The sequence below is a fragment of the Streptomyces sp. WMMC500 genome, assembly GCF_027497195.1.
Classification (GTDB): domain Bacteria; phylum Actinomycetota; class Actinomycetes; order Streptomycetales; family Streptomycetaceae; genus Streptomyces.
In genome coordinates, this window is record NZ_CP114905.1 from 7023526 (window position 1) to 7081196 (window position 57671).

The 57671-nt window shown below is 74.5% G+C and carries 50 protein-coding genes (2 of these 50 only partly in view); 21 read left to right on the top strand and 29 right to left on the bottom strand.

Features of this window, described 5'->3' with window-relative positions; genetic code table 11:
• Window positions 1-1217, top strand: the 3' portion of a protein-coding gene (locus tag O7599_RS30245; RefSeq protein WP_281618778.1) for an integrin alpha. Its footprint begins 220 nt before the window's first position; the window shows 1217 of its 1437 coding nt (coding positions 221-1437); its start codon lies beyond the left edge, outside the window; its stop codon occupies window positions 1215-1217.
• A 56-nt stretch (window positions 1218-1273) separates the two neighbouring features.
• Here the strand turns inward: O7599_RS30245 and O7599_RS30250 are convergent, their stop codons facing one another.
• Window positions 1274-1666: an MmcQ/YjbR family DNA-binding protein gene (locus O7599_RS30250; RefSeq protein ID WP_281618779.1), complete on the bottom strand. Its 393-nt coding sequence runs from the start codon at window positions 1664-1666 to the stop codon at window positions 1274-1276.
• A gap of 84 nt (window positions 1667-1750) precedes the next feature.
• Window positions 1751-2497, bottom strand: coding sequence for a uracil-DNA glycosylase (locus O7599_RS30255; RefSeq protein ID WP_281618780.1), 747 nt, complete (start codon window positions 2495-2497; stop codon window positions 1751-1753).
• Window positions 2498-2667: 170 nt separating this feature from the next.
• Between O7599_RS30255 and O7599_RS30260 the strand changes: the two genes are divergently transcribed.
• The 4 genes from O7599_RS30260 (at window position 2668) to O7599_RS30275 (ending at window position 7166) form a co-directional block, all read left to right on the top strand.
• Entirely contained in the window at window positions 2668-2919 is a 252-nt protein-coding gene (locus O7599_RS30260) for a hypothetical protein (protein WP_281618781.1), read from the top strand.
• Window positions 2920-3204: 285 nt separating this feature from the next.
• Window positions 3205-4266 carry a MoxR family ATPase gene (locus tag O7599_RS30265; protein WP_281618782.1) on the top strand — a complete coding sequence of 354 codons (1062 nt, stop codon included), beginning with the start codon at window positions 3205-3207 and terminating at the stop codon, window positions 4264-4266.
• Window positions 4263-6185 carry a hypothetical protein gene (locus tag O7599_RS30270; protein WP_281618783.1) on the top strand — a complete coding sequence of 641 codons (1923 nt, stop codon included), beginning with the start codon at window positions 4263-4265 and terminating at the stop codon, window positions 6183-6185. Before O7599_RS30265 ends, O7599_RS30270 begins: the two co-directional genes overlap by 4 nt.
• Window positions 6186-6326: 141 nt before the next feature.
• On the top strand, window positions 6327-7166 hold the full coding sequence (locus tag O7599_RS30275; RefSeq protein ID WP_281618784.1) for a class I SAM-dependent methyltransferase: 840 nt from the start codon (window positions 6327-6329) through the stop codon (window positions 7164-7166).
• Between the two features lie 75 nt (window positions 7167-7241).
• On the opposite strand, the gene O7599_RS30280 is transcribed toward O7599_RS30275, so the two are convergent.
• Window positions 7242-8465: a helix-turn-helix domain-containing protein gene (locus O7599_RS30280; RefSeq protein WP_281618785.1), complete on the bottom strand. Its 1224-nt coding sequence runs from the start codon at window positions 8463-8465 to the stop codon at window positions 7242-7244.
• Between the two features lie 108 nt (window positions 8466-8573).
• On the opposite strand from O7599_RS30280, the gene O7599_RS30285 reads away from it, so the two are divergent.
• Window positions 8574-9458: an SGNH/GDSL hydrolase family protein gene (locus O7599_RS30285; protein WP_281618786.1), complete on the top strand. Its 885-nt coding sequence runs from the start codon at window positions 8574-8576 to the stop codon at window positions 9456-9458.
• A 227-nt stretch (window positions 9459-9685) separates the two neighbouring features.
• Here O7599_RS30285 and O7599_RS30290 read toward each other — a convergent pair whose 3' ends face one another.
• Window positions 9686-10519 carry an SAM-dependent methyltransferase gene (locus tag O7599_RS30290; RefSeq protein WP_281618787.1) on the bottom strand — a complete coding sequence of 278 codons (834 nt, stop codon included), beginning with the start codon at window positions 10517-10519 and terminating at the stop codon, window positions 9686-9688.
• A 146-nt stretch (window positions 10520-10665) separates the two neighbouring features.
• Complete coding sequence (gene glnA, locus O7599_RS30295) at window positions 10666-12081, bottom strand: type I glutamate--ammonia ligase (RefSeq protein ID WP_281618788.1); 1416 nt, start codon at window positions 12079-12081, stop codon at window positions 10666-10668.
• A gap of 280 nt (window positions 12082-12361) precedes the next feature.
• Between glnA and O7599_RS30300 the strand changes: the two genes are divergently transcribed.
• Entirely contained in the window at window positions 12362-12838 is a 477-nt protein-coding gene (locus O7599_RS30300) for an RDD family protein (protein WP_281618789.1), read from the top strand.
• A gap of 113 nt (window positions 12839-12951) precedes the next feature.
• Here the strand turns inward: O7599_RS30300 and O7599_RS30305 are convergent, their stop codons facing one another.
• The 4 genes from O7599_RS30305 to lipB all read right to left on the bottom strand — a co-directional run bounded on the left by O7599_RS30305 (window position 12952) and on the right by lipB (window position 15958).
• Window positions 12952-13647, bottom strand: a complete 696-nt coding sequence (locus tag O7599_RS30305; protein ID WP_281618790.1) for a DUF4191 domain-containing protein — start codon at window positions 13645-13647, stop codon at window positions 12952-12954.
• Window positions 13648-13751: 104 nt separating this feature from the next.
• The gene (locus O7599_RS30310; RefSeq protein ID WP_051642688.1) at window positions 13752-13985 is read right to left on the bottom strand and encodes a hypothetical protein; all 234 of its coding nucleotides are present in this window, start codon (window positions 13983-13985) and stop codon (window positions 13752-13754) included.
• A gap of 190 nt (window positions 13986-14175) precedes the next feature.
• Window positions 14176-15114 (bottom strand): lipoyl synthase, encoded by a 939-nt coding sequence (lipA, locus tag O7599_RS30315; protein ID WP_281618791.1) that lies wholly within the window; start codon window positions 15112-15114, stop codon window positions 14176-14178.
• 61 nt (window positions 15115-15175) lie between these two features.
• Entirely contained in the window at window positions 15176-15958 is a 783-nt protein-coding gene (lipB, locus tag O7599_RS30320; protein ID WP_281618792.1) for a lipoyl(octanoyl) transferase LipB, read from the bottom strand.
• A gap of 235 nt (window positions 15959-16193) precedes the next feature.
• Between lipB and O7599_RS30325 the strand changes: the two genes are divergently transcribed.
• Complete coding sequence (locus tag O7599_RS30325) at window positions 16194-17804, top strand: regulator (RefSeq protein WP_281618793.1); 1611 nt, start codon at window positions 16194-16196, stop codon at window positions 17802-17804.
• 240 nt (window positions 17805-18044) lie between these two features.
• Here O7599_RS30325 and O7599_RS30330 read toward each other — a convergent pair whose 3' ends face one another.
• The gene (locus O7599_RS30330) at window positions 18045-19634 is read right to left on the bottom strand and encodes an FAD-dependent oxidoreductase (RefSeq protein WP_281618794.1); all 1590 of its coding nucleotides are present in this window, start codon (window positions 19632-19634) and stop codon (window positions 18045-18047) included.
• Between the two features lie 277 nt (window positions 19635-19911).
• Entirely contained in the window at window positions 19912-20805 is an 894-nt protein-coding gene (locus O7599_RS30335; protein WP_281618795.1) for a TIGR01777 family oxidoreductase, read from the bottom strand.
• A 55-nt stretch (window positions 20806-20860) separates the two neighbouring features.
• Between O7599_RS30335 and O7599_RS30340 the strand changes: the two genes are divergently transcribed.
• Window positions 20861-21400, top strand: a complete 540-nt coding sequence (locus O7599_RS30340) for an N-acetyltransferase (protein ID WP_281618796.1) — start codon at window positions 20861-20863, stop codon at window positions 21398-21400.
• A gap of 46 nt (window positions 21401-21446) precedes the next feature.
• Here the strand turns inward: O7599_RS30340 and O7599_RS30345 are convergent, their stop codons facing one another.
• Window positions 21447-21968, bottom strand: coding sequence for a DUF4240 domain-containing protein (locus O7599_RS30345; protein WP_281623579.1), 522 nt, complete (start codon window positions 21966-21968; stop codon window positions 21447-21449).
• A gap of 131 nt (window positions 21969-22099) precedes the next feature.
• On the opposite strand from O7599_RS30345, the gene O7599_RS30350 reads away from it, so the two are divergent.
• Window positions 22100-23080: an SDR family oxidoreductase gene (locus O7599_RS30350; RefSeq protein ID WP_281618797.1), complete on the top strand. Its 981-nt coding sequence runs from the start codon at window positions 22100-22102 to the stop codon at window positions 23078-23080.
• Here O7599_RS30350 and O7599_RS30355 read toward each other — a convergent pair.
• Complete coding sequence (locus tag O7599_RS30355) at window positions 23028-24071, bottom strand: WYL domain-containing protein (protein ID WP_281623580.1); 1044 nt, start codon at window positions 24069-24071, stop codon at window positions 23028-23030. The genes O7599_RS30350 and O7599_RS30355 overlap by 53 nt on opposite strands.
• A 66-nt stretch (window positions 24072-24137) precedes the next feature.
• On the opposite strand from O7599_RS30355, the gene O7599_RS30360 reads away from it, so the two are divergent.
• A complete protein-coding gene (locus O7599_RS30360; RefSeq protein WP_281618798.1) occupies window positions 24138-25685 on the top strand; it encodes a sodium-dependent transporter in 1548 nt (515 codons plus the stop codon).
• Complete coding sequence (locus tag O7599_RS30365; RefSeq protein WP_281618799.1) at window positions 25685-25792, top strand: methionine/alanine import family NSS transporter small subunit; 108 nt, start codon at window positions 25685-25687, stop codon at window positions 25790-25792. Before O7599_RS30360 ends, O7599_RS30365 begins: the two co-directional genes overlap by 1 nt.
• 111 nt (window positions 25793-25903) lie before the next feature.
• Here O7599_RS30365 and aceE read toward each other — a convergent pair whose 3' ends face one another.
• The 4 genes from aceE to O7599_RS30385 form a co-directional block, all read right to left on the bottom strand.
• A complete protein-coding gene (gene aceE, locus O7599_RS30370; RefSeq protein WP_281618800.1) occupies window positions 25904-28615 on the bottom strand; it encodes a pyruvate dehydrogenase (acetyl-transferring), homodimeric type in 2712 nt (903 codons plus the stop codon).
• Between the two features lie 248 nt (window positions 28616-28863).
• Window positions 28864-29487 (bottom strand): GntR family transcriptional regulator, encoded by a 624-nt coding sequence (locus O7599_RS30375; RefSeq protein WP_281618801.1) that lies wholly within the window; start codon window positions 29485-29487, stop codon window positions 28864-28866.
• Between the two features lie 123 nt (window positions 29488-29610).
• On the bottom strand, window positions 29611-31008 hold the full coding sequence (locus tag O7599_RS30380) for a copper amine oxidase (RefSeq protein ID WP_281618802.1): 1398 nt from the start codon (window positions 31006-31008) through the stop codon (window positions 29611-29613).
• Entirely contained in the window at window positions 31001-31780 is a 780-nt protein-coding gene (locus O7599_RS30385; protein WP_281618803.1) for a hypothetical protein, read from the bottom strand. Before O7599_RS30385 ends, O7599_RS30380 begins: the two co-directional genes overlap by 8 nt.
• Before the next feature lie 197 nt (window positions 31781-31977).
• Between O7599_RS30385 and O7599_RS30390 the strand changes: the two genes are divergently transcribed.
• Window positions 31978-35886 (top strand): DNA-binding protein, encoded by a 3909-nt coding sequence (locus tag O7599_RS30390; protein WP_281618804.1) that lies wholly within the window; start codon window positions 31978-31980, stop codon window positions 35884-35886.
• Window positions 35887-35979: 93 nt separating this feature from the next.
• On the opposite strand, the gene sucB is transcribed toward O7599_RS30390, so the two are convergent.
• The 6 genes from sucB to O7599_RS30420 form a co-directional block, all read right to left on the bottom strand.
• Entirely contained in the window at window positions 35980-37812 is a 1833-nt protein-coding gene (gene sucB / locus O7599_RS30395) for a 2-oxoglutarate dehydrogenase, E2 component, dihydrolipoamide succinyltransferase (RefSeq protein WP_281618805.1), read from the bottom strand.
• A 50-nt stretch (window positions 37813-37862) separates the two neighbouring features.
• The gene (gene lpdA, locus O7599_RS30400; RefSeq protein WP_281618806.1) at window positions 37863-39251 is read right to left on the bottom strand and encodes a dihydrolipoyl dehydrogenase; all 1389 of its coding nucleotides are present in this window, start codon (window positions 39249-39251) and stop codon (window positions 37863-37865) included.
• A gap of 188 nt (window positions 39252-39439) precedes the next feature.
• Window positions 39440-41026, bottom strand: coding sequence for a leucyl aminopeptidase (locus tag O7599_RS30405; RefSeq protein ID WP_281618807.1), 1587 nt, complete (start codon window positions 41024-41026; stop codon window positions 39440-39442).
• A 364-nt stretch (window positions 41027-41390) separates the two neighbouring features.
• Window positions 41391-42194 (bottom strand): adenosylcobinamide-GDP ribazoletransferase, encoded by an 804-nt coding sequence (locus tag O7599_RS30410; RefSeq protein WP_281618808.1) that lies wholly within the window; start codon window positions 42192-42194, stop codon window positions 41391-41393.
• A gap of 94 nt (window positions 42195-42288) precedes the next feature.
• The gene (locus O7599_RS30415) at window positions 42289-43371 is read right to left on the bottom strand and encodes a nicotinate-nucleotide--dimethylbenzimidazole phosphoribosyltransferase (RefSeq protein ID WP_281618809.1); all 1083 of its coding nucleotides are present in this window, start codon (window positions 43369-43371) and stop codon (window positions 42289-42291) included.
• Window positions 43372-43507: 136 nt separating this feature from the next.
• The gene (locus O7599_RS30420) at window positions 43508-44710 is read right to left on the bottom strand and encodes a bifunctional adenosylcobinamide kinase/adenosylcobinamide-phosphate guanylyltransferase (RefSeq protein WP_281618810.1); all 1203 of its coding nucleotides are present in this window, start codon (window positions 44708-44710) and stop codon (window positions 43508-43510) included.
• A gap of 103 nt (window positions 44711-44813) precedes the next feature.
• On the opposite strand from O7599_RS30420, the gene O7599_RS30425 reads away from it, so the two are divergent.
• Window positions 44814-45029, top strand: a complete 216-nt coding sequence (locus O7599_RS30425; protein WP_281618811.1) for a hypothetical protein — start codon at window positions 44814-44816, stop codon at window positions 45027-45029.
• Window positions 45030-45123: 94 nt separating this feature from the next.
• Here the strand turns inward: O7599_RS30425 and O7599_RS30430 are convergent, their stop codons facing one another.
• A complete protein-coding gene (locus O7599_RS30430; protein ID WP_281623581.1) occupies window positions 45124-45675 on the bottom strand; it encodes a DUF3043 domain-containing protein in 552 nt (183 codons plus the stop codon).
• 318 nt (window positions 45676-45993) lie between these two features.
• Here O7599_RS30430 and O7599_RS30435 point away from each other — a divergent pair, with 318 nt between their 5' ends.
• The 4 genes from O7599_RS30435 (at window position 45994) to O7599_RS30450 (ending at window position 49453) form a co-directional block, all read left to right on the top strand.
• On the top strand, window positions 45994-46818 hold the full coding sequence (locus tag O7599_RS30435) for a PspA/IM30 family protein (protein ID WP_281618812.1): 825 nt from the start codon (window positions 45994-45996) through the stop codon (window positions 46816-46818).
• 37 nt (window positions 46819-46855) lie between these two features.
• Window positions 46856-47134, top strand: coding sequence for a hypothetical protein (locus O7599_RS30440; protein WP_281618813.1), 279 nt, complete (start codon window positions 46856-46858; stop codon window positions 47132-47134).
• Window positions 47135-47210: 76 nt separating this feature from the next.
• Window positions 47211-48734: a histidine kinase gene (locus O7599_RS30445; RefSeq protein WP_281618814.1), complete on the top strand. Its 1524-nt coding sequence runs from the start codon at window positions 47211-47213 to the stop codon at window positions 48732-48734.
• The gene (locus O7599_RS30450) at window positions 48731-49453 is read left to right on the top strand and encodes a response regulator transcription factor (RefSeq protein ID WP_281618815.1); all 723 of its coding nucleotides are present in this window, start codon (window positions 48731-48733) and stop codon (window positions 49451-49453) included. The genes O7599_RS30445 and O7599_RS30450 overlap by 4 nt, the downstream gene beginning before the upstream one ends.
• Window positions 49454-49493: 40 nt before the next feature.
• Here the strand turns inward: O7599_RS30450 and O7599_RS30455 are convergent, their stop codons facing one another.
• Both O7599_RS30455 and nadA read right to left on the bottom strand, forming a co-directional pair.
• Entirely contained in the window at window positions 49494-50369 is an 876-nt protein-coding gene (locus O7599_RS30455; protein WP_281618816.1) for a GNAT family N-acetyltransferase, read from the bottom strand.
• A gap of 55 nt (window positions 50370-50424) precedes the next feature.
• Entirely contained in the window at window positions 50425-51609 is a 1185-nt protein-coding gene (nadA, locus tag O7599_RS30460; RefSeq protein WP_281618817.1) for a quinolinate synthase NadA, read from the bottom strand.
• A gap of 308 nt (window positions 51610-51917) precedes the next feature.
• Between nadA and erpA the strand changes: the two genes are divergently transcribed.
• The gene (gene erpA, locus O7599_RS30465; RefSeq protein WP_018837629.1) at window positions 51918-52271 is read left to right on the top strand and encodes an iron-sulfur cluster insertion protein ErpA; all 354 of its coding nucleotides are present in this window, start codon (window positions 51918-51920) and stop codon (window positions 52269-52271) included.
• Between the two features lie 120 nt (window positions 52272-52391).
• Here the strand turns inward: erpA and O7599_RS30470 are convergent, their stop codons facing one another.
• Window positions 52392-54143, bottom strand: coding sequence for a hypothetical protein (locus tag O7599_RS30470; protein WP_281618818.1), 1752 nt, complete (start codon window positions 54141-54143; stop codon window positions 52392-52394).
• An 86-nt stretch (window positions 54144-54229) separates the two neighbouring features.
• Window positions 54230-54481: a hypothetical protein gene (locus O7599_RS30475; RefSeq protein ID WP_281618819.1), complete on the bottom strand. Its 252-nt coding sequence runs from the start codon at window positions 54479-54481 to the stop codon at window positions 54230-54232.
• A 146-nt stretch (window positions 54482-54627) separates the two neighbouring features.
• Between O7599_RS30475 and O7599_RS30480 the strand changes: the two genes are divergently transcribed.
• Entirely contained in the window at window positions 54628-55617 is a 990-nt protein-coding gene (locus O7599_RS30480; RefSeq protein WP_281618820.1) for a carbohydrate kinase family protein, read from the top strand.
• Between the two features lie 107 nt (window positions 55618-55724).
• Here the strand turns inward: O7599_RS30480 and O7599_RS30485 are convergent, their stop codons facing one another.
• Window positions 55725-57152: an aminotransferase class V-fold PLP-dependent enzyme gene (locus O7599_RS30485; protein ID WP_281618821.1), complete on the bottom strand. Its 1428-nt coding sequence runs from the start codon at window positions 57150-57152 to the stop codon at window positions 55725-55727.
• Window positions 57153-57387: 235 nt separating this feature from the next.
• Between O7599_RS30485 and coxB the strand changes: the two genes are divergently transcribed.
• A protein-coding gene (coxB, locus tag O7599_RS30490; RefSeq protein WP_281618822.1) for a cytochrome c oxidase subunit II crosses the window boundary here: on the top strand, window positions 57388-57671 show its 5' end (the start). The gene runs 715 nt beyond the window's last position; 284 of the gene's 999 nt are visible here — the first part of the coding sequence; it begins with the start codon at window positions 57388-57390; the stop codon falls past the right edge of the window.

Here is a 57671-nt window from a genome sequence, read left to right on the forward strand (position 1 = left end):
GTTCCGCGGCCGGCCCGGACGGGAGCCGGCGCGCCGTGTTCCACCAGGCCACCGCCGACGTCCCGGGGTCACCGGAGGACGACGACCGGTTCGGCCACAGTCTGGTCTTCGACGACTTCGACCGCGACGGCTACTCCGACCTGCTGGTCGGCGCGCCGCGCGAGAACGTGAGCGGTGACGTCGACCGCGGCACGCTGACCATGCTCTGGGGCGGGCCGCGCGGGCTGAGCGGCGCCGCCGCCGTGAAGGTGGCGAACCCCCCGGACACCGGTTGCGCCCTCGCCGAGGGGCTCTACGCCGGTGACGTGGACGGCGACGGCGCGCCCGACGTGAGCGTGGCAGGCCGCTGCAGGCCGTTCCACCTCCGCGGCCCCTTCACCCGCGCCGGCCGGCCGCTGAGCCAGCAGCGCGACCCCCTGCTCGGCACCACCCGCGGCGGTGTCCACGGGAACGTCGACGCGGACCCGGAGGCCGAGCGCATCGTGTTCGCCGGCCTGGTCAGCGGTGATCCGGGCGGCCGGATCTACGTCGACGACTGGACCGGCGACGGCTACGCACGCACCCGCCTGACCGACGCCGGCGGGCTGACCGGCGGCGTCGGGGACGTCGACGGCGACGGCTACGGCGACCTGGTGACGGGGTATCCGGAAGAGCCGCGGAACGGGGAGTCCTGGCCCGTCGGCGGTGCCGTCGACGTCTGGTACGGCGGCCCGGACGGCATCGACTCCGCGCAGCGGCCGCAGCGGATCCACCAGGGCACCGCGGGCGTTCCGGGCAGCGGAGAGTCCGGGGACGGTTTCGGCGGGTCGGTCGGCGTCGCGGACACGGACGCCGACGGCCACGCCGACGTGGCCGTCGGCGTGGCCGGTGAATCCTTCGGCGGCGTGGCCGCCGCCGGGACCGTCACGCTGCTGCGGGGCACGCCGACGGGGCTGACCGGTGCCGGCGCGCGGCTGCTCCACCAGAACACCGAGGGGGTGCCGGGGGCGCCCGAGACATACGACCTGTTCGGTGCCGAGGTCGCGCTGGGCGACCGCAACCGCGACGGCCGGCCAGACCTCACCGTGGGCGTGCCGTGGGAAAACGGCCGGGGCATGGTCTGGCACGCCCGGGGCACCGCCGGCGGCATCACGACGGCCGGCTCCTTCAACGTCACCGCCGCGGGCGCCGGGGTCGACGGCGACATCGCCGGCTTCGGCGAGGCCATCGCCCGGTAGCCGGGCCCCGCGCCGGCCGCGCACGGGTCGGGCGGCGCGGTCCGCTCCGGGCCCCGCTACGTGCCCGGGGGTGTCCGGTGGCGTTCGCCCGGCCAGTCGAGGGCCAGGCGGCGGGCGCGGGGGAGCTTGGCCACCACCAGGTCGTACGAGTCCTCGATCATCTCCAGCACGAGGTCCTCGGGCACGGCGCCGTCGAGGCGGACGGTGTTCCAGTGGCGCTTGTTCAGGTGGTACCCGCCGACGATCTCCGGGTGCGTCGCGCGCAGTTGCACCGCCAGGTCCGGCTCGCACTTCAGGCTCACGGACAGCGGCGTGGCCGCCAGCTCGCTGAGCGCGAACATCTTGCCGCCGACCTTGAAGACGGAGACGGCCCGGTGGCGGTCGAAGGGCCACTCCTCGACGGCCCCGTTCGGCTCCAGGCAGGCGGCGCGAAGCTGGTCAGGTGTCATGCGCCCAGTATGGGAGCCCCTACTGACACCGCCGGCGAGCGCGCCCGCCCGCGCCGCCCCCGCGCAACCCCACGGCCGCTCCCGCTACAGTCCCGCCGCGATCGCCGCGCCCGTCAGCACCTCCCGCAGCATCGCCGGCGTCAGCCGTCCCGTGAAGGTGTTCTGCTGGCTGACGTGGTAGCACCCGTACAGCTCCAGCGGCGTGCCCCCGTCCGCCCGGTGCAGCGTCGTGTGCGCCCCGTGCCCGAACACCGGCCGCGGGCGCGGCACTTCCCAGCCGGCCGCGGCGAGCGCCGGCAGCGCCGCCTGCCAGCCGAAAGCGCCGAGCACCACCGCCGAGCGCAGCGTCGGCCGCAGCAGCTCGATCTCGCGGACGAGCCAGGGCCGGCACGTGTCCCGCTCGGCGGGCGTCGGCTTGTTCTCCGGCGGGGCGCAGTGGACGGGGGCCGTGATACGGACGCCGCGCAGGGTCAGGCCGTCGCCGCGGTGGGTGGCGACCGGCCGGCTGGCGAGGCCGGTGGCGTGCAGGGCCGCGTACAGGACGTCCCCGGAGCGGTCGCCGGTGAACATCCGGCCGGTGCGGTTGGCGCCGTGGGCGGCGGGCGCGAGGCCGACGATCAGCATGGCGGCGTCCGCGGGGCCGAAGCCGGGTACGGGGCGGCCCCAGTAGTCCCAGTCGGCGTACGCCCTGCGCCTGGTCGCGGCGACCTCCTCCCGCCAGGCGACGAGCCGCGGGCAGGCGCGGCAGTCGCACAGCCGCCCGTCCAGTTCGGCGACGGTGCGGGTGCGGGGGGCGGTGACGGCGGGGAGCGGGGGTGGCGAGGTGGTCATCGGTGCCAGCATGCCCCACCGCGGCGGGTGGTGGTGAACGGGGTCCCCGGCCACCGCTGAGCATTCGAACTGGTATCCCGAAATGACCTTTGACCAGGCGTGTTTGTCAGTGGGTGGCGGTATCATAGAGGGAGTGAAGACGGGCCAAGACGAGGCCGAGGAGGTCGCCCATGCCAGTGGCGTACGCCCCGACACCCCTGCCCAAGAAGCCGCTTCCGGCAGGCATGCCGCGTGAGTGGTATGTCGCGCACAATCGGATGCTGAAGGCCATGCGCATCGCCATCGCCCTGCTCGACTCCGGGGTCTACACCCCGCAGCGCGCCCGCGACGAGGTGATACGCCACATCGCCGAGCGCATCGGCGTCCACCCGCCCTCGCTCACCACCTGCCGGCTGGTGCGCAGCCTGCTCCCGCTCATCTGACCCCGCCCCGACCCCGCCCGACCGTTCCCGACTCCTTCCCGAGCGCGTCCCGACCCGCCCCGAGCGCGTCCTGACCGCGTCCCGGGCGCGGGGCCCGGCCCGTAAGCCGTGAGCACCCGGCCGTACGCCCCGCGCCCGCGCGCACGCGTCCGTACCCCGACCCGCACGCCCGCCCCCCGAAAACCGGCTGCGCCGCGGCCCGTCCAGCGCCCACACTGGACACCCGACACGGCGCACACCCCCTGCGCGCGCCGCACCCCCGACCGAGAACCAGGAGCCCGCCGCGTGCAGGCAGCCGTCACCGTCACCCCCGCCCGGATCCCCGAGCTGCTGCTCGGCCTCGCCACCGTGCGTCCGGTCTTCCTCTGGGGCGCCCCCGGCATCGGCAAGTCCTCGCTGGTACGGAAGTTCGCCGACTCCCTCGGCCTCGACTGCGTCAGCCTCATCGGCACGCAGCTCGCCCCCGAGGACCTCATCGGCGTGCCGCAGATCCGCGACGGGCGCAGCGTCTTCTGCCCGCCGCGGACCATCGCCCGCGACGAGGCGTACTGCCTCTTCCTCGACGAGCTGAACGCCGCCACCCCCGACGTGCAGAAGGCGTTCTACTCCCTCATCCTCGACCGCCGCATCGGCGACTACGAGCTGCCCGAGGGCAGCATCGTCATCGGCGCCGGCAACCGCGCCACCGACAACGCGCTGGCCCGCCCCATGGCCTCCGCCCTCGTCAACCGCCTCGCCCACGTCCACTTGGAGGCCTCCGCCGCCGACTGGCTCGTCTGGGCCGGCGAACACGGCATCCACCCCTGGGTGACGGAGTACCTGACCGACCGCCCCGACCACCTGTGGTCCAAGCCGCCGAAGACCGAGGAGCCGTTCTCCACCCCGCGTTCGTGGCACATGCTCTCCGACGCCCTGCACTCCTTCGGCCCGGCGCTCGACGACGCCACCCTCAAGACCGTCGCGCACGGCACCCTCACGCCCGCGCACGCCGTGTCCTTCTGCGGGTACGTCAAGATCGTCCGGCACCGCTACGGCGTCGAGGCCATCCTCAAGGGCGACGCCTCCTGGCCCCGCCGCACCGAGGACCGCGACCTGCTCTACTACCTCGCCGAGGCGTTCCGCGGCCGGCTCGTCAAGGAACTGCCCGCGAGCAAGGAGCACGCCTCGCCGGCCGTGCGCGAGACCGCGTACCGCGCGAAGGCACTCCTCGTCCAACTGGCCGAGATCTCGGTGGAGGTGGCCCAGACGGTCATCGCCGAGGACGCGGACGGGCAGCCGGTGCTGCCCGCCTGGTTCCTGGTGGAGGCGGCCCGCGACATGCCCCGTCTGGTGGAGGCCCGCCGGTGAGCCGTACGCGCCGCACCCGGCGCGGCAGGGCCGGGGCGGAGCGGCGCGACGACCCGGCCACCCGCGCCTTCTCCGCCGGGCTCGCCAAGGCCATGCAGAACCCCGCGCTGCGCGCTCTCGGCGCGCGGGTGGTCCGCCCGGGCGCCCCGGCCGCCGCGGGCACCGCGGGAAGGGGCGGTACGGCCGGCGGCACACCGGGCCCTCCGGGCACGGGCGTCACGGCCACCACCGGCACCGGGCTCGCCCCCGCCCACGGGCTCGCCCGGGTCGACTCCCACGGCACCGTCCACGCCCACCCCACCCGCCGCGCCGAGCCCGCCGAGTGGACGTGGGCGCTGGCCCACTGCCTGCTGCACCTCGGCTTCGGCCACGCCCCCGCCGCCCGCGGCGAGCGCACCCAGCCCGACCGGTACGAGCAGGCCGCCCGCTGCGCCGTCGTCAACCGCTTCCTCGTCACCTTCGGCACCGGCCGCCCGCCCGCCGAACTGCCCGAGCACTACCCCGGCGGCAGCGAGGAGGAACTCGCCGCGCGCTGGCGGCGCGACGGCGTTCCCGCGGAGTACGAGCGCTGCGGCGCGGCCGGCGACGAGGCCGACGTGCTGCTGCTGCCGTGGGACGGCTGGGCCGGCAGCACGCCGCCGGACTGGCAGAAGGACTTCGCGCACGCCCTCGCCCGTACGGTGTCGGCCGCCATGGAGGTCGCCGGCGGCCGGCGCGACGCGCTCACCGGCGAGCGGGCGCCGCGGCGGCCGTGGGAGCGGGCGCTGGAGTGGTTCGTCTCCTCGTACCCCCTGCTCGGCGGGATCGCCGCCGGCATGACCGTCGTCGCCGACGCCGAACTCGCCCGCGCGCACGACATCTCCGTCGCCGCCGTCGACGCCGCCGCCGGCGAGATCTACGTCAACCCGCTCAAGGAGCACTCCGACGACGAGTGGCGCTTCGTCCTCGGCCACGAGATGCTGCACGCCGCCCTGCGCCACGGGGAGCGCCGCGGCGCGCGCGACCCGTACCTCTTCAACATCGCCGCCGACTTCGTCGTCAACGGCTGGCTGCTGGAGATGCGCGTCGGCGAGATGCCCGCGGGACTGCTGCACGACCCGCGGCTCGCCGGCCTGTCCACCGAGGAGGTCTACGACCGCCTCGCCGCCGACCTGCGGCTGCAGCGCCGCCGGCTCGCCACGCCGCGCGGGCGCGGGCTCGGGGACGTGCTCGGCGAGCCGCTGGTGCCGCGGGATCCCGCGGCGGCGTACGTCGACCTCGACGAGTTCTACCGCCGCGGGCTGCAGCGCGGGCTCGACCTGCACGAGCGCGACCACGGCCGCGGGCTGCTGCCGGCGGGGCTGGTCGAGGAGATCCGGGCGCTCGCGCAGCCGCCGCTGCCGTGGGACGCGCTGCTGGCCCGCTGGTTCGACGAGTACGTGCCCCGCGCCGAGCCGGTGCGCACCTTCGCGCGCCCCGCCCGCCGGCAGGCCGCCACCCCCGACATCCCGCGCGCCGGCCGCTACTTCCCGCCCGAGGAGGTCGCCCGCTGCACCTTCGGCGTCGTCCTGGACACCTCGGGCTCGATGGACCGCACGCTGCTCGGCAAGGCGCTGGGCGCCATCGCGTCGTACGCCGAAGCGCGCGACGTGCTGGCGGCGCGCGTCGTCTTCTGCGACGCCTCGCCGTACGACGCCGGCTTCCTGCCGGCGACGGAGATCGCCGGCCGGGTGCGGGTCCGGGGCCGCGGCGGCACGGTCCTGCAGCCGGGGCTCGACCTCCTGGAGCGGGCGGACGACTTCCCGCGTGCGGCTCCGGTGCTGGTGATCACCGACGGCATGTGCGACGTGCTGCGGGTGCGCAGGGAACACGCGTATCTGATCCCCGCGGGGGCGTCGCTGCCGTTCGTCGCGCGGGGACCGGTGTTCCGCGTGCGGTGACGCCTCGCGGCGGCCGGGGGACGGCGGGGGCGGCGGGGTCCACGGGGACCGCCGGTGGGGCCGTTCATCGCCCGCGGGCTCCTCTTCCGCGTACGGTGATCCTGACGTGCGGCAGTCGGCAGGCGGCGGGAGGCGGCGGACGTGGCGGAGAGCGCGGGGACCCCGGAGTGGGACGGCGCGACCGGTGACCACTGGGTCGCGTACGAGGAGAAGTACAACGCGGCGATGTTCCGCTACGGCGAGCGGCTCTTCGCGGGCGCCGGCGTGCGCCCCGACGACCGCGTGCTCGACGTCGGCTGCGGCTGCGGCCAGACCACCCGGGTCGCCGCGCGGCTCGCCGCGGAGGGCTCCGTGCACGGCGTCGACCTGTCCGCCGCGATGCTCGCGCGGGCGCGCGAACGCGCGGCGGAAGAGGGCGTCGGCAACGTGCGCTTCGAGCAGGCCGACGCGCAGGTCCACGACTTCGACGCGGGCGCGTACGACCTGGCGATCAGCCGCAACGGCGTGATGTTCTTCGCGGACCCGGTGGCCGCGTTCGCCAACGTACGGCGTGCGCTGCGGCCCGCCGGGCGGCTGGTGTTCGTCTGCTGGCGGGCGCCGGAGGAGAGCGCGTACTCACTGGTGCCGCGCGCCGCCCTCGGCCGGTACGTCACCGTGCCGGGCCCGCCCGGCGCCGACGAGCCGGGCCCGAACTCGCTGGCCGACCCCGACCGCGTACGCGACGTGCTCGGCCGCGCGGGTCTGGCCGACGTGCAACTGGAGCCGGAGGACGAGCCGATGTACGTCGGCGCCGATCTCGACGAGGCGGTGGACTTCGTCCTCAACCGGCAGAGCCTGCGCGAGCCGATGGCGGAACTGGACGCGGCCACGACGGCCAAGGCGACCGAGGAACTGCGCGAGGCCCTGGCCTCGTACGTCACCCCGGAGGGGGTGCTGCTGCGCTCGCCGGCGTGGCTGGTCACGGCCCACGCCCCGGCGTGACGGCGGACCGAACCGATCGCACCCCCCTGAACCCGGCGAACCCGCTGAACCCGCCTAACCCCCGCCCCCCGGCCGTCAGGCCCGCAGGGTGCGGCGGGCCACCAGTGCCGCGCTCAGGCGGCGGGCGTCCGCGGGGGTCGTCGGGTGCAGGCCCGTGAGGAGGGCGATGCGGCGGATGCGGTAGTCGACGGTGTTGGGGTGGACGTGCAGCGCGGCGGCGGTGCCCCGGCGGTCGAGGTCGCGGGCCAGGTACGTCTCCAGGGTGTGCAGCAGCTCCGGCCTCCCGGCCAGCGGTCCGAGGAGCTCCGCGAGCCCGGTGAGGGCTTCGCTGGGGCGGCTGAGCTGGTAGTCGAGGAGCACGTCGGCCAGCCGGTACAGGCCGGGCGGCCGGTCCGTACGCCGTACCAGCTCGACGATGTCCGCCGTCTGCGCCACCGCCGCCGGCAGCCCCTCCGGCGCGGCCCCTGCCGCCGCCGCGGTCACCGGCGCCCCGACGGCCGTCTCCGTACGAGCGATGAGCCCGCACAGCGCCGCCCACGCCGGCTCTTCAACCACCGGCAGCAGCGCGGTGCCGCCGCCGGCGTCGAGCGCGGTGAGCGCCGGTTCGCCGGCGAAGCCGTTCAGCGCCGTCTGCAGCCGGCGGATCTTGCGCCGGGCGGCGATCCGTGAGCGGGGGCCGGGGGAGTCCTCGTCGGGGTGCGGGGCGACGTGCAGCGTCATCGCGACGTACCGCGGTGCGGGCCGCAGCCCCGTGCGGCGGGCGATGTGCTCCAGCGGATCGCCGGCGAGCAGCGCGGCGAGCAGCGCGTGCCGCGGCGCGTGCTCCTGGACGTCGAGGACCTGTCTGGCCTCCAGATACGCGGCGCTGACCGCCGCCACCAACTGCCGCTGCAGGCCGAAGAGATGCCTCAGCACCTCCTGCGCGTCGGCGAAGTCCGCGGGACGCGCTTCGGCGGAGATCTCCTCCCAGCCCATCGCGGTGCCGATCTGGTACGCGCTGAGGATGGCGTCCAGCGGCACGCCCTCCTCGGCACGCTGGGCGGCCGACTCCCGCTGCCGCACGAGCTCGTGGTCGTGCGCCGGGCCGCGGCGCTGGAGCACGTCGGCGAGGAGGCGCAGGGTGCGCTGCACGATGTCGGCGATGTCCCCCGTGACCTCCTCGGGCGGCAGGGTGGCGTACACGGGCAGTTCGGTGAGCAGCCGGTCGACGACGCTCTGGCTGAGCGCGGGCACCCGGGCCCGCAGCCACGCGTCGACCGGGCTGCCGCCGATACACAGCGGTGTGTTGTCACGCGTCACAACGGCCCCCGGAGAAGTCTGCGTTACTGACCAGTTAAGCGCAGCCCGGCTCCTCTGCATCATGTCCACGGCACAACTTTCCACCACCTCCACCGCCGGGAGCCGCCGATGAACGTGGTGCCGAAACTCCTCAAGGGCGCGCTGGGCGCCGCCGCGGCGGCCGGCCTCGCCGTCGGCGGCACGGCTGCGCCGGCCGCCGCCGACGCCGCGGCCGGCGAGGTCTACGTCGCCCTCGGCGACTCGATGGCCTCAGGGCCGCTCATCCCGCTCCCCACCGGGCCGCTCGCCTGCGGGCGTTCCACCGAGAACTACCCGCACGAACTGGCCGACCGGCTCGACGTCGCGGAACTGCGCGACGTCACGTGCAGCGGCGCCGAGACCGACCACATGACGCAGCCGCAGTCGCTGTCGTTGCTCGGCGTGGATATGGGCGAGGCACCGCCGCAGTTCGACGCGCTCAGCGCGGACACCACCCTGGTCACCCTGACGATCGGCGGCAACGACGCCGGGCTCGTCGGCGTCGCCCAGGACTGCATGCAGCTCAACCCGGCCGCCGACCCGTGCAAGGACGGCTTCATGGAGGGCGGCGTCGACACCGTCGCGCAGCGCATCGAGGCCATGGGCCCCAAGCTCGGCGCCGTACTCGACGGCATCCACGCCCGCGCCCCGCAGGCCCGCGTCCTGGTCACCGGCTACGGCGACTACATCAAGCCGGGCGGCTGCTGGCCGTACCAGCCGGTGCTCGCCCCCGACGCCGACTGGCTGCAGGGCAGCGTCAACCACATGAACCGCGTCATCGCAGACCGCGCGGCGGCCCACGGCGCCGAGTACGTCGACGTCTTCACCCCGAGCCGCGGCCACGACGCCTGCCAGTCCCCGGGCAGGAAGTGGGTCGAGGGCTACGTCCCCACCGCCCCGGCCGCCCCGCTGCACCCCAACGCCCGGGGCGAGGAGGCGTACGCGGGCATCATCCACAGCCGGCTGACCGGCTGACCCGGCTTTCAGGCCGGCCGGCCCGACCGGCGGGGAGGGGCCGGCCCCCGACGTCCCCAACCCCCGAGGGGACGCACACACGCCGGCCCGGCGCGGAACTCCCGCGCCGGGCCGGTCGTGTCGTGCCACGACGGTCCACGACGCACGGGAGACCGGGCGGTGGCCGCGCCGGGGGCGTTCTGCCGGGCCCGCGCCGGTCTCCGCAGGGGCCGGAGGCCCCGGGCGGCTCAGCCGCCGCTGAGGCGGCCCACACCGCCGTAGAGCCACACCTCGTCGAGGAGCCGTGGCCGCACGGGTCCGTCCGGGTGCCAGAGGGGCAACTGGACGACACCGGGCTCGACGACGTCGAAGCCGTCGAAGAACGCCTCCACCTCGCGCAGGGGCCGCGGCACCATCGGCGCCGCGGCCCGCCGCTCGCCGTACACGGCGGCGGCGTCGGCGGCCTGGCGGGGCTGGATGTCGTTGGTGGTGTGGGACAGGGCCAGCCAGCTCCCCGGCGGCAGGGCGTCCCGGAAGGCGGCGACGATGCGGCCTGGTTCCTCTTCGTCGCGTACGAAGTGCAGGACCGCGGAGAGCATCAGCGCCACCGGCCGGTCCCGGTCCAGGGTCTCCCACAGCGCCCGCGCCTGGAGGATCTGCTCCGGCCGGCGCAGGTCGGCCTGGACGTACGCTGTGCGGCCCTCGGCGGAGCTGCTCAGCAGGGCGCGGGCGTGGGCGAGGACGACGGGATCGTTGTCGGTGTAGACGACCCGGCAGTCCGGGCTGATCCGCTGGGCGACCTCGTGGAGGTTGGGCGAGGTGGGAATGCCCGTGCCGATGTCCAGGAACTGCCGCACGCCCTGCCCGACGAGATAGCGGACCGCGCGCCGCATCCAGGCGCGGTTCTCGCGGGCGGACTCTCTGACCTGGGGCGCACGCCGGACGGTCTCGTCCGCGGCGGCCCGGTCGGCGGCGTAGTGGTCCTTGCCGCCCAGGAGGTAGTCGTAGATCCGCGCGGGGTGGGGAACGTGCGGGTTGACCGGGGCCCGCGGCCGGTCGCCTAACGGCGGTTCGTGTGTCACGTCCGTCTCTCTCCGTCGGTGTCGCCTGGCACGCATCGGCATCTCAACGCGCCCAACATAGCCGCTGCCCGGCACACGTGAGGGCCGGCATCCGTCGGGGGATGCCGGCCCTGTGCGTCCCGGCCGCCGCGGGCCGGAGCGGAGACTCACACGTCGAAGTACAGCTCGAACTCGTGCGGGTGCGGGCGGAGCTGGATCGGGGCGATCTCCTGGGTGCGCTTGAAGTCGATCCACGTCTCGATGAGGTCCGCGGTGAAGACCCCGCCCTGGAGCAGGAACTCGTGGTCGGCCTCCAGGGACTCCAGCACGGCCGGGAGGTTCGTCGGGACCTGGGGGACCGCGGCGTGCTCCTCGGGGGCCAGCTCGTAGAGGTCCTTGTCGACCGGCTCGGCGGGCTCGATCTTGTTCTTGATGCCGTCCAGGCCGGCCAGCAGCATCGCGGAGAAGGCCAGGTACGGGTTGCCGGAGGAGTCCGGGGCGCGGAACTCGATGCGCTTGGCCTTCGCGCTGGCGCCGGTGATCGGGATGCGGATCGCCGCGGAGCGGTTGCGCTGGGAGTAGACCAGGTTGACCGGGGCCTCGAAGCCGGGGACCAGGCGGTGGTAGGAGTTCACCGTCGGGTTGGTGAAGGCCAGCAGCGCCGGCGCGTGCCGGAGGATGCCGCCGATGTAGTAGCGGGCGGTGTCCGACAGGCCCGCGTAGCCCTGCTCGTCGTAGAAGAGCGGCTCGCCGCCGGCCCAGAGGGACTGGTGGCAGTGCATGCCGGAGCCGTTGTCGCCGAAGATCGGCTTGGGCATGAACGTCGCGGTCTTGCCGTTGCGCCAGGCGACGTTCTTCACGATGTACTTGAAGAGCATCAGGTCGTCGGCGGCGGCGAGCAGCGTGTTGAACTTGTAGTTGATCTCGGCCTGGCCGGCCGTGCCCACCTCGTGGTGCTGGCGCTCGACCTGGAGGCCGGACGCGGCGAGTTCGAGGGTGATCTCCGCGCGCAGGTCGGCGAAGTGGTCGACGGGCGGGGCGGGGAAGTAGCCGCCCTTGTAGCGGACCTTGTAGCCGCGGTTGCCGCCGTCCTCGATGGCACCGGTGTTCCAGGCGCCGGCCTCGGAGTCGATGTGGTAGTAGCCCGCGTTCGCCTTGGTCTCGAAGCGGACGTCGTCGAAGACGTAGAACTCCGCCTCCGGACCGAAGTACGCGGTGTCGGCGATGCCGGAGGAGGCGAGGTACGCCTCGGCCTTCTTGGCCACGTTCCGCGGGTCACGGCTGTACTGCTCGCCGGTGATCGGGTCGTGGATGAAGAAGTTGATGTTGAGCGTCTTGTCCTTGCGGAACGGGTCGAGGCGGGACGTGGAGAGGTCCGGCACGAGCGCCATGTCGGACTCGTGGATGGCCTGGAAGCCCCGGATCGACGAGCCGTCGAACATGAGCTGGCCGTCCGGCTCGAAGACCTCCACGGGCACCGTGAAGTGCTGCATGATGCCCGGCAGATCGCAGAAACGCACGTCGACGAACTTCACGTCGTTGTCCGCGATGTACTGCTGGACCTCGTCGGCGTTCTGGAACATCCCACTCCTCCTATGTCCCGCCGCGAGGGGACGGGTGAGCCTGCGGAGCCTGCGCGAGGTGCGCCTGCGGCGTGCCGGCCTCCCGGAACGCTCGCCCGAGCCTAGGCACCCGGGATTTCTCGGGCATGACCCGTTTGTTTCGCCGATGTTAACCGCATCCCCTCACCAGGCCCGGGAACCTGGCCCCCGCGGCCCTTCGGGTGGCCGGAATCGTATGCGGTCCGGGGCCGCCGGCAGGGGGCGGGGAGGGGCTTTCCGCGCCTGGCAGTACCGTGGATACGTGGATGATGCGGAGAAGCGGCAAGCAATCGGATCGTGGCTCTCCGGCCCCCGCTCGGCGGCCGAGGACATGGGCGCCGACTTCGGGTACCGGGGCCAGCGACTCGGGCTGCCCGAGACCGGGCCCGGCTCGGTCGCGCCGGTCGGCAGGCGCATCGCGGCGCTGGTCATCGACTGGCTGATGTGCCAGCTCATCGCCTACGGCCTGTTCGTCGGCGGCGACGGCAGGACGCTGGGGCTGTGGACCATGGGCGTCTTCTTCGTGATGTCCCTGCTGCTGGTCGGCACCCTGGGGCTCACGCCGGGCAAGCGGATCATGCGTATCCGCGTCGTCGCCCAGAACGGCGCACGGCTCGGCTTCGGCGCGGTCGTCGCCCGCTCCGTGCTGCTCTGCCTGGTGATCCCCGCCGTCATGATGGACCGCGACACCCGCGGGCTGCACGAGCGCGTCGCCCGCGCCGTCGAGGTGCGGTTCTGAGCCCGCGCCGAGCCCGTTCCCCGCGGGAGCCGGGGCCGCGGGCCGAGGCGTCCCCCGGGGGCCGTCTCCGTACCCGTACGTGAGCGAACGCGCCCGTACCCCCGAGGCCGCGCTCAGCGCATCTTGCCGCCGCCCTTGGGCATGCGCATGCCCTTGGGCATCGGGCCCTTCGGGACCGGCATGTTGCTCATCAGGTCGCCCAGCGCCTTCAGCCGGTCGTTGACCTGCGTCACCTGGTGGCCCTGCAGCACCCGCGGCAGCTTCACCAGCGTCGCCCGCAGCTTCTTCAGCGGCACCTGGCCCTCGTCGTTGCCGACGACGACGTCGTGGACGGGCACGTCCGCGACGACCCGGTTCATCTTCTTCTTCTCGGCCGCCAGCAGGCCCTTCAGCCGGTTCGGGTTTCCCTCGGCGACCAGGACGATGCCCGCCTTGCCCACGGCCCGGTGCACGACGTCCTGCTGCCGCGTCATCGCCACCGCGGGGGTGACGGTCCAGCCCCGCTTCATGTTGTCCAGCACCGCCGCGGCCGCGCCCGGCTGGCCCTCCATCTGCCCGAACGCCGCCGCCTCCGCGCGCCGCCCGAAGACGATCGCCATGCCGAGCAGCGCCAGCAGGAATCCGACGATGCCCAGGTAGATCGGGTGCCCGATGAGGAAGCCGATGCCCAGGGCGGCGCCGAGGACCAGGATGCCCACGCCCGCGACGATCAGACCGACCTTCGGGTCGGCCCGCCTGGTCATCTTGTACGTGAGGGCGATCTGCTTCAGACGCCCCTTGTTCTCGGGGGTGGGTTCACTGCTGGCCATGCCGCGAATCCTACGGCCAGCCGGGCCCGAGGTCAGACCGGGCCCGGCACCCGGTGGCCGGATCGGGACATCGCCGGGGCGGCGGCGTCGTCGGGTCGCGGCGGCTATCGGGGCAGAGCGGACGTACCGCCCGCCGGCGGGTCCGCCCGGCCCACCGCCGACTCCGACTCCAGCCGGGCCCTGGCCCGGCGGCGGTCCTCCAGAACGGCGTCCCAGGCGTTACGCCGTGCGGTGCGCTGCTCGCCGCGCAGCAGCACTCCCTCGATCGTGCGCAGCACCCCGGCGACGGTGGGCCGGGGCGGCGGCCAGGACGGTAACGACGACGGTGACGACGGCACGACGGCCCCCCTCGGCGGTCGAGAAGTCAAAGCGGTCAAAGCAGTCAAACGGTCAAAATGGTCAAACGTGCAAAGCGGTCAGGCCGGCCGGAGGCCGGTCGGCCTCCATGCTCACTCCACGGTGTTACCAGCGCGTGGCCCGGCGGTCAAAGCGGGGTGAAGACCGCCGGGGGCGGCGTCCGGGCGCGGCCTACGCGGCGGCCTGCGCGCGCTTCTCCATGGCCTGCTTGTACAGCCGTCCCGCCCGGTACGAGGACCGCACCAGCGGCCCGGACATGACGCCCGCGAAGCCGATCTCCTCGGCCTCCTGCTGCAGCTCCACGAACTCGTGCGGCTTCACCCACCGCTCCACCGGGTGGTGCCGCGGCGACGGCCTCAGGTACTGCGTGATGGTGATCAGCTCGCAGCCCGCCTCGTGCAGGTCCCGCAGCGCCTGGCTGACCTCCGCGCGCTCCTCGCCCATGCCCAGGATGAGGTTCGACTTCGTCACCAGGCCGGCCTCGCGGGCGCGCGTGAGGACCTCCAGGGAGCGCTCGTAGCGGAAGCCGGGGCGGATGCGCTTGAAGATCCGCGGGACCGTCTCGACGTTGTGCGCGAGCACCTCGGGGCGGGCGGAGAAGACCTCCGCGAGCTGCTCCGGCTCGGCGTTGAAGTCGGGGATCAGCAGCTCGACGCCGGTGCCGGGAGCGGTGGCGTGGATCTGGCGCACCGTCTCCGCGTACAGCCAGGCGCCGCCGTCCTCCAGGTCGTCGCGGGCGACGCCGGTGATCGTGGCGTACCGCAGCTCCATCTGCTGGACGGACTCGGCGACCCGGCGCGGCTCGTCGCGGTCCAGCTCGGCCGGCCGGCCGGTGTCGATCTGGCAGAAGTCGCACCGCCGGGTGCACTGCTCGCCGCCGATGAGGAAGGTCGCCTCGCGGTCCTCCCAGCACTCGAAGATGTTGGGACAGCCGGCTTCCTGGCAGACCGTGTGCAGGCCCTCGTCCTTGACGAGCTTGCGCAGCGCGTTGTACTCGGGCCCCATCTTCGCGCGGGTCTTGATCCACTCGGGCTTGCGCTCGATGGGGGTCTGGCTGTTGCGGACTTCCAGGCGGAGCAGCTTGCGACCGTCGGGTGCGACAGCGGACACGTCCGGGCTCCTAGCTTTCGATTCCTCGGCGTTCTCCAGCGTACGCCTCTGAAATGGGGAGTCAGACCGCGCGGGGGAGGGGCTCGGCCGTCTCCAGGATCTCGCGCAGATGCTTCTCCACGACAGGGAGAACCTCCGACACCGGCACGTCTCTTCCCAGCTCGCCGGAGAGCGAGGCCACGCCCGCGTCGCGGATGCCGCACGGCACGATCCGGTCGAACCAGGTGTTGTCCGGGTTGCAGTTCAGGGAGAAGCCGTGCATGGTCACGCCCCTGGCGACGCGGATGCCGATCGCGGCCAGCTTGCGGTCCTCGCGCCGCTGGCCTGCGTTGGACGGCGCGTACTCCGGACCCGCGAGGCGCGGGTCGTACTCCTCGTCCGACAGCCGGGGGTCGAAGTCCAGCGCCAGCCCGCCCAGCTCGGCGCGCTGCTCCACGGGGTCGCCCAGGACCCAGACGCCGCTGCGGCCCTCGATCCGGGTGGTCGCCAGGCCGAAGTCGGTGCAGGCCCGGATGAGGGCCTCCTCCAGCCGGCGTACGTGGGCGACGACGTCGACGGGGCGCGGCAGCTTCAGGATCGGGTAGCCGACGAGCTGACCCGGGCCGTGCCAGGTGATCTTGCCGCCGCGGTCCACGTCCACGACGGGGGTGCCGTCGAGCGGGCGCTCGTCCTCGGCCGTGCGGCGGCCCGCGGTGTAGACCGGCGGGTGCTCCAGCAGCAGACAGGTGTCGGGGATCTCCTCGGCGAAGCGGGCGGCGTGCACGCGCCGTTGCTCCTGCCAAGCCTCCAGGTACTCCACGGCGTTCTCGCCGAACCCCAGGTGAACGAAGCGCAGCTCGCCCACGGTGCCCTCCTCGCGCTGTTCGCGCTCGTCTCGCCGGCCGGCGTGCGTGCGCCGCCCGGCATATGCGGCTGGCGGTGTTCCAGCCGACCCTAGCCACTGTACGGCGGTATACGTTCCCGCCCTGCACCCAGGTCTCCTCACACGATCGAATGAAGCTGGGACGAAAGCGGCGAGTGAGGCTTGTTTCGCCGCTACATTCGCGCCGTTCCCGGAGGCCAGGCAGGAGACCCCACAGGTGACGACGGAACGACCTTCACAGCGACCTCCCAACCGCCAGCTCGCGGCCCTCATCTCCGAGGCCGGGTTCTCCAACGCGGGGCTCGCCCGCAGAGTCGATCAGCTCGGGCTCGAACACGGCCTCGACCTGCGGTACGACAAGACGTCGGTGACCCGGTGGCTCCGCGGCCAGCAGCCGCGCGGCACGACGCCCGCGCTGATCGCCGAGGTGTTCACCCGGCGCCTGGGCCGCCGGCTGACCGCGCAGGACCTCGGTCTCGACGCGTGCGCACCGGTGTACGCCGGACTGGAGTTCGCCGCGACGCCGACAGAGGCGATCGACATCGTGAGCGGGCTGTGGCGCAAGGACACGGGCAGCCAGGCGGAGCTGCGGAAGATTGCGTTCACTCCTGCGGGTCTGGTGGTGCCGAGCCGGGATTGGCTGATCGGCAGGCCGGACGAGAAGGTCGCGCGCGAGCTCCAGCAGCGCGGCACGGGAGCGCCCGGGGCGCCGGGAGGTGCGGCGTCCGGGGCGCCGGGTGCGGTGCGGGTGCCGGCGCAGGGGCGCGGTCCGGTGCTGAACGCGGGCGGCGGCGGGGTCGCCGTCGGTACGGGTCCCGGGCCGGGGCCGGCGGGTGGCCCCGGGGGCGGGCCGGCCGGTGTGGCCGGCGGGCGCGTCGACGGAGCGCCGGGATGGGGCGGGCCGGGAGCGCGGGTGCCGGGGCAGCGCGTCACCCAGGGGGACATCGGGGCCATGCGGTCGGTCGCCGAGATGTTCCGGGCGCTGGACAACGCGTACGGCGGCGGGCACGCCAGGCAGGCGCTCGTGCGGTATCTGGAGCACGAGGTCGAGCCGATGCTGCGCGGCACGTACAACGAGGTCACGGGGCGGCGGCTGTTCTCCGCCGCGGCGGACCTGACGCGGCTGGCGGGCTGGACGTCGTACGACATCGCGGCCCACGGGCTCGCGCAGCGGTACTTCGTCCAGTCGCTGCGGCTGGCGCAGGCGTCGGGCGACCGCGCGTACGGCAGCTACGTGCTGGTCACGATGAGCCGCCAGGCCGTCTACCTGGGGCACGGCCGCGAGGCGGTGCAGTTGACCCGGGTCGCGCAGCAGGGCGTCGGCGGGGGCGCGCCGCCGGTGGTGCAGGCGCTGCTGCACGCCGCGGAGGCGCGCGGGCACGGGCTGCTGGGCGAGGTGCGGGCCTGCACGACGTCGCTGGCGCGGGCGGAGCGGGCGCTGGAGTCGGCGCGGCCGGGGGAGGAGGCGCCGCACTGGGCGCGGTTCTTCGACGAGGCGCAGCTCGCGGACGAGTTCGGCCACTGCCACCGCGACCTCCAGCAGTACCGGGCGGCGGCGCAGCACGCGGAGCGCTCGCTGCAGTTGCGGGCGGCGGGGTTCGCGCGCAGCCGGGTGTTCTGCCGGCTGGTGCTGGCCACGGCGCGGCTGGGGCTGGGTGAGGTGGAGCAGGCGTGCGTGCTGGGGGCGGAGGCGGCGCAGCAGGCGGCGGAGATGCGGTCGGCGCGGGCGGCGGAGTACGTCCGCGACTTCGAACGGCGCCTGGAGCCGTACCGCGACGCACCTCCGGTGCGGGCGTACCGGGAGCGGGTCGCGGCGCTGGCGGTGTGAGGCGGGGGCGGTCGCGCCGGTGGCGGTGCGGGCGGTGGGCGGCGGGCCGCGTAGGCGGTCGTCCACGTCGGAGAGAGCACCGCTCTCTCGGTGCGGTGATCTCGCGTCGGAGCACCGCTCTCGTGGGTGCGGAGCAGTGCTCGCCGTCCGTAGCGGTGCTCTCCTTCTGGAGCGGCGCTCTCACCCCGGAGCGCCGCTCGCGCCACAGCGCGGTGCTCTCGGGGTGGAGAACCGTTCCTGCTATGCCACCGCCGGGACCGCGGCGGTCCCCGAGGCGGGGGTGAGGCCGAAGTCGCGGAGGAGGGCCCGGGCCGCGCGGCGGCCCGAGTACAGGGCGCCCTGGGGGGTGCTCGTGTCGCGGTGGTCGCCGCAGACGTACAGCCCGCACAGCACCCGCACCGGCCGGCTCAGGTCGTGCGGTGCCGGCATCGCCGGTATCGCCTCCGGGTCGTGGTGCGCTCCCACCAGTTCCCAGTCGAACGCCGACGTCCCGTACAGCTCGCTCAACTGCCGCCGCGCCGACTTGTCCAGCACCCGCGCCGGCCGTACCGCGTCCTCGCCCAGCACCACCGAGCTGACCAGCGCGCGCCCCCGCGGCGCCCGCGAGGTGTCCGCGCCGCTGACCACGGCCGTGTGCGACACCGGGCCGCACGCCCCCTCCGCGTCCAGCAGCAGCGCCGCCTCCCGCAGGCCCGCAGGTCCCGGGCCGCCCCGCCCCGCACTGTTCCGCCCTCCGCCGTGACGCGACCCGCTGCCCCGCGACCCGCTGCCCCGCGACCCGCTGCCCCGCGGCCCGCCGTCCCGCGCCGGGCCGCCCCCTGCCGGGCCGCTCCGTGCCGCGTCGTCGCGGGCCTGCGCGCCGCCCTCCCCGTCTCCGCCGCCCCCCGCCACCGGATCCCCGGCCGGGCCCGCCACACCCCCGCCGCGTTCCGCTCCCGCACTGCCCGGCAGCGACTCCGCCGGGGCGCTGTGGTGCAGCACCGTCACCGGGTGGAACCCCGGCAGCCGCAGCCCCGGCAGGAGCCCCGCCGCCGCCCGCGCGCCCGTGGCCACCAGCACCGACCGGCACCGCAGCACCCCGTGACCCTCCGTCCGCACCGCGGTCGTCGACACCGACACCGCCCGTACCCCCGTGCGTACCGTCCCCCGCGGCAGCCCCGCCGCCAGCCGGCGCGGCACCGTCGCCGCCCCGCCCGCCGGCAGGCACAGCCGCCCCCGCGCGAACGCCCGCAGCGCCAGGTCCGCCGAGCGGCTCGACGTGGTCAGCGCCGGGTCGCCGAGCAGCGCCACCAGCAGCGGCCGCAGGAAGCCCGCCGCGATCCGCGGCGGCAGCCCGCGCGCCGCCAGCGCGTCCGCGGCCCGGCGCTCCGGCCGGGCCAGCAGCCGCGCCGTGGGTACGGCGGCCAGCCGGGCCAGCGCCGCGGAGAGCCACGCCTGGTCGATGAGGCCGCCGCGGGGGGCACGCGCGGCGCTGGCGAAGGCGCTCGCCGTCGTGAACGCGCCCCCCGTGCCCCTCGATCCGCCGATACGCTGCCGCCGCCCGCCCGCGCACACGACCACGTCGCCGTCGAGCGGGCACAGCGGCACCTCCGCGAGGCCCGGCAGGCGACGCAGTTCCGGGTACGAGGTGTTGAGCAACTGCAGCGAGCGGTCCAGCCGGAAACCGTCGACGTGGTCGGTGCTCATCCGCCCGCCGACCTGCTCGTCCGCCTCCAGCACGGTCACGTCGAGGCCAGCTCCGACCAGGTGCTGGGCCGCGGAGAGACCGGCGAGTCCGGCGCCTACGACGACGACGTCGACGGGGTCCGTGCTTCCTGCGGCGTGGGGCACGGGTGCCTCCCGGGGGTTGTGCGTCCGCGACCGAGCGCTCTCGCATGCCACTGGACGCCTGTTTGATGCCCAACTGGGCATGGCCGTATCCGCGTTCCGACGTGGACGCGTTCCGATGACGATAGGTCGGATGGTGACTCCGGCCAGGTGCGCACCACAAGGGCACGGACGCACACCCGGCGCAACCAGCCGCGACATCGCCCGCCCGCCGACCCCGGCCGACCCCCGGATCAGCCCGCCGGGTCCTCCCGGACCGTCGGCACACCGGCCCCGGCCGTCACCCCCGCAGCGCCGCCCGCAGCGCGTCCTCGATCCCCGGGAACGCGAACGTGAACCCCGAGTCGAGCAGTCGGCGCGGCACCACCCGCTGGCTGCCGATCACGTCCTCCGCGAACCCGCCCAGCGCCAGCCGCAGCGCCGCGGCCGGCACCGGGAACGGCGTCGGCCGGTGCAGCACCCGCCCCATCGCGGCCGTCACCTCCCGGTTCGTCAGCGGCTCGGGACCGGTGAGGTTCACCGGCCCGGCGAGGGACTCCGTGTCGATGAGGTGCCGCAGCGCGGCGACGTGGTCGTGCAGCGAGATGAAGCTCCAGTACTGCCGCCCGTTGCCGAGCCGGCCGCCCAGCCCCGCCCGGAAGATCGGGAACAGCCGTCCCCATGCCCCGCCCTTGCGGGAGACCACCAGGCCCGTACGCGCGTGGACGGTACGGACCCCGGCCTCCTCCGCGGCGGCCGTCGCCCCCTCCCACTCCTGGCACAGGTCGGCGAGGAAGCCGCGTCCCGGCGGCGCGGTCTCGTCGGTGCGGCGGTCGCCGGTGTCGCCGTAGTAGCCGATCGCGCTGCCGCAGACGAGGACGGCCGGCGGCCGGTCGAGGGAGGCGACGGCGTCGGCGACGGCCGCGGTGCCGAGCACCCGGCTGTCGCGGAGCACCCGCTTGTAGCGCGCGGTCCAGCGCCGGTCGGCGATGCCGGCGCCGGCGAGGTGCACGACGGCGTCGCAGCCGCGGAGCCGCGCGGTGTCGACGTACCCCTTCTCCGGATCCCACCGCGCCTCGTCCGGCGCGGTCGCCTCCCGCCGCACCAGCCGCAGGACGTCGTGCCGGTCGGTCCGCAGGGAGCCGACGAGGGCGGAGCCGATGAGTCCGGAAGAGCCGGAGACCGCGATACGCATGTGCCCATCCTGCCCTCATGTGCCTCCCGCCGGCAGCTCGTGCCACAGTGAGCGCATGACTGACGCGCACGGCGGCGGGGCGGTCGGCGGCGAGCTGTGCATACGCCCCGCGAGCGCCGCCGACGGGGATCGGCTCCGCGACCTCGACGTGGCCACCTGGTCGCATCTGCACGCGGTGACCGCGCGGCCCAGCTCCGACGCCCCGTTCTTCGACGAGCGTCACCACCCCCGCGACTACCTCGTCGCCGAGCTGCCCGCGGCGGGCCCCGCGGGCCCCGCCCGCGTCGTCGGCTACATCTGCGTCGTCCCTCCGTCGTCGCTCGCGGTCAACGGGCACGTGCGCCAGATCCAGGGCCTCGTCGTCGCCCCCGAGGCCCGCGGGGCCGGCGTCGCGCGGGCGCTGCTGCGGGCGGGCGCGGAGCACGCCCGGGCGGCGGGGGCGCGGCGGCTGACGCTGCGCGTGCTCGGGCACAACGCGCCGGCGCGGCGGCTGTACGAGTCGGAGGGGTTCGCGGTGGAGGGGGTGCTGCCGGAGGAGTTCCTGCTGGACGGCAGGTACGTGGACGACGTGCTGATGGGGCGCACACTCCTCTGAAGCGCGCGCCCCCGCCAAGCCCGCGCACGCCCCGGCCTCCGACGCCTCAGTCCTCCCGGTACAGCGCCCACAGCTTCGGGAACCGCCGCGCCAGCACGCGTTCGTCCTCGAAGTCGATCGGCTCCCCCAGCGGCTCCTCGGGCCCCTCCGGCAGCTCCAGCTCCGGCAGCTTCAGCCCCGTCAGCCGCTCGTACGCCTCGTCCGCGACGTACGCCAGGTCCTCGGCCTCCCCGTCCGTCTCCTCGTCGAAGTCCTCCAGCAGGTCCGCGAGGTCGTCCGGCTCGTGCAGCGCGCCCTCGAAGACCGTCCGGCCCTGCCCGACGAGCCAGCCGCGGAAGGAGTCGAAGGCGTCGTCGCTGACCCCGTCGAGCAGCACCCACGCCGCGCCCCACAGGTCCATGCGGTACGCGCGGTTCATGCGCGACTCGACGTGGCAGGCGAAGTCGGTCACGGCGTCCGGGTCCAGACCGGTCAGCCGGTCGACGAGCAGGTCGGCCTGCTCCGCGGGGTCGCCTTCCGCGGCCTCGCGGGTGCTGTCGATCAGCTCCCAGAACTCCGACTCCTCCATCACGGGTCCAGCATCTGCCCTACGCCGCGCGCGCGCACGCGGAGCGGCGGGATCGGAACTCCCGGATCCCCTTTCGCAACCCGCCGGAAAACCAGACAGAAGATGTCCGGTTTCGCTGTCACGGTGTGCGCATGAGCGAAGAGCAGAACAGAAACAAGGTCGGAACCGCCGGAACCGCCGGAACCGCCGGGCCGCAGCCGCTGCGCGGAAAGGTCGCCCTGGTCGCGGGCGCCACGCGGGGCGCGGGCCGGGCCATCGCGGTGGGGCTGGGCGCCCTGGGGGCCACCGTGTACGCCACGGGCCGTACGACCCGGGAGCACGTCAGCGAGGTCGGCCGCACCACCGAGACCATCGAGGAGACCGGGGAGCTGGTCACCGCGGCCGGCGGCGAGGGCGTCGCGGTCCGCGTCGACCACCTCGAACCCGATCAGGTACGGGACCTGATCGCCCGCGTCGAGCGCGACCACGGCCGGCTCGACGTCCTGGTGAACGACGTGTGGGGCGGGGAACACCTCGTCGAGTTCGGCAAGAAGATGTGGGAGATCGACCTCGACCGCGGCCTGCGCATGCTGGAACTCGGGGTCAAGACCCACATCGTCACCAGCCACTGCGCGCTCCCGCTGCTGCTGCGCACCGGCGGCGGGCTGCTGGTCGAGATCACCGACGGCACGGCGGAGGCCAACAAGCCGTACCGCGAGATGTTCTTCTACGACCTGACCAAGAACGCCCCGATCCGGATGGCGTTCGGCCTCAGCCACGAGCTGAAGGACGCCGGCGCCACCGCCCTCTCCCTCACCCCGGGCTTCCTGCGCTCCGAGCAGATGCTCGACCACTTCGGGGTGACGGAGGAGAACTGGCGCGACGCGATCGCCAAGGAGCGGCACTTCGCGCTCTCCGAGACGCCCGCCCTCGTCGGCCGCGCGGTGGCGGCGCTGGCGGCCGACCCGGACAAGGCGCGGTGGAACGGCGCGTCGCTGTACAGCGGGCAGGTCGCCCAGGAGTACGGGTTCACGGACACCGACGGCACCGTGCCGGACAGTTGGCCGTACTTCCAGCGCGTCATGGCCGGCGAGGACCCCGGCGACCCGGAGAGCTACCGGCTCCGCCCGTAGGGCCCCGCCCGTACAGCTCCGCGCTGCGGGCCGCCGCCTCCGCGAACCGCGCGCGCAGTTCCGGCGGCCCGAGCAGCTCCGCGTCCGGGCCGAGGGCGAGGAGCTGGGTGTACGCGACGTCCGCGGACTCCACCCGCAGCCGGACGGCCGTCCAGCCCCGGTCGTCCGGCTCCCCGGCACCGGCCACGGCGTCCTCCGCGGCGAGCCGGTCCGTGACGTACGGCAGCCGCCGCAGGCCGCCGGGGGAGAGCCGCAGCGTCACCTCGTCCCGCAGGATCGACCGCGCGAACGCCTCGGCCCGCTCCGCCCAGAAGGCCGGCAGGTCGAAGTCCTCCGCCCGCTCGAAGCCGGCTTCGCCGGGCACGGGCCCGACCCGCTCGAAGCGCTCCACGCGGTAGACCCGGTACGCACCCCCCGCCCCCGGCAACCGCGCCACCAGGTACCAGACCCCCGCCTTCAGCACGAGCCCGTACGGCTCCACCTCCCGCTCCACCGCCGCCGCCCCCGGCTGCCGCCGGTACGTCACCGCCAGCGTCCGGTCCGTCCACACCGCCTCCGCGACCGCCGGCAGCAGCTCCGGCGCGTCCGGCTCCCGCCACCACCCCGGCGCGTCGAGGTGGAACCGCTGCGCCGCGCTGTCAGGGGCGCCGCGCAGCTCCGGCAGCAGCGCCGCCGACACCTTCAGCCGCGCCGCGGACGCCGCGTCCGCCAGCCCCATCTCCCGCAGCGCGCCCGGCACCCCGGACAGGAACAGCGCCTCCGCCTCGGTCCGCCCGAGCCCGGTGAGCCGGGTGCGGTAGCCGCCGACGAGCCGGTAGCCGCCGGTCCGCCCGCGGTCGGCGTAGACCGGCACGCCCGCCTCCGCGAGCGCCTGCACGTCGCGCGCGACGGTCCGCTCGGAGACCTCCAGCCGCTCCGCCAGCTCGGCGGCGGTCATCGCCGCGCGTGACTGGAGCAGCAGGACCAGGTGAATGAGGCGGGCGGCGCGCATGGTGGCCATCATGCAGCGCCTTGATAGCGTCCTTCGGTACTACACCAAGAACTAAGAGAGTCTCTTATGCCCAAAGAGCCTCGCGAGCGGTGGGGAAACCGGACCGGCTTCCTCTTCGCCGCGATCGGATCCGCGGTCGGCCTCGGCAACATCTGGCGCTTCCCGTACATCGCGTACGACAACGGCGGCGGCGCCTTCCTCGTGCCGTATCTGCTCGCTCTGCTGACGGCCGGGCTGCCGCTGCTGATCATGGAATACGTCATCGGCCGGCGCTACCGCTCCTCGCCGCCCGGCGCCTACCGGCAACTGTCCCGGCCCGCCCAGGCCATCGGCTGGTGGCAGGTGGCGATCTGCTTCGTCATCGCCGCCTACTACGCCGTCATCCTGGCGTGGGCGGTGCGCTACGTCGGCTTCTCGGTCAACGAGTCCTGGGGCGACGACCCGAACGCCTTCTTCGCCGAGGACTTCCTCAAGGCCGGCGAGCCGGGCACCTTCTCGGAGTTCGTCCCCGGCGTGATGTGGCCGCTGCTCGGCGTGTGGCTCGTCACCCTCGTCATCCTCTGGTTCGGCGTGCGGCGCGGCATCGAGTGGGCGAACCGGGTCTTCATCCCGGCGCTGCTGCTCTTCTTCGGCATCCTCGTGGTCCGCGCGGTCACGCTGGACGGAGCGGGCGAGGGCCTGGACGCGCTGTTCAAGCCGGACTGGGGGGCGCTGGGCGAGGGCAGCGTGTGGGTCGCCGCCTACGGGCAGATCTTCTTCTCGCTGTCCATCGGCTTCGGCATCATGATCACGTACGCCTCCTACCTGGGCCGCAAGTCGGACCTGTCCGGCTCCGCGCTCGTCGCCGGCTTCGCCAACAGCTCGTTCGAGATCCTCGCGGGCATCGGCGTGTTCTCCGTCCTCGGCTTCATGGCCGCCCAGCAGGGCATCGGCGTCAACGAACTGGCGACCTCCGGTGTCGGGCTGGCGTTCGTGGCGTTCCCGGCGATCATCTCCAGCATGCCGGGGGGCGCGTTCTTCGGCGTGATGTTCTTCCTGTCGCTGGTGGTCGCCGGCCTCACCTCGCTGGTGAGCATCGTGCAGGTGCAGGTCGCGGCGGTCGAGGACCGTACGGGCCTGTCCCGCAGGGCGGCCGTCCTGCTGGTCGGCGGCGTGCTGACCGTGGTGTCGGTGGTGGCGTTCGCCAACGACGGCGGGCTCACGCTGCTCGACGCCTCGGACCACTTCATCAACCAGTACGGCATCGTGCTGGCCGCCCTGGTGTCGGTCGTCGTGGTGGCCTGGGTGCTGCGCCGGCTGCCGCTGCTGCAGCGGGACGCGAACGCGACCTCCGCCGTGCGGCTGGGCCGCTGGTGGCAGTTCTTCCTCGGCATCGTCACGCCGCTGGTGCTGGGCTGGATGATGGTGGACAGCCTGCGCACGGAGTTCGACGAGAACTACGAGGGCTACCCCACGTCGTTCCTCGGCTGGGCCGGCTGGGGCGTCGCCGGCGGCGTCCTGGTCGTCGCCGTGCTGCTCTCGCTGATCCCGTGGCGGCACCACGGGGACATCGGCGGCCGGGCGCCGGAGGCGGAGCCCGTGGAAGATTCCGAGCCGGCGAAGGGGGGCAACTGATGTCGGCGAGCGCCATCGTCATGATGATCGTCGCGATCGTGATCGTCTGGGGCGGCCTGATCGCGGCGCTGCTCAAGCTGCGCAGCTTCCCGGACCAGCCGGACTAGACCGCCCGGCGGTCCCGTCCGCCGGCCGTGTACGGGCCCGCCCGCGCCCCCCGCGGGCGGGCCCGTACGCCGTGCGGGCGGGGCCCGTACGACGTTGCGGCTGCGGCGGGCTCAGGCGAGGCCGTACTTCGCCGCCGCCTCCGCGACCGTCTCCTTCTTCACCTCGCCGCGCCGCGCCAGCCGGTCCAGCACCGCCACCGCGACCGACTCCGCGTCGACCCCGAAGTGCCGGCGGGCCGCCTCGCGGGTGTCGGAGAGGCCGAAGCCGTCGGTGCCCAGCGAGGTGTACTCCTGCGGGACCCACTGCGCGATCTGGTCCGGCACCTGTCGCATCCAGTCGCTGACGGCGAGAACCGGGCCCGGTGCGCCTTCCAGAGCACGGGTGACGTAGGGGACCCGGTCCTCGCCGCGAAGCTGCGCCGCGTCACAGGACAGGGCGTCACGGCGCAGCTCGCTCCAGGAGGTGGCGGACCAGACGTCGGCCGCGACACCCCAGTCCTCGGCGAGCAGTCGCTGGGCGTCGAGCGCCCAGTGGATGGCGGTGCCGGAAGCCAGCACCTGGGCGCGCGGGGCGTCGGCGGCGGCCCCGGCGGGGAGTTCGGCGGTGCGGTAGCGGTAGAGGCCGCGGACGATGCCGTCCGCCACGCCCGCGGGCATGGGCGGCTGCACCTTCGGCTCGTTGTAGACGGTGAGGTAGTAGAAGACGTCCGGGTCCTCGCCGGGGGCGGCCTGCCCGTACATGCGGCGCAGCCCGTCCTTGACGATGACCGCCACCTCGTACGCGAACGCGGGGTCGTAGATCAGCGCCGCGGGGTTGGTGGCGGCCAGCAGCGGGGAGTGGCCGTCCGCGTGCTGCAGGCCCTCGCCGGTCATGGTGGTGCGCCCGGCGGTGGCGCCGACGACGAAGCCCCGTCCCAACTGGTCGGCGAGCGCCCAGAACTGGTCGCCGGTGCGCTGGAAGCCGAACATCGCGTAGAAGATGTAGAACGGGATCATCGGCTCGCCGTGCGTCGCGTACGACGTGGCCGCGGCCGTGAAGGACGCCAGCGAACCGGCCTCGGTGATGCCCTCGTTGAGGATCTGGCCGTCGGCCGCCTCCTTGTAGTACAGGAGCTGGTCGCGGTCGACCGGGTCGTAGTTCTGGCCGCGCGGGGAGTAGATCCCGGCGCTCGGGAAGAGGGACTCCATCCCGAACGTACGGGCCTCGTCCGGCACCACCGGCACCCAGCGCCGGCCGGTCTCCTTGTCCCGCATGAGGTCCTTGACCAGGCGTACGAACGCCATGGTCGTCGCGATCTCCTGGCTGCCAGAACCCTTTTCGAGCGCCTCGAACGGCTTGGCCGCGGGCTCCGGCAGCGCCACCGGCTGCACCCGCCGGGCCGGCGCGGGGCCGCCGAGCGCGGCGCGGCGCTCCTGGAGGTAGCGCACCTCGGGGGAGTCGGGGCCCGGGTGGGCGTACGGCACGAGGTCGCCGGTGAGCGCGCTGTCCGGGATGGGCAGCTCCAGCAGGTCCCGCATGTCGCGGAACTCCGCCATCGTGAGCTTCTTCATCTGGTGGTTGGCGTTGCGCGACTCGAAGCCCTTGCCGAGGCTGTAGCCCTTGACGGTCTGCGCCAGGATCACGGTCGGCGCGCCCTCGTGCGCGAGGGCGGCGCGGTACGCGGCGTAGACCTTGCGGGGCTCGTGGCCGCCGCGGGAGACGTGGAAGCACTCGAGGATCTTGTCGTCCGTGAGCAGCTTCGCCAGCTCGGCGAGCGCGGGCTCCGCGCCGAAGAAGTGCTCGCGTATGTACGCGACGTCGCGCGTGGCGTACGTCTGGAACTGCGCGTCAGGCACGGCTCGCAGCCGGCGGGCGAGCGCGCCGGTGGTGTCGAGCGCCAGCAGCTCGTCCCAGGCGGAGCCCCACAGCGACTTGACGACGTTCCAGCCGGCGCCGCGGAACTGCGCCTCCAGCTCCTGCACGACCTTGAAGTTGGCGCGTACGGGCCCGTCGAGGCGCTGGAGGTTGCAGTTGATGACGAAGGTGAGGTTGTCGAGCTGCTCGCGGGCGGCGAGGGCGAGCGCGGCGGTCGACTCGGGCTCGTCCATCTCGCCGTCGCCGAGGAAGGCCCACACGTGGCCGGCGGAGGTGTCCTTGATGCCGCGGTGGGTCAGGTACCGGTTGAACCGGGCCTGGTAGATCGCGGAGATCGGGCCGAGGCCCATGGAGACGGTCGGGAACTCCCACAGCCACGGCAGCCGCCGCGGGTGCGGATACGAGGGCAGCCCCTCGACGGCACCGGGGGAGCCGGGGGCGGCGGCTCGGGGTGCTTCCTGGCGGAACCGGTCGAGGTGGGCCTCGGAGAGCCGGCCGTCGAGGAAGGCGCGGGCGTAGATGCCGGGGGAGGCGTGGCCCTGGAGGTAGAGCTGGTCACCGGAGCCGGGGGCGCGGGGGTCGTCCTTGCCGCGGAAGAAGTGGTTGAAGCCGGTCTCGTACAGCCAGGCCGCGGAGGCGAAGGTGGCGATGTGCCCCCCGAGCCCGTACCGCGACCCGCGGGTCACCATGGCGGCGGCGTTCCACCGGTTCCACGCGGCGATCCGCCGCTCCAGCCCGGGGTCCCCGGGCGGCTCGGGCTCCGCGGCGGTGGGGACGGTGTTGACGTACGGCGTCTCCAGCAGCGCGGGAACGTCCAGACCGGCGTCACCGGCGTGCGCGACGGTGCTGCGGAGCAACTGCGCGGCCCGGTCGGGGCCGGCGTGCCGGGCCACCGCGTCCAGGGACTCGCGCCACTCGGCGGTCTCCTGGGGGTCGCGGTCCGGGAGCTGGTCGAGCTGACTCTGCATGGCAACTACCTCCTCGACCGCATGCTAAATCTCCGATCGATGATCGATCAAAGCTTCCCGGGCAAAATCAGCCCGGACGCCGAAAGTAGGCATGCCGTGCCACCTCCCCCTGCACGGAGTGCCTGCCGCAGGCCCGTCAGGACGACCCGGGGCCGGGGTGGGGGCGCCGGGGTGGCGACCCCCGGGTACCGGGGTGGTGCTCGGGGGCCGGGGCCTAGCCCCGGTGGGGGGCGGGGGCGACGCCCCCGTTACGCCGGGGCGCAGCCCAGGACGTGGGCTTTTACCAGGTCCGCGATCGCCGGGTCGCGGCGGCGGAAGGCCGCCACGATGTCCGCGTGCTCCTCCGCGTACGACTGCTGGCGCGTGCCCAGCCAGCGGATCGCCAGCGACGTGTAGATCTCGATGCCCAGCGACTCCCACGTGTGCAGCAGCACGCTGTTGCCCGAGGCCCTGACCAGCTCCCGGTGGAACGCCACCGTGTGCCTGACCTGCGCCCCGCCGTCGCCCTTCGCGTCCGCCTCCCGCAGCGCCGCCACGTGCGGCTCCAGCGCCGAGACGTCCGCCGCCAGCCGCGGCGCCGCCAGCTCCGCCGCGATCTGCTCGAGGCCGGCCCGTACCGGATAGATCTCCTCCAGGTCCGCCGCTGTCAGGTCGCGGACCCGTACGCCCTTGTTCGGCGCCGACTCGATCAGCCGCAGGCTCTCCAGCTCGCGCAGCGCCTCGCGCACCGGCGTCTGGCTGACCTCCAGCTCGACCGCGATGCGCCGTTCCACGATCCGCTCGCCCGGCTTCCACCGGCCGCTGACGACGCCCTCCACGATGTGCTCGCGGATCTGCTCGCGCAGCGACGGGTGGATGACGGAAGGGGGCATCGGCATCTCCTCGGGATCGCTCACGCGGACGCGCGGGGGTGCAGACGAGAATACGGCGCCCCCGCCCGGACCGTATCCGGACGGGGACGCCGCGGGGTGTACGTCGGGCGGGGCGCCGCCCGCTCAGTCGAAGGGATCGCCGTTGTACTGCGGCTTGCGCAGCCGGTCCGGGGTGAGGGGGCTCATGTCCGTCACGTCGCGCGGCGAGAGCTGGAAGCCCTGCCAGTGCACCGGCATCGGCGTCTGGTCCTCGTCGCGGGCGATGTGGTGGAAGCCCACGTTCACCCAGACGATCGGGTGCTTGAGCTGCTCGCCGTTGTTGGCGGCCACGATGTCCTTCGCGCAGTTCTGGTCGAACTCACGGTTGTGGTTCGGGAACTTCTCGCACTTCTTGTACTGCGTGAACCACACGTCCTTGCTCGTGAACTTGCGCCCCGTGTAGCGCGCGCTGTTGCTGTGCACCAGCTCCCAGGAGCGCGTGTGCCCGTCGCCGTTCTTCCCCGCCGTGCCGCTCACGCGCCACCAGCGGTGCTGGTCGGAGTTGCCCGCGGTCTCCTTGGTGACGTTCTTGCGGGTCGTCTCCTGCGCCGGGTAGCCCCCGGAGCCGGTGCCGGAGCGCTTCGTGTCGTACTGCTGGATCTTGGCCGGGCGGGAGCTGTCCGTCTGGAAGTCCAGCCGCCAGAAGACGTTGTGCTGGTGGCTGGTCGCGCGGTCGCGCGACTCCTTGCCGATCGGCCAGCCCTGCTTGTCGGAGGCGTCGAAGTCACCGGGGGAGAGGTTGCCGGTGGCGCCCTCCTTGGCGGTGATGGTGCCGTCGTCGGAGAAGTTCCACTGGGTGATGTAGTAGTAGTAACCCGCCGAGTGGATCGTGTAGACGACGAGGTCGTCGCCCTGCGCGCTGTCGTTGCGGCCGTTCTCCTCGCCGACGTCCATGCTGTTGCCGAAGTGCGCGAAGCCGCGCGGCTGCTGGGTGACGCAGACCGCGTCGTACGTCTCGCGGCCGACCTTGACCGGGCGGCGGGTGCCGCCGGGGCAGTCCTTCTCCTTCAGCGACACGGGTGCGGAGCCGAGGGCGATCTCGGTGACGTCGTAGTACTCGATGTCGCCGTCGTCGTAGGGCACGTGTATCTGGCCGAGGCGGGCGCTGTTGAGCACCGGGACGGCGTTGTTCGCGCCCTTCGGCTTGTACGAGATGTCTTCCAGGACCAGGCCCGCGTAGTCGTTGTTGCGGTAGCACATCTGCCACTCGGTGCCGTTGGGCAGCTTGTGCGTGATCCGGTACTCCTCGCTGCAGTCCGGCGCCGCCGCCTGCGGCGCGTGCGGCGTCGCGGCGCCGGCGGAGGGCAGCGCCGCCGGGGCGGCGGCCGGGAGCAGCAGGACGAGGGCGGCGACGGCGCCCCCGCGCCAGGTCGCGGGGCGGCGCCAGAAGGCGCCTGCCCGCCGGCCGTCGGCGGGCGCCTCCGGGCCGGCGTGCGAGCCGGCCTCCGGCGCGTCCGGCCCGTGGGTCGTGGCGTTACGCATGGTGCACCTTCCGCTCGCTCAGGTCGATGACGAAGTCGCGGGTGTCGATCCACGGGCCGTCCTTGACCCGGGTGAAGAGCCGCACGCAGCGGTGCTCCCCGCACTGCTCCAGGCCGCCGGAGTCGCCCGGCCGTGCCGTGTACGTCATCCCCTGGACCTGCAACTGCCGCGCGCCGGTGAGCTCTTCGCCGGTCGCCGCCTCGTAGTCCTGCCGCAGGCCGGCCCCGACGGGGCTGTCCACCAGCAGGTCGGCGGCGGCCTCCGCCTCCGGCGCGGCCGGCGGGGGCTGGGCGCCGGTGGACTCGACGGTGTCCACGACCTCGTCGCTGGTGAGGTTGACGCTCTTCTGGACGAGCGTGTCCCGCGCGTAGTCGTAGAAGTACACCTCGGCGATCCGGTCGTCGCCCCGGCTCACCGACGTGTCGGCGAGGTCGGTGTTGACGAGCTGCGGCACACCCTCGCGGCCCCGGACGCCCTCGCTCTCCGTACGCAGCGCCCGGTCCCCCGCGAGCGCCAGCTCCTCCGCGCGCCGCTCCTCGTCCGGCGTCAGCGGGTCGCTGCCCGAGCCGGTCTTCCCTTCCGGCAGCGGCGCGGTGCCCGGCCCCCCGGTGCCCGGTGTCCCCAGCGCGCCCGGCGCCGGCGAGGACGCGGACGTCCCCGGGTCCCCCTCCTGTCGGTCGTCGCCGGACGCGCCGAGCGGCACGGCCACGACGACGGCGGCCGCGGTGCCCGCGACGGCCGTCAACGCCCCCCACACGATGCGCTGTCGCATGCGGCGGCCTCCCCCCGATGTGCTCATGGGAAGTCCCTTCGTTTTGTTCGGTCTCGACCGATTAGATCGCTCGGACCGTTGTTCAGCACCCCGTTCCAGCCGTTCTGAACAATCGCGCGGGGGCGTCGGGCGGCGTCGGTGGCGCGGTTTATCGTGGGGGACGACCTGGGGGAGCAGGGGAACGAGGGGGTCCGCCCATGGGGCGGCGGGAGAAGCCCGTGGATCCGTCCGCGGGCCCGGTCCAGCGCTTCGCGTACGAGCTGCGCAAGCTGCGGGCCGAAGCAGGAGGACCGACCTACCGGCAGCTCGCCGCGCGCGGGCCGTACTCGGTGACGGCGCTGTCGCAGGCCGCCGCCGGCGACCGGCTGCCGTCGCTGCCGGTGGCGCTGGCGTACGCGGAGGGCTGCGGCGGCGATCCGGGCGAGTGGGAGTGGCGCTGGCGGCAGGCGGCGGCGGAGGAGGCGGAAGAGCCGCTGCAGCAGAGCGACGCGGCGCCGCCGTACCGCGGTCTCGCGCGCTTCGAACCGGGCGACCGCGACCGGTTCTTCGGCCGCGACCGGCTCACGGCGGACCTCGTGGAGCTGGTGAGCGCGCGCCGCTTCGCGGCCGTCTTCGGCCCGTCGGGCAGCGGGAAGTCGTCGCTGCTGCGCGCGGGGCTCGTACCGGCGCTGCAGGCGGGGGGCGTGCGGGGTGCGGCGGGGGAGGGGGACGGACGGGACCCCGGGGAGCCGGCAGCGGAGGCCGGCGAACGGGGAGCGGATGTCGGCGAACGGGGAGCGGACGCCGGCGGGCCGGGAGCGGATCCGGGGGAGCCGAGTGCGGAGCCGGTCTGCCCGCCGCCCGCCGCGCTGCGCATCCTCACGCCCGGCGAGCACCCCCTGCGCACGCACGCCGACGTGCTCGACGCGGCCTCCGCCGAGGGCGACACGTACCTCCTCGTCGACCAGTTCGAGGAGGTCTTCACCCTCTGCCAGGACCCCGAGGAGCGCGCCGCCTTCGTCGACCGCCTCGTCGCCGCCCGCGACCCCGCGCGCCGCCTGCGGGTGGTCATCGCCGTCCGCGCCGACTTCTACGGCCGCTGCGCCGAACACCGCGCGCTGACCGAGGCGCTGCGCGACGCCCAGTTGCTCGTCGGCCCCATGTCGCCGGCGGAGCTGCGCGAGGCGGTGGTCAAGCCCGCGGCGGCGGAGGGCCTGATCGTGGAGCGGGCGCTGACGGCGCGCATCCTCAAGGACGTCGACGGCGAGCCGGGCGCGCTGCCGCTGATGTCGCACGTCCTGCTGGAGACCTGGCACCGGCGGCGGGGCCGCGCGCTGACGGAGGAGGCGTACGAGGCGGCGGGAGGCGTCCGCGGCGCGATCGCCGGCACGGCGGAGCGGGTCTACGGCGAACTGACGCCGGACCGGCAACAGGCCGCCCGCCGCGCACTGCTCCGCCTGGTCTCGCCGGGCGAGGGCTCCCAGGACACCCGCCGTCCGGCACCGCGGGCGGAGCTGGCGGAGATCACATCGGGGAGGCCGGCCGCAGATGGCGCGGGCGCGGGGAATCCCTCCCACAACCCGCCCTCCGGCTCCGCCGACGTCGGGCACGTGCTCGAACGGCTCGTCGAGGCCCGGCTGCTGACCCTCGACGACGACGTCGTCGACCTCGCCCACGAGGCCCTCCTCACCGCCTGGCCGCGGCTGCACGGCTGGATCGAGGAGGACCGCGAGCGCATGCGCGCGCTGCGGCGGCTCACCGAGGCCGCGCACGGCTGGGAGGAGCTGGACCGCGATCCCGGGGCCCTCTACCGGGGGAGCCGGCTCGCCCAGGCCGAGGAGTTGTTCGCCGGCAGGCCGCAGGAGCTGACCGGCCGCGAGGCCGCGTTCCTCGCCGCCAGCACCGCCGCCCGCGGCCGGGAGCGGCGGCGCTTTCGCGGGCTGCTCACCACGCTCGTGGCCCTGCTCGTGCTCGCCCTGGTCGCCGGTTCCTTCGCCTGGCAGCAGGACCGCGCCGCCGACGCCGAGCACCGCCGCGCCGAGGCCCGCCGCGTCGCGGCCGTCGCCGGAAGCCTGCGGTTCACCGATCCCGTACGGGCCATGCAGCTCAGCGTCGCCGCCTGGCGGCTCGCCGACACCCCGGAGACCCGCGGCGCCCTGCTCGGCGCGCTGCACCAGCGCGAGTCCGACTCGTTCGCCCTCCCGCAGTCCGGCGAGCCCCGCGCGCAGCGCTTCCTCGACGCCGACGGCCGCACGGTCACCAGCGTCGGCAGGGACCGCGTCGAGCGCTGGGACGTCGCCACCCACCGCCGGCTCGACTCCGGTCCCGGCCTCGGCCACCCGGCCGACGAGTCCGACTTCCAGCTCTCCCCCGACGGCCGCACCCTCGCGGTCGCGCAGGGGGACGGCGGCGTGCGGCTGCGCCCGGGCGGCGGTGACATACCGGGCACCACCGGCTGGTTCGGCCCCAGCGGCCGGACGTACCTGTCGCACACCTGGTCCTTCGACGGCGAGCGGACGCACCTCGCGCTCTACGACGTACGCACCCGCGAGAAGCTCTTCTCCTACGAGACGGGCACCGGGGACACCGGCTGGTTCAGCAGCGTCAGCCCCGACGACCGCCTCGTCGTCGTGTGCCCGTCCAGCGGCCCGCCCGAGGTGTGGCGCACGGGCGAGCGGCAGCGCATGCTGCGCGCGTACCCCGAGGCCCGCGACGCCTGCGGCGGCGACACGACGGCGCTGGAGTTCACGCCCGACAGCCGCGGGATCGTCGTCATGAACGACTCCGGCTTCCGCGTGCTGGACGTGGCGACCGGCCGGAAGCGGCTGGAGGTGGAGCGCGAGGGGCTGTCGGAGATCCAGTTCAGCCGCGACGGCTCGCTGGTCGCCGCCGTGGGCCCGGACGAGCTGATCGTCTGGCGCACGGCCGACGTCTCGGCGCCGGTGCTGCGCCACCCGCTGGTCAGCGAGTACGCCACGGAGCTGCGCGTGACGCCGGGCAACGGGGAGCTGCGGTACCTCAGCGGGCTGTCCGGGCACGTCGTCCGCACCGTGCGGCTGGACGGCATCGCCGGCCCCGGCTGGCACGAGCGGCGGCTGGAGGGCGCGGTGTTCAGCCCGGACGGCGGCAAGCTGGTCACCGCCCGCCGCTCGGGGGCGCGCGGCGTGTTCGAGGTGCGCGACATGCGCGGCGGCCGGACGCCGCAGGCGCCGCCGCCGCTGCCGTGCCGGGTGCCGCGGGGGCTGGATCCCGTCGCCGACTTCTGCATTCCGCTGATGGCGTTCAGCCCCGACGGCCGGCGGCTGGCGTACGCGCTGCCGAGCGTCATGGGCGACGAGCCGGAGCGCGTGCGGGTGTGGGACACCCGGACCGGGCGGATGGTGCGGACCATGGACGTCACCCCGGACCCGTCGCGGGTCAACCCGCTGAACAGCCTCGCCTTCGGGGCGGGCGGCAAGCTGATCCTCTCGCGCATACCCGACCGGGAGTCCCTGGAGGTGTGGGACGTCGCGCGCGGCGAGCGCGTGCGCCGGCTGCGCGACACCGGCGGCGACCCGCTGGCCCTGCACCCCGCCGGCAGGCTGCTGGCCACCGGCGACGACCAGCTCGTCGCGCTGCGCGGCGGCCGGGTCACGCCGCGCCCGCTGGCGCAGGACGGCGTGCGCTCCGTGGAGTTCAGCCCGGACGGCCGCTTCCTCGCCGCGGGCGACGACTCCGGCCGGGTCACGCTGTGGGACGGCGAGGGCCGGCGCCGCCTCGGGGTCCTGCCCGGTACGTACCGGGGGATGCAGACGGGCGCCGCGGAACCGGCGACGGCGCTGGCGTTCTCGCCGGACGGCCGCACGCTGGCGGTCGCGGGGCACTCGGGGACGCTGCGGCTGTGGGACACCGCGTCGAACCAGTCGCTGGGCGGCAGTCTGCCCACGGCCGGCGACGAACTGCTGGCGGTGTCCTTCAGCCCCGACGGCAGCGAGGTCTACGCGGTCGGCCGGCACACCTCGCCACGCGCGTACCCGGCGGATCCGGAGCGGGCGCGGCAGGCGGTGTGCGCCCGCGCGGGCGGGGGTCTGTCGCGCGCGGACTGGGAGGCGTACCTGCCGGGAACGGCGTACCGGGACACCTGCTGAGCGGGCCCGGCCCGAAACGCCGCCGCGCCCCCGCCCGAGCTGCTGCTCGGCGCGGGGGCGCGGCCGGGTCGTACGGCTAGCGGACCGCTCGCCTCACAGGCCGATCTCGCTCTCGAACTCGCCCGCCTCCAGCAGGCCCTTGACCGCCCCCAGGTAGCGGGCGGCGTCGGCGCCGTCCACCAGGCGGTGGTCGTAGGAGAGCGTCAGATACGTCATGTGCCGCACGGCGATCGTCTCGCCCAGGTCCGGGTGGTCGACGACCTGCGGGCGCTTGACGGTGGCGCCGAGGCCCAGGATGGCGACCTGGTTCGGCGGCACGATGATCGTGTCGAACAGGGCGCCGCGCGAGCCGGTGTTGCTGATGGTGAAGGTCGCGCCCGACACCTCGTCCGGGGTGATCTTGTTGTTGCGGACCTTGTCCGCCAGCTCCGCCGTCTTCCTGGCGATGCCCGCGATGTTGAGGTCGCCCGCGCCCTTGATGACCGGGGTCATCAGGCCCTTCTCCGTGTCCACCGCGATACCGACGTTCTCGGTGTCGAAGTAGCTGATCGTGCCCTCGTCCTCGTTGATACGGGCGTTGACGACCGGGTGTGCCTTCAGCGCCTGGACGGCGGCCTTGACGAAGAACGGCATCGGCGAGAGCTTCACGCCCTCGCGCTGCGCGAACGCGTCCTTGGCCCGTGCCCGCATCCGCATGATGCGGGTGACGTCCACCTCGACCACGGTGGACAACTGGGCCTGGTCGTGCAGGGCGCGCATCATGTTGTCGCCGATGAGCTTGCGGATGCGCGGCATCTTCACGGTCTGGCCGCGCAGTGGCGACGCCTCCAGCACGGGCGCCGCGGGCCGGCCCGCCGACGGCGCCGCGGGGGCGGCGGCCGGGGCGGAGGCGGCGGCGCGGGCGGCCTGCTCGGCGGCGGCGACGACGTCCTGCTTGCGGATACGGCCGCCGACGCCGGAGCCCTTCACGGTGGTCAGGTCGACGCCGGACTCGGCGGCGAGCTTGCGCACCAGGGGGGTGACGTACGCGCCCTCGGCGGCGGGCGCCGTCGGGGCGGGCGCCGGAGCCGCGGCGGCGGGAGCCGGAGCGGCCGGGGCGGGACGGGCCGGCTGCGCCGGCGGGGCGGGCTGTGCCGGAGCCGGGGCAGGAGCCGGAGCGGCGGGCGCGGCGGCCGGGGCGGGCGCCGCTGCCGCCGGCTGCTGGGCCGGCGCGGCCGGGGCCGCCTCCTGCGGAGCGGCCGGGGCGGGCGCCGCGGCCGCCGCCGGGGCGGCGGCGCCGCTGCCGATGACCGCCAGCTTGGCGCCGACCTCCGCCGTCTCGTCCTCCTGGACCACGATCTCCAGCAGCGTGCCGGACGCCGGGGAGGGGATCTCGGTGTCGACCTTGTCGGTGGAGATCTCCAGCAGCGGCTCGTCGGCCTCGACCTGCTCGCCGACCTGCTTCAGCCAGCGGGTCACCGTGCCTTCGGTGACCGACTCGCCCAGCTCGGGCAGCGTGACGTCGGTGCCCTGGGCGCCGCCCGCGGCCTGCGCGGGGGCGGGCTGCTGGGGCGCGGGCGCGGCCTCCGCCGGAGCCTGCGCGGGCGCCGGTGCCTGGGCGGGCTCCGGCGCCGGTGCGGCGGCCGGCGCGGGCGCCGGTGCCTCGGCCTGCTCGGCGGCCGGCGCGGGTGCCGCCGCGGCGCCGCCGGTGCCGTCGTCGATCACGGCCAGCTCGGCGCCGATCTCGACGGTCTCGTCCTCGGCCACCTTGATGGAGGACAGCACTCCGGCGGCGGGGGAGGGGATCTCGGTGTCGACCTTGTCGGTGGAGACCTCAAGCAACGGCTCGTCGGCCTCGACACGCTCGCCCTCGGCCTTGAGCCAGCGCGTGACGGTGCCCTCGGTGACGCTCTCGCCGAGCGCCGGCAGGGTTACGGAAACCGCCATGGTTTCGGTTGCTCCTCACGTTCTTTGCGGTTGGTGGGCGTGTCCGTCGCTCAGTCGTGAGCGTGGAGCGGCTTGCCGGCCAGCGCCAGGTGGGCTTCGCCGAGTGCCTCGTTCTGCGTCGGGTGCGCGTGGATGAGCTGGGCCACCTCGGCCGGCAGCGCCTCCCAGTTGTAGATGAGCTGCGCCTCACCGACCTGCTCGCCCATGCGGTCGCCGATCATGTGCACGCCGACCACGGGGCCGTCCTTCACCTGGACGAGCTTGATCTCGCCCGTGGTCTTGAGGATCTTGCTCCGGCCGTTGCCCGCCAGGTTGTACTTCAGCGCCACAACCTTGTCGGCACCGTAGATCTCCTTCGCCTTCGCCTCCGTCACGCCGACGGACGCGACCTCCGGGTGGCAGTACGTCACCCGCGGCACGCCGTCGTAGTCGATCGGCACCACGTCGAGGCCGGCCAGTCGCTCCGCGACCAGGATGCCCTCGGCGAAGCCGACGTGCGCGAGCTGGAGGACCGGGGTCAGGTCGCCGACGGCGGAGATCGTGGGCACGTTCGTGCGCTTGTACTCGTCCGTCAGGACGAACCCGCGCTCCATGGCCACGCCCTGCTCCTCGTAGCCAAGGCCCTCCGAGACCGGGCCGCGGCCCACCGCGACCAGCAGGATCTCCGCCTCGAACTCCTTGCCGTCGGCGAGGGTGACCTTGACGCCGTCGGCGGTGTACTCCGCCTTCTCGAAGAAGGTGCCCAGGTTGAACCCGATGCCGCGCTTGCGGAAGGCGCGCTCCAGCAGCTTGGAGCTGTTCTCGTCCTCCGCGGGGACCAGGTGCTTCAGGCCCTCGATGATCGTCACGTCGGTGCCGAAGGACTTCCACGCGGAGGCGAACTCCACGCCGATGACGCCGCCGCCCAGCACGATCGCCGACTTCGGCACCCGGTCGAGGACCAGCGCCTGCTCCGAGGCGATGATGCGGTCGCCGTCGATCTCCAGGCCCGGCAGCGACTTCGAGTACGAGCCGGTGGCGAGCAGCACGTGCCGCCCGGTGTACCGCCGGCCGTTCACGTCCACCGACGTCGGCGAGGACAGCCGGCCCTCGCCCTCCACAACGGTGACCTTGCGGGAGGCGATCAGTCCTTGCAGGCCCTTGTAGAGGCCGGCGACCACGCCGTCCTTGTACTTGTGCACGCCGGCCATGTCGATGCCGTCGAGCGTGGTGTTCACTCCGAAGGATGCGCCTTCGCGCGCCTGGTCGGCGAGCTCCCCGGCGTGCAGCAGCGCCTTCGTCGGGATGCATCCGCGGTGCAGGCAGGTGCCGCCCACCTTGTCCTTCTCGATCAGGGCGACGTCGAGACCAAGCTGAGCGCCTCGCAGGGCGGCGGCATAGCCACCGCTGCCGCCTCCGAGGATCACCAGGTCGAAAACGGTGCTGGCGTCGTTCGCCACGTCACGTCCTCCATGCATGTGCGCCGGTGGCCGGCCATGGTGCGGCCGGGCGGCGGCTCCTTGTCGGCCGCTCTACTACTGAGGCCCTGTCCTGCCATCAGCCATCTTCGCACTTGTCGTCGGAAGGCGGGGACGCGGGCCGCACCCCGCCGGCCGGGAGACCCGTCGCCGGCGGGCTGCGGTGCACGTCAGACCAGGTCCCCGTGGGCCGCCTCCTCGGCGATGGCGACCAGCGTGCGCACCGCCGAGCCGGTGCCGCCCTTGGGTGTGTAGCCGAACGGGCCGGCGGTGTTGAAGGCGGGGCCCGCGATGTCCAGGTGCGCCCACGTGATGCCGTCGCCGACGAACTCCTCCAGGAAGAGCCCGGCCACCAGCCCGCCGCCCATCCGCTCGCCCATGTTCGCGATGTCGGCGATCGGCGACTCCATGCCCTTCTTCAGCTCCGGCGGCATCGGCATGGGCCAGGACTGCTCGCCCGCCGCCTCGGCGAGCATGTGGATCCGGGTCCGGAAGGCGTCGTCGTTGGCCATGATCCCGAAGGTGCGGTTGCCCAGGGCCAGCACCATGGCGCCCGTGAGGGTCGCCACGTCGATCATGTAGTCGGGCTTCTCCTCCGAGGCCCTCGTCAGCGCGTCGGCGAGGACGAGCCGGCCCTCGGCGTCGGTGTTCAGCACCTCGACGGTCTTGCCGCTGTACATCCGCAGCACGTCGCCGGGGCGGGTGGCGGAGCCGGACGGCATGTTCTCGGCGAGCGCCAGCCAGCCGGTGACGTTCACCGGCAGCTCCAGCCGGGCGGCGGCGGAGACGGCGGAGAGCACGGCCGCGGCGCCGCTCATGTCGCACTTCATCGTCTCGTTGTGGCCGGCGGGCTTGAGCGAGATGCCGCCCGAGTCGTACGTGATGCCTTTGCCGACCAGCGCGATCGTCTGCTCCGCCTTCGGGTGCCGGTGCTCCAGCCGGACCAGCCGCGGCGGGGTCTGCGAGCCCTGGCCGACGCCGAGGAGGCCGCCGTACCCGCCCTTGGCGAGCGCCTTCTCGTCCGTCACCGCGACCTTGAAGCCGTGCTCCTTGCCGGCCTGCTGGGCGAGCGCGGCGAAGCCGGTGGGGTCGAGGTCGTTGGAGGGGGTGTTGACCAGGTCCCGGGCCCGGTTGACCTCCTCGGCGAGCACGGCGGCGCGCTCGACGGCGGTGCGGTGGGCCTTGTCGCGCTTGCCGCCGAGGAGGGCGATCTCGGCGAGCGGGGCCTTCACGCCGTTGCCGTTCGCCTTGCCCTTGGCGCCCTTGCCGTTCTTCGCGCCCTTGGCCTCCTTGGCGTCGTCGGCAGCGGTGTCCGCGCGGCCGTCGCGGTAGGTGTGGAAGGCGTACGCGCCGAGCAGCGCGCCTTCCGCCACGGCGGCGGTGTCGTCGGCGACGTCCATCGGCAGCGCGAACGCGGCCTTCTTCACGCCGGCCAGCGCGCGGGCGGCGCCGCCCGCCGCGCGGCGCAGGGTCTCCGTGTCGTAGCCGACCCCCTTCTCGGGCACGGCGCCGAGGCCGACGGCGACGACGAGGGACGCCTTGAGGCCCTCGGGCGCGGGCAGCTTCGTGACCTCGCCCTCGCCGCCGGACGCCCCGAGGGCGTCCAGTACGGCGCCCAGCTTCCCGCCGTACGCCTCGTCGACCGCCTCCGCGCCGGGGGCCGGCACGGGACCCTTGGGGCCCTTGGCCACACCCACGACGACGGCGTCCGCGCGCAGACCCGCGGCGGACGAGGAACTGAGAGTGAGAGCAGTCACGGTGGTGGCAATCCATTCTCGGGTGAGGGTTTCGGAGGGGTACGCCGCATCGTATGCGGTAGGCCGCCCGCCGGGGGCGGGGGGTTGACGGCGGGTTTCCCCGCGTACGGGCAGGTGGCGGGGACCCGCCGCGGGGCGCCGCGGGTGCCGCGGCCCGTCGCCGGTCTCGCGGAGTCCACCCTCCGGGGGGTGGTTCCCCGCACGGTGCGGGGGTGCGGGTGGGCGGTGCCGCCGGTCGCCGGTGCGTGCGACCGCGGGGCGGCGGGCGGCCGATCCCGACAAACCAGCGAGGGGTGAGTGCCGGGTCCCCCGCGGGGAGCGCTGCGCGCGTGGGGGACGCGGGGCCGCGGACGGGCGACAGGTGCTAGGCGGGGCCCAGGACGGCGGCGAGCAGGGCGGCGGTCGCGGCGGTCTCGGCCAGCGCGCCGAAGACGTCGCCGGTGACCCCGCCGAGACGGCGGACGCAGTGGAGCCGCAGCAGCTCGGCGGCGGCCAGCGCGGCGGCGACCGCGAGCGCGGTGTGCAGCGCGGCGTACGGGCCGGCCAGGAGCCCGGCCGCCGCGGCGAGGACGGCGGTGGCCAGCGCCGCGCAGGCGACGGCCGTACGGGCGGACAGCACCCCCGCCACCGCGGCGCCCAGGCCCTCCGGGCGGGCCGGCGGGACGCCGGTGCGGGCGGCGAGGGCGAGGGCCGCGCGGGCGGCGACGGCGGCGGCGGTGACGGCGAGCGCGGCGCGGGCCCGGGAGCCGTCGTCGTACAGCTCGTACACCGCGGCGATCTGCCCGAGCAGCACCAGCAGCAGCGTGATCACGCCGAACGGGCCGATGTCGGAGCGCCGCATGACCGCCAGCGCCCCGGCGGCGGGCCGCCCGCTGCCCAGCCCGTCGGCGGTGTCGGCGAGCCCGTCGAGGTGCAGCCCGCGGGTCAGCACGGCGGGCACGGCGACCGTCCCCACGGCGGCGACCCCCGCCCCGCCCCCGGCGAGCAGCAGCAGCACGCCGGCCCCGGCGGCGAGCCCGCCGAGCACGAGCCCGACGACGGGCGCGGCGAGCATCCCCCCGCGGGCGGCACCGCGGTCCCAGCGGTGCACGCGCACGGGCAGGACGGTGAGGGTGCCGAAGGCGAACCGCAGCGCGGCACGGAGTCCGGCGGAGCCGGAGGACGCCACGGGGCCGGACGACCCCGCGGGGCCGGCCGGGTCCGGCGGACTCCCAGGACCAGGCGGTTCCGGTTGCCCGTCGGGCCCCGCACCGGCGGCGGGGTCAGGTGATGTCGTCAACCGCGTGCTCGGCCGGTCCCGCCGTGTTCTCCGGCAGGTCCGCCCACAGGTCCGCCGCCGCCTGCAGGAACGGCAGGGCCAGCAGGGCGCCGGCGCCCTCGCCGGTCGTCACGCCGTGGTCGAGCAGTGGGTCGATCGCGATCCGGTCCAGCGCCTTCTCCTGCGCCGGCTCGCCGCTCGCCTGGCCGGCCAGCCACCAGTCGGGCGCCCGGAACGCCACCCGCTGGGCGACCAGTGCCGCCGCCGCCGAGACGACGCCGTCGAGGACGACCGGGGTGCGCCGCGCCGCCGCCTGGAGCAGGAAGCCCGTCATCGCGGTGAGGTCCGCGCCGCCGACCGTGGCGAGCAACTGCAACTGGTCGCCCAGCACCGGCCGGGTGCGGCGCAGCGCGTCGCGGATCGCGGCGCACTTGCGCATCCAGGCCAGGTCGTCGATGCCCGCGCCGCCGCGGCCGGTGACCACGGAGGCGTCGGTGCCGCACAGGGCGGCGATGATCGCGCCGGCCGCCGTGGTGCCGCCGACGCTGAGGTCGCCGAGGAGCAGCAGGTCCGTACCGGAGTCGGCCTCCTCGTCCGCGACCGCCATGCCGGCCCGGAACGCCGCCTCGGCCTCCTCGACGGTGAGCGCGTCCTCGACGTCGATACGGCCGGACCCGCGGCGTACGCGATGGCGGGTGACCTCCTTCGGCAGCGACTCCGGGTCGCAGTCGAGCGCCATGTCGACCACCCGCAGCCCGGCGCCGAAGCGGCGGGCGAGGATCGCCGAGGCGCTGCGGCCGTCGAGCGCGTCGCGGACCAGCGCGTCGGCGGTGCCCGCGGCGCGGCCGGACACGTCCAGCTCGGCGACGCCGTGGTCGCCGGCGAAGAGCACCAGGCGGGGTTCCGCGACCGGCTTGGCGGGCACGCCGCCCTGCGCCGTCGCCAGCCACTCGCCGAGGTCGTCCAGGCGGCCGAGCGCGCCGGGGCGCGGGCCGTGGATCGCCCGCCACTTCTCGGCGTTCCGCCGGACGGACGAGTCGGGGCGGTCGATGTCGTTGATGAAGTCGTCCAGATTCAGGCCGCTCACGGGCGCAGGTTACCCGCCGGGCGCACCGCCGGCTCCGCTGCCCCCGGGGTTGGCCGCCGGGCGGGCACGGGGGAGGGCGGTCCGGCGGGTCGTCTCCGTGCGGAACGGCCGTGTCCGGTCCGCGCCGCGGCGTCGCTCACCCCCGCAGGGTCAGCACCTGCCCCGCCACCACCAGCAGCACCTGCTCGCAGTCCGCCGCCACCGCCGCGTTCAGCCGGCCCAGCTCGTCGCGGAACAGCCGGCCCGCCGGGGTGGCCGGGACGACGCCCGAGCCGACCTCGTTGCTGACCGCGACGACGGTGCGGCGGGTGGCGCGTACCGCCGCGACCAGCTCGTCGACCCGCGGCCGTACGTCGCCGCCGTCCCACGCCCCCGCCCGGTCCATGACGTCCGTCAGCCACAGCGACAGGCAGTCGACCAGCAGCGGCGGCGCGCCGTCCGCGGCGAGCAGCGGCACCAGGTCGCAGGTCTCGGTGGTACGCCAGCTCGCCGGCCGGCGCTCGCGGTGGGCCGCGACCCGCGCCGCCCACTCGGCGTCCCCGTCGCGGGTGCCCCCGGTGGCCGCGTACTCGACCTCGGGGAACGCCGCGAGCCGCCGCTCCGCCTCCACGGACTTGCCGGACCGGGCGCCGCCGAGGATCAGGGTGCGCCGCGGCACGACGGGGCTCTCCGGGCCGTAGCCGACGACGAGGCTCTGCCCGTCCGGTACGGCCCTGGCCCCGGCGGCGGCGAGCCGGCGGTGCAGCTCGGGTCCTGGCGGCGGGGTCGGCCCGGAGGCGTCGCCGGAGTGGCCGCCGAGGTGGACGGCGACGACGTCGGTGGCGGCGGTGACGGCGCCGTGGGCGCGGAGCCTGGCGAGCGCGTCGGGGCGGCCGCAGACGTCGAGCAGCACCAGGTGGTACGGCTCCACCGGCCCGTCGAGGCCGGCGGGCGCGGCGCCCGGCGGCAGATACAGCACCCGCCCGCCGCCGGGCCCGGTGATCTCGTACCCGGTGCCGGGGGAGTCGACCGCGACGGCCCGCACCCGGTGCCCGCTGATCAGCGTCACGACCTGCCCCTCCGGCGCCCGCGACGGCGCCGGCACGCCCGCCGGGGGCGCCAGGGCCGGGCCGTCGTGCGGGTGGCTGAGCAGCACCTGTATCACGCCGGACAGGGTCCGCCCGGCGCGCGCAGCGGCGAGCGCGGCGCCGGGCGTGAGGTCGAGCAGCACGATGCCGTCCACGAGCACCGACGTCGCCGCCCGCGCCCCGGGCCCGACGGCGGCGGCGCACGCCGCACAGGGGCAGCCCGGTCGCGGCAGCCCGGCGGGCGCACCGGTGCCGAGCAGGGTGAGGTCCACGCCCCGATCGTCTCGCGAGCGGCGGGCCCGTGCCCGGGCGGGTCGGCGTCAGCGCTCTCGGTTACGCTGCGAGCGCACTATCCGGCGTGGGACGGAGGCAGTCATGGCAGCGTGGACCTGGCGGTTCGAGAAGGCCGACGGCACGGAGGCGGCCCCGGCGGTGGAGCCGGAGGACTTCACGACCCAGGGGGACGCCGAGTCGTGGATCGGCGAGGTCTGGAAGGAACTGCTGGACGGCGGCGTGGAGCAGGTCAGGCTGCTGGAGGACGGCGCCGAGGTGTACGGCCCGATGAGCCTGGAAGCGGCAGACGACGCCTAGCGGCGCCACGGGCGCGCAATGGCCCGGTCACCCGGGCGGCGGCGTCCTGATCACCGGGCGTACGTGGCGGCCCCGCCCCGTACGCCCGCCCGCGTCAGGGCCGCTCGCCCCGCTTCACCTGCGGCTTCGGCAGCCGCATGCGGCGCAACTGCAGGGTGCGCATCAGCGCGTACGCCTTGGCGCCGCGGTGGCTCTCGTCCGGGAAGCGCTTCTTGAGCTGCCGCTTCACCTGGACGGCGATCGCGACCGAGTCGATGACGATCAGGACGATCACGAAGAGCCACAGCAGCAGCGAGATGTTCTTCAGCCCCGCCGACGGCGTGATGCTGAGCATGAGGATGACGATGGCCATCGGCAGGAAGAACTCCGCCACGCACCACCGCGAGTCCACGTAGTCCCGCACGAACTTGCGCACCGGCCCCTTGTCCCGCGCGGGCAGGTACTTCTCGTTGCCCGAGGCCAGCGCCTCGCGCTGCCTGGCCATGTCGGCCCGGCGCGCCTCCCGGGCGCGTTTCGACGCCTCCTTGCGTGTCACCGGCGTCTTGGCCATGGCGCGGCGCTGCGCCTGCGAGTCGCTGCGCTTGGGCGTGGGCCTGCCCTTGGGCGCCTCGGCCGGACGCACATGCTTCGTCTCCACCGCGCTCACCTCGGGCTCGGCGGACTGGTCATCCCTGGAACGGCTTCCGAACACAAGCCCAAGAATAGGGGCAGTCGCGTGTACGACCCATACCGAGGGGGAACGATCCGGCAACGGCGTGCGTGTCACTGATTGTGGGGGCGCACGAACCGGGAGCCCCTACGGTCGTCTACTCCCTGGGCGGGAGGGCGGACCCCCGGCGGTTCGTCCTGCAGGAGGAGCGCATTGGCGCCCAGGCAGTGCGGTAATGGAAGCAGGGCCCGTACTGTGGGTTCTGCAGAGTATGTGCCGAGGCTGAAGTCCGTCAGAAGGGGGCGCGCGAGGCCCATGAGCGGTGTCATGAAGCGGATGGGGATGATCTTCCGCGCGAAGGCCAACAAGGCCCTGGACCGGGCCGAGGACCCGCGCGAGACCCTCGACTACTCGTACCAGAAGCAGCTTGAGCTGCTCCAGAAGGTGCGCCGGGGCGTCGCCGACGTGGCGACGTCGCGCAAGCGCCTGGAGCTGCAGCTCGGCCAGTTGCAGAACCAGTCCACCAAGCTGGAGGACCAGGGCCGCAAGGCCCTCGCCCTCGGCCGCGAGGACCTGGCGCGCGAGGCGCTGTCCCGCAAGGCGGCGCTGCACCAGCAGGTCACCGACCTGGAGGCGCAGCACCAGACGCTGCAGAGCGAGGAGGAGAAGCTCACCCTCGCCGCCCAGCGGCTGCAGGCCAAGGTGGACGCCTTCCGGACGAAGAAGGAGACCATCAAGGCCACGTACACGGCGGCGCAGGCGCAGACCCGGATCGGCGAGGCCTTCTCCGGCATCTCCGAGGAGATGGGCGACGTCGGCCTGGCCGTGCAGCGGGCCGAGGACCGTACGGCGCAGATGCAGGCCCGTGCCGGCGCTATCGACGAGCTGCTGGCCTCCGGTGCGCTGGACGACCCGACGGGCATGGCGAAGGACGACATCTCCGCCGAGCTCGACCGGCTCTCCGGCGGCGCGGACGTCGAGCTGGAGCTCCAGCGCATGAAGGCCGAGCTGGCCGGCGGCCCCGCCGAGCAGCAGCAGGCGATCGAGGGCGGCCAGCAGGGCGCGCAGACGCCTCCGCAGCAGCAGGCTCCGCCGCAGGCGCAGCCGCCTCAGGACGCCCCGCGGTTCGACAAGCAGTGACCGCCCTTCGACGGGCTCGGAAGAACGGGAGAAGGCCGTGATCGTACGGATCATGGGGGAGGGTCAGGTGAAGCTGGACGACGCCCACTTCGCCGAGCTCAACAAGCTGGACGACGAGCTGCTCGCCGAGATGGAGAGCGGTGACGAGGCCGGCTTCCGGCGGACGCTCGGCGCCCTGCTCGACGCCGTGCGCTCGATGGGCGCCCCCTTGCCGGACGACTCGCTGGAGCCGTCGGAGCTGATCCTCCCGGGGCCCGACGCCTCCCTGGAGGAGGTCCGGGAGATGCTCAGCGACGACGGCCTCATCCCGAGCTGAACCCACGCACGCCCCGGCCGCCCTTCGCCCCGGTCGTACGGACCGGGGCCGGCCCTCCTCTGCAGACACCGCTGCCGTGACCCACCTCGCCGCTCTGCCCCGCTGGCTGCGGGCGCACCCCCTGGCGGCCGACGCCCTCCTGGCGGCGGCCGTGCTCGCCGTCATCCTCATCAGCGCCGTCTTCCCCGACCGCGGGGCGAACGCGCCGCCGCCGGCGGACCTCGGCCCCGCCGAGGTGGTACTGGCGACCGCGGCCAGCGCCGTCCTCGTGCTGCGGCGGCGGGCGCCGTGGGCCGTGCTCGCCGTGACCATGGCGCTCACCATCGGGCATGTCATCGCCTCCGCGGGCGACCCGCGAACGCCGATCGCGCTCAGCGCCGTGGTCGCCCTCTACACCGTCGCCGCCCGCACCGACCGGCACACCACCTGGTGGATCGCGCTCCTCACCATCGGGGTGCTGACGTTCGCGATGATGCTCTTCGGCGACCGCCCCTGGTACGCGGACGAGAACCTCGGGGTCTTCGGCTGGACCGGCATGGCCGCGGGCGTCGGCGACGCCGTGCGCAGCCGCCGGGCCGTGGTCGACGCCATCCGCGAGCGCGCGGAACGGGCCGAACGCACCCGCGAGGAGGAGGCGCGGCGGCGGGTCGCCGAGGAGCGGGTACGGATCGCGCGCGAGCTGCACGACGTCGTCGCTCACCACATCGCGCTGGTCAACGTCCAGGCGGGGGTGGCCTCGCACGTCATGGAGAGCCGCCCGGACCAGGCGAAGGAGGCGCTGGCGCACGTACGCGACGCCAGCCGCACCGCGCTGGAGGAACTGCGCACCACCGTGGGGCTGCTGCGCCAGTCCGGCGATCCGCACGCGCCCACCGAGCCGGCCCCCGGTCTGGCGATGCTGGCGGAGCTGGTGGACGGGTTCGTCCGGGCCGGCACGCCGGTGTCGGTGGAGGTCTCCTCGGAGCTGGGGCCGCGCAGGACGGCGGTGACGACGCGGGTGGAGCGGGCGGCCGAGGTGGTCGGCGGGCTGCCGGCCGCGGTCGACCTGGCGGCGTACCGGGTGCTGCAGGAGGCGCTGACGAACGTGCGCAAGCACGCGGGGGCCGGGGCGCACGCGGTCGTGAGCCTGTCGCGGGAGGCGAACGGGCTGGAGATCGCGGTCCGCGACGACGGCCGGGGAACGGACGGGCCGGGGCAGGAGCCCGTACGGGACGGCGGTGGGCGTGACGGCGGCGGCCGGGAGGACGCCGGACGCGACGGGGACAAGGGGGACGGCGAGGCGGGCGGCGAGCGCGCGGGCGGGCTCGGGCTCGTCGGCATGCGGGAGCGCGCCGCCGCGCTGGGCGGCCGGTGCACGGCGGGCGAGCGCGCGGACGGCCGGAAGGGCTTCGAGGTACGGGTACGGTTGCCGCTGCGGGTGACCGCGGACGGGGACGCGGCGGGGGAGGCGGACGCGAGCGCGGGCACGGCCCCGGAGGGCGCGCCCGCCGCCGGTGGCGCGGGTACGGCCCGGGCGCCGCGCGGGACGGGCGGGACGCGGACGTCCGGCTGCCTGCGCCGGAGCCCGAGCCCCGGCGATGCGATCAAGGAGCAGGGTTGAGCGAGGTCCCGCCGCCGCGGACGCGGCCGATCCGGGTCGTGCTGGCGGACGACCACGCGCTGATGCGCAGCGCGTTTCGCGTACTGGTCGACTCCGAGCCGGACATGGAGGTCGTCGGCGAGGCGGGGGACGGCGCGGAGGCGGTGCGGCTCGTCCGCGAGGCGGACGCCGACCTGGTCCTCATGGACATCCGGATGCCCGGCACCGACGGGCTGACCGCGACCCGCACGATCGCCGGGGACGACGAGCTGAGCCACGTGCGCGTGGTGATCCTGACGACCTTCGAGGTCGACGACTACGTCATCGAGGCGCTGCGCGCCGGCGCGTCCGGCTTCCTCGGCAAGGGCGCGGAGCCGGGCGAGCTGCTGGCCGCGATCCGGGTGGCCGCGGACGGCGACGCGCTGCTGTCGCCCACGGCGACGAAGGGGCTGATCGCCCGCTTCCTGGCGGGCGGCGACACCGCACCGGGCACCGTGCCCGACGCCTCCGGCCGCCCGGCGTCGGCGGACCGCCTTGCCGCCCTGACCAGCCGGGAGCGCGAGGTGCTGGGGCTCGTGGCCCGCGGCCTGGCGAACGACGAGATCGCCGGTCAGTTGGAGGTCAGCCCGCTGACGGTGAAGACGCACGTCAACCGCACGATGGCCAAGCTGGGCGCCCGCGACCGGGCCCAACTGGTGGTCCTGGCCTACGAGTCCGGCCTGGTCCGCCCCGGCGGCTAGGCGTATCGCCCCGGGTCCGGCCAGCGCTACCGGAACAGCCCTACAGGAACAGCGCCGACGGGATGTACGGCGCCGGGGGCCGCATGCCCCGTACGCACACGTAGCCCGCCGTCGTCAGCTCCAGCCCTGCCGCCAGCCCCACGTCCACCGCCCACTCCTGGTCCGCCGTCAGATCCGCGACCCGCGCCGTGGCGCCCGGCTGCAGGCTCAGCAGCGCCGCCGTCAGCAGCCGCGCCGCGATCCGCCGCGACGTCGCCGCCAGCAGCTCCACGCGGCCGTCGCGGAGGTAGGCGTACCCGCTGCCCGCGAGGTCGTCGGAGACGATGCACTGGTAGTGGCGCAGCAGCTCGGTGTGGTCCGGGCCGTGGGCGCCGCCGCGCAGCCTGCGGTCCACGGAGTCCATGAGGTCGCGCTGCCCGGGGCCGCCCTCGATGACGGCGCCGGTCGGCGGTTCGAGCCCGGCGTGGTCGACGGTGCCGCGCAGCCGCATCGCGGGATGCAGGGTGAACCCGGCGGCGCGGTAGGCGCGGGCGGCGTGCGGGTGGCGGGAGCCGCAGATGAGGCCGCGCAGGCAGCCGCTCCCGTACGCGAGCGTGCGCGCGAGCAGCGCCTTGCCGAGCCCCTTTCCCTGCGCCTCCGGCGCGACGACCAGCAGCGACAGCCCCCAGGTGCCCTCGCGCCTGGTGGACAGCGCCGCGCCCACCGGGCGGCCCGAGTCGTCCATGGCCAGCCAGCAGCCGCTGGGGTCGGTGCGCGCCAGGTGCCGTACGACGCTGCGGAAGAGGATCGCGCGGTGCTCGTCCGGCTCCTCCGGCGGATCGCCCTTCGCGGCGTGCGAGGCGTCGAACGCGGCGTCGGCGGTGAGGCGTACGACCTCGGCGTCGTCCTTCGTGTCGCGGACCTGGCGCAGGATCATGCGGTCAATCCTCTGCCCTGCGCCGGGCCCGCGTCACCCCCGCACCCCCGGGACGTCAGGGCAGCGCCAGCATCCGCTCCAGCGCGAGCTTGGCGAAGTCCTCTGTCTCCTCGTCGACTTCGATGCGGTTGACGAGCTTGCCGTCCGCCAGCGACTCCAGCGCCCAGACCAGGTGCGGGAGGTCGATGCGGTTCATCGTGGAGCAGAAGCAGACGGTGCGGTCGAGGAAGACGATCTCCTTGTCCGGGTGCTGTTTCGCCAGCCGGCGGACGAGGTTCAGCTCCGTGCCGACGGCCCACTTCGAGCCGGCGGGGGCCGCGTCGAGGGCCTTGATGATGTGCTCGGTGGAGCCGACCTGGTCGGCCGCGGCGACCACCTCGTGCTTGCATTCGGGGTGGACCAGCACGTTCACGCCGGGGATGCGCTCGCGCACCTCGTCGACCGAGTCGAGCGAGAAGCGGCCGTGCACGGAGCAGTGCCCGCGCCACAGGATCATCTTCGCGGCGCGCAACTGCCCGGCGGTCAGGCCGCCGTTCGGCCGGTGCGGGTTGTAGACGACGCAGTCGTCGGGGGCGAGGCCCAGGTCGCGTATCGCGGTGTTGCGGCCGAGGTGCTGGTCCGGCAGGAACAGCACCTTGCCGGCGCCGGCCTCACGCTGCGCGAACGCCCAGTTCAGGGCCCGTTCGGCGTTGGAGGAGGTGCATATGGTGCCGCCGTGTCTGCCGGTGAACGCCTTGATATCCGCGGAGGAGTTCATGTACGAGACGGGGACGGTGACGTCCGCCACACCGGCCTCGGTGAGCACGTCCCAGCACTCGGCGACCTGCTCGGCGGTGGCCATGTCGGCCATGGAGCAGCCGGCGGCCAGGTCGGGCAGGACGACCGCCTGGGCGTCGGAGGTGAGGATGTCCGCGGACTCGGCCATGAAGTGCACGCCGCAGAAGACGATGTACTCCGCCTCGGGGCGGGCGGCGGCCTGCTGCGCGAGCTTGAACGAGTCGCCGGTCACGTCGGCGAACTGGATGACCTCGTCGCGCTGGTAGTGGTGGCCGAGGACGAAGACCTTCTCGCCGAGCCGCTCCTTGGCCGCGCGGGCGCGCTCGACCAGCCCGGGGTCGGAGGGGGCGGGCAGGTCGCCGGGACAGTCGACGCCGCGCTCGCTGGAGGGGTCGGCCTCCCGCCCGAGCAGCAGCAGGGCGAGGGGCGTGGGGGTCACATCAAGGTCCTGGGCGGTGGTCACAGCGCACTCCACCCTTTCTCTTCGGCTCTCGGCGGGCTGCCGGCGCATCTGTTTTCGTCACATTGACGTTATTAATCATATCCCCTTCGCGTCAGGTTGACGACTGTGCTTGCGTCAATGTGACGAATGCCGCCCGCGCGGACGGCCCCGGCCCCCGCGTCCCTCCTCCGACCTTGGGCGGATGACCCGAAGTGGTGGTGTATGCGAGCATGAACGAAGCAAGAATGCGTGCGTCCGGCCGGAATGAATCGGGCGCGCGGCCGGTTGGACTCGATCGGCAAGCAGTCCACAACCCGGGAGACATGCGAATGACCGTTCAGGGCGAGACCACCGCAGTCGACGGCATCATTCTGTCCGACGCCGCTGCGGCGAAGGTCAAGAGCCTGCTGGAGCAGGAAGGCCAGCCGGATCTCAAGCTCCGCGTCGCCGTACAGCCCGGTGGCTGCTCCGGCCTGCGCTACCAGCTCTTCTTCGACGACCGCGACCTCGACGGCGACGTCGTCAAGGACTTCGGCGGCGTCTCGGTGGTGACGGACCGGATGAGCGCTCCGTACCTGACCGGTGCGTCCATCGACTTCGTCGACACCATCGAGAAGCAGGGCTTCACGATCGACAACCCGAACGCGACCGGCTCCTGCGCCTGCGGCGACTCGTTCAGTTAACGGACCCGCCCGGAGCGCACGACGGGCCTGCGGCCCGTACCGGCATGAGGAAGGCGGCGGAAACCCCCACGGTTCCGCCGCCTTCCGCCTGTGTGGGCGATGCCGCCCGGCAGGACGTCCCTAGTCCTGCCGCACGGCCACCCTCTCCCCGGTGCGCGCGTCCACGACCTTGCGGCCGTCGAGCGGCGCGGACAGCTCCACCGTCTCCGTGAAGCGCTTCGCGATCTTGATGCAGACCTGGCCCGGCTTCTGCTCCTCACCGGTGAGCCGCACCGTCACCGTGCCGCCCGACTCCTCGGCGGTCGCCGCGTAGTCGGTGCACACGCCGCCCCAGAAGTGCAGCTTCAGGGTCCGCCCGGCCGCCGAGTACGACTCGACGTCCACGGCCTTCTCCGGCGCGCCGCCGCTCTCCGGCCGCTCGGCCGGCGCCGACGACGGCGGCTCGGGGGCCGGCTCCGCGGGCTCCGCCTGGCCGGGCGAGCCCGGCGCCGAGCCGCTGCCCGTGCCGGGGGCGCCGCCCGGGTGGCCGTCGGAGCCACCGCCGCCCGCGCTCGGCTCGGCGCCAGGGGCGGACGTCGGCGGGGCCGGCTCGGGGGTCGGCGGCGTGTCCGGGTCCACGGAAGTGACGTACTCGGGCGCGACGGCCAGTTGCGGCCACACGATCGTGCCGGGCTTCCCGCCCGGGAACGGGGTCGGCGAGTCGCCCGTGACCTCGAACAGCCACGACGGCACGAGCGCGAGCCGCCCCTCCACCGACTGCGCGGAGAGCCCGAACTCGGCGCCGCGCACCTTGGTCGGCGCCGTCTTGCCCATGCACGGGTCCACCTTGCCGGCCGGCGGCCGGCGCGGCCCCGTGTCCTTCTCGTACGGCACGGCCGAGGCGCACGCCGGGGCGACCGCCGGCTCCTCGGGGGTGCCGTCCGTGCCACCGGAGGGCTTGTTCAGCTCCTTGAGCGCCGCGTCCGCCGTGATCACCGGGTACGTGTCCGCCTCGGCCGGCTCGACCAGGTACCCGTTGCCGCCGGTCACCTGCCCGTCCCCGCCTATCTGCACCGACGTCTGCCAGCCCGCCGTCGGCAGCCCGCCGACGACCGGCTCCGCGGTCACCGTACGCACGGCCCCGAACGGCTCGCCGGCCGCCACCTCGGCGTCCTGCTGGCCCAGCGCCGCGAGCACCGGCTCCGCGGCCTTCTTCGCCGCGGACTCCGGCACCGGTTCGCCCTCCGGGTCCGCGGGTGCGGGATCGGGGATCACGCAGGCGGCGGACGAAGACGTAGCCGCGTCCGGATCAGTGCCCTTCTCCTCCGCCCCCGGGGTGTCGTCGCAGGCGACCGCCCCGGACCGCTGGAACGTCCAGGAACCCGGCGCCTCCCCCTCGACCTGCAGCAGCGGCCCCTGCCCGTCGCCCGAGACGCCGACGCGCCAGCCGCCGCCCTCCTCCCGGGGCGTGCCGTCGACGCCCAGCGCCTCCGCGAGCCGGGCCACGTCCGCGGCCTCGACCCTGCCCTCGGGCTTGAACACCGGCGCCTCGTCCGGCCCCTCGGGCAGCTCGCCGACCAGCCGCAGCGGCCCCCTCGCGGACGACGCCGCGGACTCCATGGAGAGCCCGTCGAGGCGCAGTTGCGGCGGCTCCCCGGTGCCGGAGCCCGCGCCGCCGTCGTCCGTCCGGTCCACCACGTAGGCGACCCCGCCGCCGGTCAGCATCACCGCGGCGGCGACGGCCGCGGCCACCAGCACGCCGGGGCGGCGCCTGCCGCCCTCCGGGTGGCCCGGGTCGCCCGGGTCGTCGGCGTCCCGGCCGTGCGGCCCGGCCGCGCGGGCGTGCGCGGGCTCGGGCTCAGGCACGGGCCCTGGGGTGTCCTCGGTGCTCACCGTTCGGCTCCTTCGTCGGGGATGCCGATGAGACGCCGGTCACGCGGATCCGGTTCCCACCGGGGGAGCCGACCGGGCGCAGAAAGTCAGTCGCCGTACTCGGACATGCCGCGGAGCAGGTCCGCGGACGCCGTCGGCACCATGATCCGCGCCAGACCGCTGATCCGCGTGTCCGGCACGTGCCCCGAGGGGGTGCGCGCGTGCCCCGACCAGTGCGGCGCCATCCGGGCGCAGTCGGTGCGCAGCTCGGCCAGGCCGCCGTCCAGTTCCAGGGGCGCGGTGCTCCGGAAGGCCGGCGGCGGGAGGGGGGTGGCGGAGGCCCGCATATCCTTCTGCATGTCTCGACCGTACGCACCCGCGGCGAGGAGGGGTAAGACCTACTATCAGGTAGTTTTGGCCGGCTCGAACCCGTCCGGAGGCGGGTGTTCAGCCGGTAGCGTGAGTCCTACCCGCGTTACCTGCCCCGCCTACAGGAGCGTACGCCGTGCACATTGCCGTTTCCGGCTCCATCGCGACCGACCACCTCATGACCTTCCCCGGTCGCTTCTCCGAGCAGTTGGTCGCCGACCAACTGCACACCGTCTCGCTCTCGTTCCTCGTCGACAAACTGGACGTGCGCCGCGGCGGAGTCGGCCCCAACATCTGCTTCGGCATGGGCCAGCTCGGCACCCGCCCCGTCCTCGTCGGCGCGGCCGGCGCCGACTTCGCCGAATACCGCGACTGGCTGGAGCGGCACGGGGTCGACACCGGCTCCGTACGCATCTCCGAGGTGCTGCACACCGCGCGCTTCGTCGTCACCACCGACGCCGACCACAACCAGATCGGCTCCTTCTACACCGGCGCCATGAGCGAGGCCCGGCTGATCGAGCTGAAGACCGTCGCCGACCGCGTCGGCGGCCTCGACCTCGTCTCCATCGGCGCCGACGACCCCGAGGCGATGCTGCGCCACACGGAGGAGTGCCGCACCCGCGGCATCCCCTTCGCCGCCGACTTCTCCCAGCAGATCGCGCGCATGGAGGGCGACGGCATCCGCACCCTCACCGAGGGCGCCGCGTACCTCTTCTCGAACGAGTACGAGAAGGGGCTGATCGAGTCCAAGACCGGCTGGGACGACGAGGAGGTGCTGAACCGCGTCGGCACCCGCGTGACCACGCTCGGCGCCCGCGGCGTGCGCATCGACCGCGCCGGCGAGGAGCCGGTCCTCGTCGGCTGCCCGGAGGAGGAGCGCAAGGCGGACCCGACGGGCGTCGGCGACGCCTTCCGGGCCGGCTTCCTGTCCGGGCTGAGCTGGGGAGTGAGCATGGAGCGGGCCGCGCAGCTCGGCTGCATGCTGGCGACGCTCGTCATCGAGACCGTGGGCCCGCAGGAGTACGAGCTGCGGCGCAGCAACTTCGTCGCGCGCTTCACCAAGGCGTACGGGCAGGAAGCCGCCGCCGAGGTGCAGGAGCACCTGCCCGAGACGGTGCGGGGCTAGGACCTCTCGCAGGACCCGTCCGGCGGAGACCCGCGGGCGCCCGGCGGACGTACGGACCGGGCGCCGCGGTGCACGGCCGCCGCCCGGCCCGTACGGACCCGGGCGCCTCAGGCCGTGCGGCGCACCCGGTAGCCGGTGCCGCCGCCGGCCGCCGGCTCCTCGCCGACGTACTCCTGCCCGCGCATCTCGCACCACGCCGGAATGTCCAGCCGCGCCGCCTCGTCGTCCGACAGCACCAGCGCCGTGCCGCCCACCGGCACCCGGTCGAAGACCTTCGCCAGCTCTATGACCGGGACCGGGCAGCGCCGCCCGCGGGCGTCGACCAGCAGCTCCCCGGCCACCGCCGCCGCCTCCGCCGCACCCTGCGCGGGCGCGCCCAGCTCCGCGCGCACCCCGGCGACGGCGCCCTGCAGCGCCCGCAGGAAGCCCTCCACCTCGTCCGCCGTCGTCCCCGGCGGCAGCGACACGCGCACGTTGCCCTCCGACAACACGCCCATCGCCTTGAGCACATGGCTCGGCGTCAGCGTGCTCGACGTGCACGCGGACCCGGACGAGACCGAGAACCCCGCCCGGTCCAGCGCGTGCAGCAGCGCCTCCCCGTCCACGTACAGACAGGAGAACGTCACCAGGTGCGGCAGCCGGCGGTCCGGGTCGCCGACCACCTCCACGTCCGCGACCGTCTCCGGCACCCGCGCGCGGATCCGGTCCACCAGCGCCCGCAGCCGGGCGTCCTCGGCCCGCGCCTCCGCGCGTACGGCGCGCAGCGAAGCGGCCGTCGCGACGATCGCCGGGATGTTCTCGAACCCGGACGCGCGGCCCGCCTCCCGCTCGTCCGCCGGGCCCGCGGGCGCGAACCGCGTCCCCTTGCGCACCACCAGCAGCCCCACGCCGGGCGGGCCGCCCCACTTGTGCGCGCTCGCCGTCAGCAGCGACCACGGGCCGGCGACCCGCCCCCAGCCCAGCGACTGCGCCGCGTCCACCAGCAGCGGCACCCCGGCGGCCCGGCACTCCTCTGCGGCCTCGGCGACAGGCTGCTCGGTGCCCACCTCGTGGTTGGCGGACTGCAGGCAGGCCAGCGCGGTATCGGCGCGCAGCGCCTCGGCGTACGCCCCGGGCGCCACCCGGCCGCCGCGGTCGACCGGCACGTACGTCACGTCCCCGTCGTCACCGCCCGCCGCAGCCTTGCTCCCCTCCGCCACCGCTGCTGCCCCGTGGGCCTCCGCCGCATGCAGGACCGCGGAGTGCTCCACCGCCGAGACCACCAGGTGCCGGCCGGTACGGCGCCGGCCCGCCAGCGCCCCCGCCATCCCGTCGTGCACGGCGCGCGTACCCGAGGACGTGAACACCAGCTCGTCCGGGCGGCAGCCGACGAGTTCCGCGGTGGTCTCGCGCGCGGCGTCCAGCAGCCGCCGCGCCCGGCGGCCCTCCCGGTACAGCCGGGCCGGGTCGGCCCAGCCCTCGTCGAGCGCGGCGAGCAGGGCCTGCCGGGCGATCGGGTGAAGGGGCGCGGACGACGCGGCGTCGAAGTACGGCACCCGACCACGCTAACCCCTGGTCCGCGCCGCGGACCGCGACGCCGGGACCCCGACGCGGAACCGGCGGGACCGACTTGACGCCCTCGCCACCCCATCGAGGTGCCCCCGGCGCGCCAGGGCACCCTCCCCGAGCGACCCCAAATGGCGTCCAGTAGGGTTTGGTCCGCGTAAACATCCAAACCTGCTGCCCGCGCGCCCGAAGGGACCGTGGGCGAGACTCTCGGGAAGGCGCTACGTGAGTCACAACGGCTCCGACCTCCCCCGCGGCCAGAAGGCAGCCGCGGGAGGTACCCGCTCGCCGCGGCGCACGATGCGGCGAAGGCTGCCGCAGGCGCTGGCCGCGGGCCTGGTCCTGGTCACCCTCTCCGGTTGCACCTACAAGGACTTCCCCCGCCTGGGCATGCCCTCGCCGGCCACCGAGGAGGCGCCGCGGATCCTCTCCCTGTGGCAGGGCTCCTGGGCGGCCGCCCTTGCCGTCGGGGTCATCGTCTGGGGCCTGATCCTCTGGAGCGTCCTCTT

Coding starts and splice junctions, on each gene's coding strand:
- O7599_RS30250 (WP_281618779.1), bottom strand. CDS start 1,666: ATGACACCTGACCAGCTTCGCGCCGCCTGCCTGGAGCCGAACGGGGCC.
- O7599_RS30255 (WP_281618780.1), bottom strand. CDS start 2,497: ATGACCACCTCGCCACCCCCGCTCCCCGCCGTCACCGCCCCCCGCACC.
- O7599_RS30260 (WP_281618781.1), top strand. CDS start 2,668: ATGCCAGTGGCGTACGCCCCGACACCCCTGCCCAAGAAGCCGCTTCCG.
- O7599_RS30285 (WP_281618786.1), top strand. CDS start 8,574: ATGAACGTGGTGCCGAAACTCCTCAAGGGCGCGCTGGGCGCCGCCGCG.
- glnA (WP_281618788.1), bottom strand. CDS start 12,081: ATGTTCCAGAACGCCGACGAGGTCCAGCAGTACATCGCGGACAACGAC.
- O7599_RS30305 (WP_281618790.1), bottom strand. CDS start 13,647: ATGGCCAGCAGTGAACCCACCCCCGAGAACAAGGGGCGTCTGAAGCAG.
- O7599_RS30335 (WP_281618795.1), bottom strand. CDS start 20,805: ATGCGTATCGCGGTCTCCGGCTCTTCCGGACTCATCGGCTCCGCCCTC.
- O7599_RS30340 (WP_281618796.1), top strand. CDS start 20,861: ATGACTGACGCGCACGGCGGCGGGGCGGTCGGCGGCGAGCTGTGCATA.
- O7599_RS30345 (WP_281623579.1), bottom strand. CDS start 21,968: ATGGAGGAGTCGGAGTTCTGGGAGCTGATCGACAGCACCCGCGAGGCC.
- O7599_RS30350 (WP_281618797.1), top strand. CDS start 22,100: ATGAGCGAAGAGCAGAACAGAAACAAGGTCGGAACCGCCGGAACCGCC.
- O7599_RS30355 (WP_281623580.1), bottom strand. CDS start 24,071: ATGCGCGCCGCCCGCCTCATTCACCTGGTCCTGCTGCTCCAGTCACGC.
- O7599_RS30360 (WP_281618798.1), top strand. CDS start 24,138: ATGCCCAAAGAGCCTCGCGAGCGGTGGGGAAACCGGACCGGCTTCCTC.
- O7599_RS30365 (WP_281618799.1), top strand. CDS start 25,685: ATGTCGGCGAGCGCCATCGTCATGATGATCGTCGCGATCGTGATCGTC.
- aceE (WP_281618800.1), bottom strand. CDS start 28,615: ATGCAGAGTCAGCTCGACCAGCTCCCGGACCGCGACCCCCAGGAGACC.
- O7599_RS30375 (WP_281618801.1), bottom strand. CDS start 29,487: ATGCCCCCTTCCGTCATCCACCCGTCGCTGCGCGAGCAGATCCGCGAG.
- O7599_RS30380 (WP_281618802.1), bottom strand. CDS start 31,008: ATGCGTAACGCCACGACCCACGGGCCGGACGCGCCGGAGGCCGGCTCG.
- O7599_RS30385 (WP_281618803.1), bottom strand. CDS start 31,780: ATGCGACAGCGCATCGTGTGGGGGGCGTTGACGGCCGTCGCGGGCACC.
- O7599_RS30390 (WP_281618804.1), top strand. CDS start 31,978: ATGGGGCGGCGGGAGAAGCCCGTGGATCCGTCCGCGGGCCCGGTCCAG.
- sucB (WP_281618805.1), bottom strand. CDS start 37,812: ATGGCGGTTTCCGTAACCCTGCCGGCGCTCGGCGAGAGCGTCACCGAG.
- O7599_RS30425 (WP_281618811.1), top strand. CDS start 44,814: ATGGCAGCGTGGACCTGGCGGTTCGAGAAGGCCGACGGCACGGAGGCG.
- O7599_RS30435 (WP_281618812.1), top strand. CDS start 45,994: ATGAGCGGTGTCATGAAGCGGATGGGGATGATCTTCCGCGCGAAGGCC.
- O7599_RS30455 (WP_281618816.1), bottom strand. CDS start 50,369: ATGATCCTGCGCCAGGTCCGCGACACGAAGGACGACGCCGAGGTCGTA.
- erpA (WP_018837629.1), top strand. CDS start 51,918: ATGACCGTTCAGGGCGAGACCACCGCAGTCGACGGCATCATTCTGTCC.
- O7599_RS30475 (WP_281618819.1), bottom strand. CDS start 54,481: ATGCAGAAGGATATGCGGGCCTCCGCCACCCCCCTCCCGCCGCCGGCC.